Raw genomic sequence first — 41,420 nt, forward strand, 5'->3', positions numbered from 1 at the left:
TTAGCGGGCCCGAAGGGCGAGTCTCGGGAAGAGACGAGTAGAGTCCCGGAGTGCCGGCCAGCGGACGGCCGCCCCGCTCCTCGTCAGGCCTTTATCCGACCCCCCAGCCTCGCCGGGGCTGGGGGGTTGTGTGTGGTAGAAAAGGGGTGATGAAAAGATCGAACAGTTTCTAGATCCATTACGGGCGTGGCCGTTTTTACGAAGTTTTCACAGCAGTTTCTTTTTATCTGCACAAGTACATATTATCAAAGGATATTCTTGAGAGTGATGACGGTGGTAACCGCTTCTGATACGAGTTATCGTGCATTGGCTATTTAATGATGTCCAGAGGAGGCGAAAATGGAAAAGACTTTGATGCGTAAGCTAGGCTTGGCACTGTTGATGGCGCTGTTATTGGGCGGCGTTGCTGCTTGTGATGATCAGGGGCCAGCTGAAGAAGCGGGCGAAAATATCGATGAAGCCGCAGAAAATGCAGGCGATAGCGTAGAAGAGATGGGCGAAGAGATTCAAGATTCTGCTGAAGATGCTCAGAACTGAATGCTATAGTCTGTCTGGATACTTATAAAGGTTGTTAAAAAGCCGGGCAGTTTTGAACTGCTCGGCTTTTTTAGTGAATTTTTACTGTATGTTAGACATTCGGATTCTGTTCAATACCCTGGATGAACCAAGGGGCTTCATTACGTAAGTCGCGAACCAAGTGCCAGGTTTCGTTGAACTCATTATGCTCACCGTTTTCATCGATGATGCCATGAAAGAGTACTGTCGCTTCGGCTTGACGATCATATTCCCGTACATCTCCCAGCTCTGCAAAAAGGCGCACGATGTCGGTTCGGTTGTTTGCTGACTGGAGGTCGCGCTCTTGGCGTAGCTGATTGTAGAGTTCGGGAGTCACATATTCCTGGATACTACTGAAGTCATTGTTATCCCAGGCGCGCTGGAGAGTCATGAAATGCTCCTTGGCACTGCCCAAGAAGCGCTCTTTGTCGAACCAGGCTGGCTGGGCTGAGCCACTGCCACTAAATCCAGAAGCCGCGAACGCCGGTTGCTGATGGCTGGTTTGTGTTTGATGCTCGGAGTAACTTTGCGGGCCCGAGGCGATGGACACTCTGCGTCTACGGCTGAACAGGCGAAAAGCTAGCCAAATGGCGCCAGCGATCAGCAGCATGTCGAGTAAGCGCAACTCGTCGAAAGCCCCACCGAAAAATAGTGATGCCAATAGACCACCAGCGAGTAGGCCGGCGAAGGGTCCAGCAAAGCGTGATAATCCTTTTGAAGGCTGACGCTGCGGCGAACTTGCCGTTCTGCTTGGTGTGCTGGAAGGCGTGTTCGCAGAGCGTGAATAGGAACCGAAACTCTTGCCGCCCCCGAATCGCTTGGCCTCGGCATGGTCGACGGCCAATCCGAACCCGAGCAAGCCAACCAGCAGCATGACTAATAGATTACGCATCTAGTGCCTCCCAATAAAGGCGTCAGGACAAAGACGCTCATTCTAGCGTTTATTTCTGCTTTAGTATCTTTATTGTGGCTCATTGGCCGGTCATGCCTCCTCGCGGGTGAACACTGGAGTATCGTCCTCCGACATAGCGAAATTGAAGCGATAGCCGGCGATATCGAACTCCTTGAGCATATCCGGTGAGTCGATACGGTGGCGTATCAGCCAGGCACACATCAAGCCGCGCGCCTTTTTGGCATAGAAGCTGATGATCTTGTACTCACCATTCTTGGCGTCCTTGAATATCGGCGTGACGACTCTCGCGGATAGTCGCTTGCTATCGATGACCTTGAAGTATTCATTGGAAGCCAGGTTGACGAGCACATTGGATCCGCTTTTGCCAATGGCGGTATCCAGATCGCGTGTGAGGCGTTCTCTCCAGAAGGCATAGAGATCCTTGCCGGCGGCGTTGGGCAGCCGTGTTCCCATTTCTAGGCGATAAGGCTGGATCAGATCGAGCGGGCGTAACAGGCCGTAGAGACCCGAGAGAATACGCAGATGCTCTTGGGCAAATGCATTATCGTTGGCATCGAACGATGTGGCATTCAGGCCAGCATAGACATCGCCCTGAAAGGCTTGGGCGGCCTGCTTAGCGTTGTCAAGATCGAAGGGGAGATTCCATTCGGTGTGGCGGGCGGTATTGAGTCCGGCCAGTTTGTCGCTGATGCCCATCAGCTGAGCGAGCTGATGGGGCGAATAGTCGCGTAGGATCCCAATCAATACCCGGCTCTGCTCAAGATAATCAGGCTGCGTGTATTGATCAGAGGTAGGCGGAGTTTCGAAGTCCAATGTCTTGGCGGGTGAAATGACACTTAGCACAAGGTGCTCCTGAAATATCGGTCGTTAAAGTCGAGAGTATACCAAGCGTCTGCGAGAGATCAGCCATGAAGTCTCATTATCGACAGGGTTCAGAAAAAAGGGTTGAAATATTGCAGTGCAGCACTATGATGTGAACTGTCACCGTCCTTAAGTAACAAAGGGCAGGAGGCGCGGGTTGAGTCCGCCGTCAGGGAGGCGTATGCTTGCCCACCGATGATCCGGCAGCGGCCGGCACGGTCGGTAGTAAGGAGATGTAGGGCTCAGAACGAGCCGAATTCGACATTGTCACCCAAGGCAAATTGGATTTAAGGTTCTTAGCCATGACGCAGGCGTCTTCCTTGTTCACGCGGCTTGAGTTTCGGCTGGCAGAGCAACTTTTCCATACACGTTGGTTGCCACGTTCTCCGCGCACCCAGCGGCTAACTCTGCACCTGTTCCAGCGCTGTGCCGAAGCAGGACATGTTGATGCATTATCGGTCTATGGCCATATGCTTTTTCATCGCGGTATAACGCCCCAGGACAAGGCCAAGGGTGCGCGTTATGTACTGCAGGCAGCACAAAATGGTGATATCCACGCTCAATATCAGGCTGCAAAGATCTACGAGTTTGGTTGTGCCCAATACCCGCGTCGCGACGATCATGCGGTCACGTGGTATGCCCGTGCCGGGGAGTCGGGCCACCCCATGGCAGCCGAGCGCCTGGCTCGTGCCTATCGTTTAGGCGAATTGAGCCTCCCAGTAGATGCACAGCGCTCTGCCCACTGGCAGGAATTGGCCAATCGCGACATCGGCAATGCCGAGGCTTCCGTCCAAAAGTTTCAGGCACACTAAACGCCTGACATGCTTTGAGTAGGCCTACCTTAGTAGCGTAATAACGATATCTAAGCATGAAACCGGGTACTCTATCCAGAATAGGGTGTCGTGGTATTTCTCTTGCCCGCCCAAATTCTGCTCGAAGATAGGAACGTGATGACGTGACGCTGCCTATATTGCTCGATGTCGAAGCGTCCGGTTTCGGCCGCGGTAGTTATCCCATCGAGATCGGCTTGGCTAGAGCGGACGGCAGTACCTGTGCCTTCCTGGTTCAGCCATTGCCGGAATGGATCCATTGGGATCCAAAGGCAGAGCTGTTGCACGGTATCTCGCGCAATCGTTTGCAACGCGAAGGCCATCCGTCAGTGAAGGTTGCGCGCTGGCTCAATGATGAGCTCGGCACTTCTGGTATCGCCTATAGCGACAGCTGGGGGTATGACAATACATGGATTTCCCTATTGTTTTATCATGCAGGCGTGTTACCGCGCTTTCGTGTCGAAGCGCTTCGTCGGCTGCTTAGCGACGTCCAACTGGCACAATGGAAACGGGTCAAGGAAGCGCTAATAGAAGAACGCGGCATTCAGCGTCATCGTGCCGGAGAAGATGCCCGTTTGCTGCAGCTGACCTATCTGCGAACGCTAGGCTCACGGAGCGGCGAACATTAGTCGTCGCAGACTCGCCTTACCCTGTCACGCCTGGTCATTCACCGAAAGCAGTACCTTCCCCATGCTTGCATTGCTCTCCACGTAAGCCATGGCATCTTCGGCCTGTTGAATGGGGTAGTCGCGATCAATCAGAGGCTGCAGATCACCTTGGACCAGGCGCGGCCAGACATGCTTATACAGCTCGTCAAGAATCGCTCCCTTGGCCTGAGGTGACTTGCTGCGCAAGGTCGAGCCGATCAAGCGTTGGCGCTTCATCAGCATGCGCCCAAGGTCCAGTTCTGCGCAGCGTCCGCTCATCAAGCCGATCAAGACTAGACGACCGTCGGCATTGAGCACTTGCTGATTATCAGCCAGGTAATTGGCCCCTACGGGGTCCAGAATCATGTCGGCACCACCCCAGGCCTTGACCGCCTCGACGAAACTACCGCGGTGTCGATTCCATCCAGCATCTGCACCCAGCGCCAAACACTTTTCCAATTTGGCATCGCTGCCGACGGTGACGAAACACGGATGACCGAAAGCACGGCATAATTGAATGGCGGTCGTGCCGACACCACTGGCGCCTGCATGTAACAGCACATGTTCGGCCCTGCCCTCAACCTGGTTTAGGCTCAGGCCGCCTTCCATGAACAGGTTGAGCCAGGCGGTGGCGAACATCTCGGGTAACGCAGCCGCTTCACGCAATCCGAAGCCCTCGGGCAGTGGCAGCACCTGCGCTTGATGTACCAGCACTTCCTCTGCATAACCGCCACCGGCCAACAGTGCACAGACCTGCTGTCCGCTTTGCAATCGGTCTACCTGCGTGCCGGTTTCGACTACCGTACCGCTGATCTCCAGGCCGAGAATCTCGGAGGCCCCTGGCGGTGGCGGATAGCCGCCAGCACGCTGCATCAGATCGGCTCTATTCATGCCAGCCCAGGCGACACGGATGCGTACATCGTTGTCGTCTAGAGGCCCCGGCGTCGACTGCTCACGCCAGTTTAATGTTTGGTCGTCATGGGTGATGGCATACATGATGTCTTCCTTGATCCCCAGATTGTTTAACGAGGCTGCATCTGAGACTCGAGCATGTTCAGCAGCGCGTCGGCAAAGGGGGAGTTCAACAGTTTGGCGCGAGTATTCGTGGCCAGAAAGCCAGCCCTCGTGGCATTGTCCAGAAAGCCTAGCAAAGGCTTATAAAAGTCCGCCACATCAAGCACGCCGACCGGCTTGTCATGCAGTCCCAGGTATTGCCAGGTCCATACTTCGAACAACTCTTCCAGAGTGCCTATGCCCCCAGGCAGCGCAATGAAGGCGTCGGCATGCTCGGCCATGACGGCCTTGCGTTCATGCATACTGGTAACACGGATCAGCTGACTTAGACCAGAGTGAGCCATTTCGCGTTCGATCAACTGGTGAGGTATTACACCAATGACTTCGCCACCGGCCTCGAGCACGGTGTCGGCGACGATTCCCATCAAACCGACATGAGCACCGCCATAGACCAGTCCATAGCCCCGTTTTACGAGACTACGGCCCAATTCGATGGCCGCTTTACGAAAGCGTGGGTCGTGACCTTCGCGTGATCCCAGATAAACGCAGATTCTCGGCATAACACTTTCCCGTCGTCACTCTTTTTTTCATGAGCCAAGCAAGCAGATAGACGCTCAAGGCAGGCTGTCGATAACGCCATATTCCGCATCCAGCCATTGGCCGATGACATTATCGCCGCAAAGATGATGGGCATACTGAGTGTGTAGGCAACGCACCTGATCCCAATTGGTGATGCCCCCGATGCCACGCTGGCGAAGCAGTTCGGTATAGCCTCGTTGTTCGGCTAGATCGCGATCTTCTTGAGTCATGTGTTGCCAACGCCGGGCAACATAGTCTTCATGACTGCGATGGTAGGCGGTGAGAAAGGCGGAGTCTTCTTTCAGGCGCGCTTCGAGTTGCTTGATCACTCCGCGAGCCTCGATATGCGAAAGCTCGACCTTGAGTCGGTCAGAGCTCAGCCAGTAGAGAGTCGGAAAAGGCTTGTCATCGACGATGGACTGCATGCGCAGTACCAGCGGCGTGTCTTCACCGTCGATGGCGGTGATTGCCTGAATACCGCGGGGCGCCCGGCCAAGTTGCCTGGCAATGATCGTCAATTGGTCATCATTTGGAACTTGATCGGTTTGGATCACCATGGTCGTCGTCGGGGTCCCGCAGAAATTTGTTCGAACGTGCTACGCCACGAAAAAAAGCCTTGTTGAGCTGCACAGGCGTCGGCACATAACCCCATTGACGCTCACAATACTCATTGGCACGAATGATCAGTGCATCGTAGAGGCGGTTGAAGGGCGCATCATAATCGTAAGGGTCGTCGCCGAACAAGCGTATGTGAGGATAGTCGGCGAAGCGTTCGACGAAGTAGCGCTCGAGATCGGCTTCGACGGCACGATGACGCTCGACATCCTCGGGATCGATCCATAGATCATAGCGAATTGCCATGCTGGCTCCAGAGCAATGTCGGTGGGCAATATCTGATTATGACAGTCCAGTGTGACAGTTTATCCGGCCGGGTACTCAATTTCTTGCCAGTGGCACGAAGCTGGCTTGGGTAAGACGTTGCAGATCGCTGGGGCGCAAAGCAATCTCGAGACCTCGCCGTCCGGCACTGACATACAGATGCTTACGGTGCTCGGCACCAATGTCGATATAGGTTGCCAGACGTTGCTTCTGACCCAGTGGACTGATGCCGCCCACCACATACCCGGTAGCACGCTCCGCTGCCGGCGCCTCGGCGAGTACCGCCTTCTTGGCTCCTGCAGCGCGAGCCAACGCCTTGAGATCGAGAGTGCTTGAAACCGGCACCAGGGCCACAAGCAAGCGCTGACCGTCGACGCTGGCCAGCAATGTCTTGAATACTTCCTCCGGTGAAAGCCCCAGAGCGTTGACCGCCTCTTCGCCATAGGCTGGTACATTCGCATCATGCCGGTATTCGAGTAGCTCGAAGTCGATACCGCGTTCTTCCAGCAAACGAATGGCGGGTGTCATGCACTGTCCTCGCTCTCATCCACCAAGTGCTTCTCCAGTTCGCGGCGAATGTCCGGTGGTAGAGGAGTGGCGTGCTTAACCGTGTGATCGTAATACACCAGTACGGTGTTACCTTGCGCGCCGGGGCGGCCGTACTGCCACGCCTCCTGGGTGACGGTGAAGGAACTATTGCCCAGTCGCGAGAGCCAGGTGCGCAGCTCGATGTCCTCGCCGTAAAAGAGTTCGGCGCGATACTCGACCTCCATACGGGCCATGATCAGTGACCATTTGCGTGGATCCAGGTCCGGCGTGAACAGCCGAAACACATCGTTGCGTGCCCATTCGAACCAGGCGGGGAGGCGGGTGTTATTGATGTGACCCAAAGCGTCGGTATCGTAGAAGGCGGGCTCTATCTGGCGAGTGAACATGAACATATCCTTTGTAGAGAGCATCAACCTGAGCCCGGCACCGGATCAGGCACGAGCGGTAGCATGACGACCTTGCCACCAGATTTGCAAGCGGGTCCATAGCAAGAGCCACAGAGTGGCGACAGCGAAGCCGATCAGCGTTCCCAGGAGGAGACCCAGGGTCGAGTAGGTCAGCGATACGCATAGCGCATACCAGAGCAACGACCCCAGTCCCGCTGGATAGTGCTTGATCACCGTGGCAACCGGCGCGGCCCCATGGGTCAAATGGAGTATGACCAGGAAAGGGTACATGGTGACCGGGAAGGCGGCGAGTATACCGGCCCAGGCAGTGGGCACCACATGGGCAAGCCCGGTGATCAGGAAGATGATTCCCGCGGCCAGGCCCGAGCGAAAGGCCAGGGCCCACCAGGAAAAACGCCCTCGGGCGACGGCACGGGCATCCGGCACACGGCGATAGAGCCATGTGAATACCGCTATGGCCACCAACGTGGTCAATGTGCCGCTTATTCGATTGAAATCCGCCTGGGCCAGCAATGTACTGGCGACCAGCCAGCACAGAAGGCCGCCCGCCGTACCTGCCAGTACCCCGGACAAACCGTCGCGTCGACCGCACAGCAGATAGCCGCCGCCAAGCGCCAGAGTCGAGGTAAAGCCGGCCAGGGTGTGCACGGCGCTGTCGGCGGCAAACTCGGGAGACAGTTCGAGGCCGATGAAGAACAAGGCAATGGCGGTGCCCAGCGGGTACCCGGAGAGCAGCCCTGCAACCCGCGTGCTGACACGTTCGGCGATCATCGACAAGCCGAGTACGACACCTACGGAAATCAAAAGCTTGGCTATCTGCAAGATTAATGGCGCTTCCATTAAAGGTTCCTTCGGTCCATCAAGATTGTCTTACATATTACTGTTTTATCAGTAGTGCCTATATGAGACGTTGGGTCAGTTTATCCGCCCAGGCCCACTCCAATGCCGGCTTGAGCGTCTCATGCAGGTGATCGGGTAGTGCCTCATGTGCCTGGTTGAAATCATCGAAGTGACGGTTGCGTAGCCAACAGTAAGCCCAGGCACAGGCTTCGGGTTCGTCCCGGGGGATGGGGCGAGAGGGCATCTGTACCAACAGAAACAGCGATGTGCGGGCAGCCCACAGCGGTGGTCGCTCTTCATCGCTCCATTTGCTTAGCATATCACCGCTGGGAGTGACCTCTGGCTCGCCTAGCTTGGCCAAGCGTGCGGTATCGGCCAGAATCATCGCAAGGCGATCGGGGGTGGCCTGGCCCAGTAGCAGCCAGTGGCCCACCAGTCGTGAGGCACCTTGCATAGCCTTGGCATAGAAGGCGCTTTCAGGCATGTTCGATCCTTTGATGAAATAGAATAGATAGGACAAGGAGGTGTCATGCTTTTCGATTTTGCCACGTCCATCGACCGCCGCCAGTATCCATCGCAGAAATGGCAGCGCTACGATGAGGATGTGCTGCCGTTATGGGTCGCCGACATGGATTTCGCCTCGCCTCCCACGGTCACCGAGGCATTGCAGGCTCGGGTCGCCCATGGCGTCTTCGGTTATGGCCGGACCCCGGATAGCCTTCGCCAAACGCTGTGCGAATGGAGCAGACGGCATTATGACTGGCAAATCGATCCGCAGTGGCAGCTCTGGCTGCCGGGGGGCGTGCCGGCATTGCATCTGGCCAGTTTGGCGTTGACCGAGCCCGGTGATGGCGTGTTGACCGTCACGCCGATCTACCCCCCGTTTCTCAAGGTGGCCGATCATACCGGGCGGCTGGCTCAGACCGCCGAACTAGCCGAGCCGGCATCCCCAGGCGAACCCTGGCAACTCGATCTTGAGGCACTTGAGGCGGCGATCACGCCGCGGACTCGGCTACTGCTATGGTGCCACCCGCACAATCCTACCGGTCGCGTCTGGCGGCGTGAGGAGTTGGCGATTGTGGCCGAGCTGGCCGAGCGTCACGATCTACTGATCGTTTCCGATGAGCTGCACTGCGACCTGATCCTCGATGACGAGCCCCATCGTCCGCTGGCAGCACTTTTTCCCGAGTTGGCTCGGCGAGTCATCACGTTATGGGCACCTTCCAAGACCTTCAATGTGGCCGGACTCACCTGTGCGTGCGCTGTCATTTCCGATGCCACTCTGCGTAAACGCTTCGAGCAGGCGATGAGCGGACTGATGCCGAGCGTCAACGTGTTGGGCCTGTTGGCCGCCGAGATAGCCTATGCCGAGGGCGAGTCCTGGCGGCAGGCGCTGCTCGAGGTCCTGCGAGTCAATCGTGATCGCATTGGTGAATACGTCGCGCGCTGGCCCGGCGTGTCATGGCATGCGCCTGAATCCACCTATCTCGCCTGGCTGGATCTACGTAAGGCAGGCCTTGGTGAGTCACCACAGCAAGTCCTGCTTGAACGGGCTCAGGTTGCTCTGTCCGATGGTACCGATTTCGGCGCGCCCGGTTTCGTGCGGCTCAATTTCGGTACGCCGACGGCGCAGCTGGAGCAGGCGTTGCAGCGTCTCGATCAGGTGCTTGGCAAATAGCGGACAATGAAACGGCGAGCCAGAGCTCGCCGATAGGTATGGCGCTGCATGCCGGTCGGCTCAATAGAGCAGTGCAAACAGCTTGCGGCGATACGTGACGGTCAACGGATGATCCGCCCCCAAGGCATCGAAGACTCGTAACAGCGTCAGTCGGGCGGCGTCCTCACCATAAGCGCGGTCGGTTTTCATCACGCCGAGCAGTCCGTCCAGTCCGGCTTCGTATTGACCATCGGCCACCTGACGCAGGGCGCGTTTATAGCGAGCTTCGCTGTCATCGCGTCCTTCCAGCGCTGCCAGTTCTTGATGACTGGGCGCCTCCTCACCGAATTCGATGCGGGCGCGCACACCACGCGCCTTGGCGGCATCGCGCTGCTCCGGTGGCAGGTTGTCGAGAAGCGCTTTAGCTTCCTCGGCATTACCCTCTGCCAACACAGCGCTGGCCAGGCCGATCTGGTAGTCGTAGTACTCTGGATGCTCCTGAGTGAGCTGCTGATAAATGGCGCGGGCAGCGGCCGCATCACCGGCGGCCAGGGCGGCTTCGGCTTGCTCTTCGGGGCTGGCCGGGGCGTCTTGGGGTGCCTCAATGTACTGGGCCAGCCATTCGCGAATCTGCTTCTCCGGCAATGCCCCCTGGAACTGATCATACAGCTGGCCTTGGCTGATCAGTTTGACGTCTGGCACCGAGCGGATACCTAACTGAGCTGCAATCTGCTGATGTTCCTCGATATTGAGCTTGGCCAGCACGAAGGCGCCGGCGTATTCCTTGGCCAGTTTTTCCAGAATTGGCGTCAGTGTCTTGCAGGGTTCGCACCAGGGAGCCCAGCAATCGAGCAGTACCGGCGTATTGACGGAGCCCTCTAGCACCACCTGCTGGAAGTTCGACATGTCGACATCGAGGATGTAGGCCGAAGGATCGGCTTGGGCAGAACCTGTCGGCTGCGGTGTCTCGGAGGGATTGAGCGGAGCCCCGGTATTGGGATCGACAATCGGCATAGCGCTTGGCCTTGTTGAAGAAAAGGATATTTCAGTAATTGCGGGTGACCCGAGAGGGATTCAAGGGCTGCTCACTGATGGGCGGCAGTTATCGTCATAATAACAACCTGATGCTCGCTTCACCGAGTAGAGTCGAATTCATATAGAGGTGCTAATGAAGCAGAAGAGTAGGTATCTGCTGAAGGGGCTCGGACTGGTAGGTATAGCGTTGGTCCTGCTGCTTGCAGGCCCGGTACTGATGCTGGCAAGTCCACAAGTCGATCTCGATGGCCACTGGGCGACCGCGGATCGCTCGCCCGTGGGTCTGGCGCCGGCCCCTGATCAGGTTTTTGAAGCAGTGGTGCAGGTCTATGCGGTGCGCGCCTTCAAGTGGCGCGGTGCCTTTGGCGTGCATACTTGGATCGCCACCAAGGCAGAGGGCGCCTCTTCCTATGTCCTGCACGAAGTGACCCGCTGGTACTCCTCGACCAGTATGGTGAGTCGCTCGCCGGATCGTGCCTGGTTTGGCAATTCGCCTTGGCTACTAGCCGATTATCGTGGCGACATCGCGACACGGATGATTCCCAGGATTAGCGCCGCTGCTGCCGACTATCCCTTTGCGGAGGATTACGCTATTTGGCCAGGGCCTAACAGCAATACCTTTACCGCTTGGGTCGTCCGGGAAGTGCCCGAGCTGCGGGTACACTTGCCACCTACGGCGGTAGGTAAGGATTTCCTCTCGATGGGATTCTTTGCTCCGGTGCCCAGCGGCAGTGGCTACCAGTTGTCATTCGGTGGCGCGTTTGGAGTGCTGATTGCCTTGGAAGAAGGTATTGAATTCAACCTGCTGGGCCTGACGCTGGGTGTCGATCTAGCCCATCCCGCGCTGAAGCTGCCAGGTATTGGTCGACTGGGTCTTGATCAGCCGGTGTCGGGCAATGCCGTCGTGCAGTAAAAAGCCGACACTCGAAGTATCGGCTTGTCTGAATTCGGTAGCGGGGACCGCTGATTCTGAATAGAGAGGGAACCGATGACCTTCGGGTTATGAGGGAGTTCAGCGTGCTCATACGAAAAAGCCGACACTCGAAGGTATCGGCTTGTCTGAATTTGGTAGCGGGGACCGCTGATTCTGAATAGAGAGGGAACCGATGACCTTCGGGTTATGAGGGAGTTCAGCGTGCTCATACGAAAAAGCCGACACTCGAAGGTATCGGCTTTTTTGAATTTGGTAGCGGGGACCGGATTTGAACCGATGACCTTCGGGTTATGAGCCCGACGAGCTACCAGACTGCTCCACCCCGCATCAGATTGTGCGTTGCATTATAAGGAAATTCTGTAAAGTGTCAAGCGCCCAAAAGCCGGACAACCAGAGAAAACTCGTCCATACTCCTTGATGTGAATGCCCCAATAGCGGCATTCCATTCTGGAAAGACTGACATCGTCAGTTCATTTGTCATGACTCAGGGGGAGACAATATGACTCAAACAACACCCGTGGCTTGGGTAACCGGTGGAACCGGGGGCATAGGTTCTGCTATCTGCCGCGAACTGGCCAAGGAGGGCTATCAGGTCGTTGCAGGTTACCGTAATCCAGATAAGGCGAAGGCTTGGTTAGAAGAGCAGAAGGCTGCAGGCTTCGACAATATCGCGCTTTCTGGAGCCAACCTGATCAATTACGAGGATTGTGAAGCCGGTGCCCGCGAAATTATTGAGCAGTATGGTCCTATAAGCGTATTGGTCAACTGTGCGGGCATCACTCGTGACACCACCATGAAGAAGATGACCGCCGAACAGTGGCGCGAAGTCATCGACACCAACCTCAATAGCGTTTTCAACACCTGTCGCAGTGTTCTAGGAAGCATGCTCGAGGAGGGGTATGGGCGTATCGTCAACATTTCGTCGATCAATGGGCGCAAGGGGCAGTTTGGCCAAGCCAACTATGCGGCAGCGAAGGCCGGTATGCATGGCTTGACCATGTCGCTTGCTCAGGAGACCGCCACCAAAGGGATCACCGTCAATACCTTGTCGCCTGGCTATATCGCCACCGACATGATCATGGATATTCCAGAGAAGATCCGCGAGTCGATTCGCGAAGGAATTCCCGTCAAGCGTTTCGGTGAGCCTGAAGAGATCGCAAGGGCGGTCGCTTTCCTGGCGAGTCGTGGTTCCGGTTTTATCACTGGGGCAAATCTCGATATCAACGGTGGTCAATTCATGGGCTGACGACGAAATGTTGTTGGATTCATTTATACATGAACGAGAGCGAGGCGACCGCCTCGCTCTCGGCGTTTCAAGAGGTGGGGGGGGAGGCGTCGGCAAGCTGAGTCAGCAGCCTATCCAGTTCAATGACCTCGCGGGACCATATCGCTGGCGGTACCGGGCCGGTGGCAAGGATGTCGCAGAGAATATCGTGAAGCTCATCGGTTCTGGAGTAAGCCTGCTCCCGCGCGGCATTGAGGCGTTTTACCTGGATCGCCAAGCGCAGCGGCTCGTCCTCGCGCTCGATGCGATCCCCCGCCAGTAGCGTCAGATGCACCCGTGAACGAGACAGCGCCGCTTTGATATAGTCATCATCAGGTCGAGCATGCCGCGCCTTGTTACGTTGCTCGTGGGCGTGTTCCATTGCCTCGTCGAGGGTCTCGCCAGGCGCCAGCGAACTGTCGACATCCTGGGCGTCATGCCCCTTGAGAGCAAGAGCATCTGCGTGGCGATGCGCCTCCAGCAACGGGCCTAGACGCTGCCAACGTAATGCTTCTTCGCTCAATGCCAGGCGCGCGAGTCGGTCGCGTCGGGAGCTTACGATGCCCATCCAGCGTTTACGCATACCCTCGCTGCGACGTCCCGACGGTAGGGGTTCCAATGCCTCTGCGTTGGCGACGGCCTGATCGAGAGTCGATGCCTCGTCACTGCTCGACGGCTGCCAGGCATCGATACGTTCAATCAGAGCCTGCATGGCATCGAGATGTTCCTGGGCGCGCTGTGCACGGTCATCGCGTTCGTTTTCACGCGCGGCAAAGATGTTGTCGCACAAGCCGCGAAACTCACGCCAGAGCGCCTGTTCCTCGCCCTTGGGAGCTCGACCGAGTTTGCGCCAACGATGCTGCAATACCTTGGCCTGATCGGCCCGTCTGGATGCCGACCCTGAGTCCGCTTGTAGGCGACGTGCCTCCTCCACGAGTTCCTGCTTGGCAACACCTATCTCCTGGGCACGCCGATCGATCAGGGTTTGCAACGCGTGACGAATATGACTGAAGCGACGACCGATACTCTCGCCATGACCGCGAGGGATTGGCGAAAAGAGGCGCCACTGCTCTCGCGCCCGATCACGGATCAGACGCAAGGCGTCAGGATCGGCATTCGCATCGGAGTGCTCGAGCAAAATCTCGAGTTGTTCGCACAGTGCTACCCGGGCATCAAGATTGCGCTGACGTTCTTCATCTTGAGCCTTACGCCATGGGCCCAGGCGCTCATGAATACGGTCGGAGGCAGAGCGAAAGCGTGTCGAGAGTTCCCGGTCGATTGCCGCATCCCCCAGTTCCTTCCACTCCTTGATGAGTTGCCGATGTCGGCGATCGAGGTCGCTATCGCTCAGGGCGGTATTGTCGGCCAGTTCGACAATGGTCTGGCACAACTGATCCCGCTTGGGGCCAGCAACAAAATTACGCCAATCACGTAGTTCCGATAGCTGGGCGCCAAGACGCTTGAGGATTGGCTGATGGGCGCGGGACTGGTCCTCTGAAAGCATGTCGCTACGCTGGCGCAGGCTTTGATACAAGCGACTGGCCTGCTTGAAGGCGCCGCGCTCAAGCAAGCGCTCGAGCTCCTTTAGATCATCTTCGAAACGTGCGGTTTGCCGATCATCCGGCTCGGTTGTCCTATCGTCCGCAAGATAATGACGGACTTGTTTCAACAGCGGAGAGGGCGGCAGCTCGGAAGGCCAGTCGAGGGCTTGCAGTGCCTGACATAACTCGGGATCGTTCTGACGGTACCAGGCATCATTCAGCGTAGGCGTGTACTGCTCCAGTCGTTTCCAAACGTGGTTGATGTGGTCCAGCTCGGTCAGTGCCCGAGTATAGCGAGCACTGGTTTCCGCATCCGGCGCATGTTGGTCGGAGAGCGTTTGCCAGCGATTGGCCAGCAGATGCTTGTGCGCATTCAGGCTTGCCAGATCTTGTTCCGTGATTTGCTCCTGCTGGCGCAAGCTTGCCAGATCCTGCTCAAGAGCTTCGATCATCGCTCGACGCGCAGCGTCGGCATCGTTACGCTGGCGATCCGCATAGGCGAGTGCCTGGTGTTGAGTCTCATGGTCACTGATGATCTTACGGCAGCGTAGGCTAGCCTCCTGGAAACGGAGTTCCTGAGCGCGGCTCGGTAGATCGCTGAGCGCTTCCCATTCCCGTTGCAGATGGCGATAGCGGCCGGCGTATAGGGGTTCCCAGGTGTGGTGAGCATGCTGCTCAAGCGCCTCGAGAATGCGTTCGCGTTTGGCTCGCTGAGCCTCGGTCTGAGCAGCATTTTCACGCAGGCGGTTCAAACGCTCCCGAGCCAGGCGAATGACCTGTTTGTCACGCCGCGCCTCGCGGCTTAGACGTGCAAGCCCATGCTCGGTAACGACGCGTCTGGCGGCGGCATGGCGTACTGCTGCGATGTTGTTCTCGATGGCTTGATGGATGAGGATGTCTTCATCCTGCAAGCGTGCAAGAGCGGTCAGGCGTAATTCCTGATTGTCGCCGTGAAGCGCCAGTTGGCTAAGCAGCGTCGGGTCATCGATCTCTTCGATCAGGCTCAGGCGTGTCGCGAGAGGCGGCGCACCGGGTTGACCGATCAGCAGAACGAGCAAGCGGGCTTGCAGCTCAGGAGAGTCGTGCTCTACTTTAAGCCGCATCAGCTGAGCCGGGTCCATCAAGCGGGCTAGCGCCGCCTGCCGGACACTGGCATGCTCATCGACAGCGAGAAGCTCCAAACGCTCACGATCCTGAGGCTGCGCGACATCCAGACGCGCCACCGCCTGACGACGCACCGCTGGGTCTCGATGTTGCCAACGGGGCGCAAAAAAACGACGTAACAAACCTGACATCACTGGACATGCATCCCTGAAAGAATTTTATATTATGGGCGACGCTGAGCGGCATCCTGCCATTATCGATGCTTTAACATCTAAGCATGTGTATGACTACCGTGAAAGCTCGAAGCGTTGATGCACGATGACGCTGACAAGTCGCATCCGCTAAGCGTATCATCGGTTGCAGCCTGGTAACCCCTCGCTTAGTTTAGTGACATTACCCGACACGGAGATCGGCGATGAGTCTCAACGTGGACAGAGAAGGTATAGCCTTTTCTTTCAAGGGTGGCATGCTGCCCATGACAGTCATGGAACTGACCAGCGCGGATCCGGAGCGGATTCGCGAGCAATTAGCGGGCAAGTTAAGCCAGGCCCCTGCGTTTTTCCAGCATACACCGGTCGTGCTCAGCGTTGAAAAGCTCAATGAGCCGCATCTGGCTCTCGAGCGTATCTGCGCTGTATGCCGGGCTCACAAGCTGCTGCCCGTTGCCGTTCGCGGCGGTCCCGATCCAGTCAAGCAATCGGCCTGGGCCTTGGGTCTGGGGTGGTTTCCTCCTCAAGAGTCGCGCTCGCGTACCCTAGAGAGCGTTTCTCCTTCGCCGCTCGAAAAGGAGCCGCAGCAGGAAGAAGTGAGTCCTGCACCTCCGGGAATCGCCCCGGTCGGCAGCCGTATCTTCCGTGGTACCGTGCGCTCGGGTCAGCAGATCAGCGCACCCGAGGGTGACCTGGTGATATTGGGCGCGGTCAATGCCGGCTCCGAAGTGCTGGCCGGAGGCAATGTGCATGTTTATGGTGCATTGCGTGGACGTGCACTCGCCGGTATTCACGGTGACCGCGAAGTCGGTATTTTCTGTCATGAACTGCATGCCGAGTTACTTTCCGTGGCAGGGAATTACAAGCGTCTCGAGGATATCGACCCGCAATTGCTGGGTAAGGCAGTACAGGTGCATCTCGATGACGATCAGTTGACTATCGCGGCACTGGTTTGAAGAGAGAGGCTATGAACGATCATCAAACAAGCAACAGGAAGCATATCTTGGCCAAGATCATTGTAGTGACCTCCGGCAAAGGTGGGGTCGGGAAAACGACCAGTGCAGCAGCCATCGCTACCGGGCTGGCACTACGCGGCAACAAGACGGTGGTGATCGACTTCGACGTGGGCCTGCGCAACCTGGATTTGATCATGGGTTGCGAGCGCCGCGTGGTATACGATTTTGTCAACGTGATTCAGGGTGAGGCCGGCCTTAATCAAGCCATGATTCGTGACAAGCGTGTCGACAATCTTTACATCCTGCCGGCCTCCCAGACCCGCGACAAGGACGCCCTGACGTCCGAAGGGGTCGAGAAGGTACTCGAGGATCTGTCCAAGGATTTCGACTATATCATCTGCGATTCACCTGCGGGTATCGAGCGTGGCGCCCAGTTGGCCATGTATTACGCCGATGAAGCCGTGGTGGTGACCAACCCCGAAGTGTCCTCGGTGCGCGATTCCGATCGTATCCTGGGGCTGCTGTCCGCCAAGACGCGGCGTGCCGAACAAAAGCGCGATCCGGTCAAGGAGCATTTGTTGATCACACGTTACCACCCAGAGCGAGTCACCTACGGTGATATGCTCAATCTGGACGATATACGCGAGATTCTGTCCATCAACCTGATTGGATTGATTCCCGAATCCGAGGCAGTGCTGCGGGCCTCTAACCAGGGGGTACCGGTGAGTCACGATCAGAAAAGCGATGCCGGCCAAGCCTACACGGATACCGTATCGCGGTTACTGGGTGAGGATGTGCCGCTACGCTTCCACGAATTTCAAAAGAAGAGCCTGCTCTCTCGTATGTTTGGAGGAGGTCGTCGGTGAAACTACTCGAATTTCTGAAGCGCGAACGCAAACAGTCGGCTTCGGTGGCCAAGGAGCGTCTGCAGATCATCGTCGCTCACCAACGCAGCCAGCGCGGACAGCCCGATTACATGCCAATGCTCGAGAAGGAGTTATTGGAGGTGATTCGCCGCTACGTCAATGTGGATCAGGAGGCCATCAACATCAGCCTCGATCGGGAAGACGACTGTTCGGTCTTGGAGCTTAACGTTACCTTGCCGCACAGTGGCTGAGAGATCGGCACCACTATGCTAGGCTGATCGCTTTCCATCGGCGTGGAGAGCGGTCATGGCGCAGCGTGGCGCGTTGCAGCACACCTTTCTTTGGCACGACTATGAAACCTTCGGCGCCGATCCCAGACGTGATCGGCCCTCCCAATTTGCTGCCATTCGCACCGACGAGGATTTCAATCAGATCGGTGAGCCCCTGATTCTCTACAGCAAACCGGCGGATGACTATCTTCCTCATCCCCAAGCTTGTTTGATCACGGGTATCACGCCGCAGACGGCCCAGCGACGCGGTCTTCCTGAAGTCCAGTTCGCTCAGCGCATCAATGCCGAGATGAGCGTTCCCGGTACTTGTGCCCTAGGTTATAACAGTCTGCGCTTCGATGATGAAGTCTCGCGGCATCTGTTCTATCGCAATTTTCTCGATCCCTATGCGCGGGAGTGGCAGAACGATAATTCGCGCTGGGACCTGATCGACGTGGTGCGCGCTTTTCATGCGCTGCGCCCGGAAGGTATCGAATGGCCGGCCCGGGACGACGGCTCACCCAGCTTCAGATTGGAGCACCTGACGGCTGCCAATGGTATCGAGCATGTCGGCGCTCACGATGCCTTGGCCGACGTGCGCGCGACCATTGCCCTGGCGCGATTGCTCAAGGCGCGGAACCCTCGGTTATTCGATTACCTGCTTAGGCTACGCAGCAAGCGTGAGGCGGCCAAGCTATTGGATATCCCTTCGCACAAGCCAATGCTGCATATTTCGCGGCGCTATCCGGCCAGTCGCGGTTGTGGCGCCCTGGTCGTGCCCCTGGCCGAGCATCCCTCCAATCCCAATGGGGTCATCGTTTACGACCTGTCCGTCGATCCCGCGCCCCTCTTTGCGCTTTCCGCCGAAGAAGTACGTGACCGAGTGTTTGCCAGTGCCGATGAGCTGGCCGAAGGTGACACGCGGATTCCCCTCAAGATCGTGCATATCAACCGCAGCCCGGTGTTGCTGCCGTTGGCCGCCGTGACCGACGAGGTGGCCACCAGGCTCAAACTCGATCGTGCTCAATGCGAGGCTCACTGGAAGACGCTTTGTGCCAATCCCGAGGCAGCGCGCAAGGCCGCCGCGGTATTTGCCAAGGGGCCGGCGGAAGGACCGCAAGACCCGGATATGATGCTTTATAGCGGTGGTTTTTTCTCGCCGGCGGATCGCCAGGAGATGCAACGGGTGCTCGAGACATCACCCGAGGCGCTAGCGAATACCGTCTTCGCTTTTCAGGACCCGCGACTCGAGGAGATGCTGTTCCGTCTGCGTGCGCGCAACTATCCAGATACGCTCACAAGTGAAGAGCAGGCGCAATGGGAGGGCTATCGCTGGGCACGTATGAACGACAATACGTTGGGCATACTGACGCTTAAGGGATTCGCCCGAGAGATCGAGCGGCTTAACCAGATGTCCCTCGAGGATCACGAACGCCAGGTGCTGGAAGAGCTGGTCATGCATGTGGAGGCGATGATGCCGGCCCAGGCCTTCGGTTAGCCGAAAGCTTGCATGGTTCGATAAAGATGCCCGCGCCAGATTTGGCGCAGGCTTTCGTATGTCACTCCTGCTTTCGAAGCGGCACATAATCCTCGGTAAGGGACAGAACATCGCTGGGCACGCTGCCCGAGGCGAATGTTACCTGCTGTATCGGTGCCTTGCGTAGCGCTTGCCAGGCTTGACGCACACGCTCGGCATCCAGCTCCGAGACGCGTTTGGCCAGGCGTTCACGCCGGTCGAAGTCGGTATCATCGAATGCCAGCTCATACCACAGACGACTGGTCAGGCTGGATAGCGACGGATCGCGTTCGAGCAGTCGATCCTTTACCGCATCACGATAAGGCGCTAGATCCTCGTCGTCGAGTTGATCGATGCGCTGATCGAAACCCTTCAAGAACGCATCGATACGTGACTGGATATGATTGACCTCGGCGCTGGGAGACTGCACCAGCAGATTAAGCCCAGGGGCATCCAGCAATGGCTGGTAGCCGGCGTTGACGATATAGCCCAACTGCTCTTCGGTACGTAGCTGGGAATAGAAGGGTGTCCCGATCATCTGCCCAAGTACCGCCAGCGTGGCTTGACTGGTCAGCGAACGGTCAGGGCCTTGCAGATAGCGCAGGACCGCCTGATCGTTACGGGTGGATGTTGGATGCAACGTAGCAGCCGAGGGGGGCACGTCGAGTGTCACCAAATCCGGGATGGCGGCGTCGTCAAGCTCGGGCGACAACGTGTTGGCGACCAACAAACCTTCGCGCCGGGCGAGTTCAGGGGATAGATTGCCGACCGCCATGCTCTCGATATGCAGTTGTGCGATAAATTGACGGCGAAACTCACGTAGATCCTCGACCTCAAGGGAGTCGAGGGCCTCAAGCAATGCGTCATCCGGCCACTGGGGGCGAATCAAGGCGTTGCTCAGAGTGCGCTGCATCTGCTGATAAAGAGGCGACTGGGGGGCGTTACGCCATTCGCGCATCAGGCCGAGCTTCACCCGGGCGAAGGTGTCCGTCTCGATATCCGCCTGCTTGAGCTGCTCGAGCACGCGACGCAACACCTGCTCCTGACGATCGCGCCAGCCCGACAGCGAGAGAGTGATGCCACGGCCGTGGGCATAGGCCGAAAAATTCTGGCCGGCCAGGCGCGCCGGGTAAAGCACCTCGTTGAGACTGTCGTTCAGCCAGCCTGCCAGCAGCTGGGCGAGAGCCGCCTGGTGCGCGCTACTCGAGGCTTTTGGATTCTGCAGACTGAAGCGCCATTCGGCCCGGGGCGTGCCGAACTCGCTATCGGGACGATACCATAGCGCATAGGTTTCCTTGTCGATCAGGGCGCGAGGCTTAACGGTTTCAAGATCGAGTAACTCGAGATTCTCGGCGATATAAGGGTTGCGATTGGGTAGCGCTAGATCCTCCAATGGCGCTGCCTCGGGCCAGTGGCCGATGGAGGTGAGCCGATAGGGAGCATCGAACCATTGTGTCGTCTGCTGCGCCTCGACATCCGGAGCGCTGTAGACCCGTAGCAGATTCTCCGGAGTCATTTGGGCGAGCAGTTCCCGCACCTGGTCTTTTTCGAAGCCATCCATGCGGTAGCGGCCATACTGAATATCCTTGAGTGGATAGCGCGCCATGTTCATCGCCATGCGGCTGGCGAGATGCAAAGGTTCGCCGCGTTGTTGAAAACGGAACTCCTGCTCGTTGAGTTGCGCTTGCTCGTCGTAACGCCAGTCCTCAAGTCCGTTTTCACGGATGCGCTCGATCATCGCAAACAGGCTCGCCTGAATGCGCGCCAAGTGCTTGGTGCCTTCCGGTGTCAGGCTGATGCTGACCGCGAACAGGGCGTCGTCGCCGTCGCCACGCATGCTGCCAGCGGAAAGGCCATCCGCCCAGCCTTCACGGCGCAGGGCGGCGAGCAGACTGCCTTCACCCTCATGGCCAAGCAGGTTGCCCAGATATTCCAACGACTTATGACGATAGTCGCTGACAGGGTCCTCTGTCGGGAACAGGAAATGCACCTGACGGCTATTTTCCAGGCTCTTGACTTCCAGGCGTGCCGGCACGAGCTCGGGGGTCAGCAGCTTCTCGGGAATCTCCGGGCGGGACAGGCCCCGGTCGGGGATCGCGGCGAATCTTTCACGCACCCAGCTCTCCAGCTCATCGAGTGGCTGTGGCGCGACGATGGAGAGGTGCATGACCTTGGCGCCGTAGTGATCTTCATAGAAATCGGTCAATGCCTGGCGCAAAGGCACTTTGCCATCCTGCAGGGTCTTGAGGCTGCCTACCGAGAACCCGGTGGCCGGATGCGCCGGGTTGAGGGCCTGATCCATCGCCTCGTCGAGCCGCCGGCCGTCGTCGCGCAGCCGAGCCTGATATTCCGAGTGCACGGCATTGCGCTCGCGCTCGACATATTCTTCATTGAATAGCGGTGCGACGAAGAATTGGCTGAAGCGATCGAGTGCCTCGGGTAGGGCCTTGGGTTCGATGTCGAAGAAGTAATTGGTGTCCTGGTCGGCGGTGAAGGCGTTGTGATTGCCGCCATGACGACTGATGAACTGCTGGTAGCTATTCGCCTCGGGATAACGCTCGGTGCCCAGAAACAGCATGTGTTCGAGAAAATGCGCAAGGCCAGGGATCTTGTCGGGGTCCTGGGCACTGCCTACCGACACGTTCATCGCCGCTGCGGCCTTATCGGCATCAGAATCGCTGACCAACAAAACCTCGAGGCCGTTATTCAGCGTCAGGGTGCGATAATCGCGCTCATCGTTGGGACTGACGATCGGGGCATTGGCAGCTTCGCTGTTTGCGTCATCGGCGCTGGCCATCCCTGAGAGGCTCAAGAGAACCAGGCTCGCCAGCAGGTGTCGGCCAAAAAGCCAACGGGGTCTCGGGGTGTGCATCATTTCTCCTGTTCGCTTTGCCAGCGAGCCATGTTACCCGTGGGGTAGGCACACGCCCAATCCTGGCAGGAAGGATCATTCACTCGTCTTGATACCGGAAAAGCGCCCAACAGTTCCAAAGGGGCCGGCAACAAGTGGTCACGAACCTGCTCGAGCGGCGTCTCGGGGTCGAGCCACGCCTCGGCGTAAGACGGGTCTATAACCGCCGGAAATCGATCCGTCAGCGGCGCCAACAGTGGATTGGCAGGCATCGTAATCAGTGCCGTGGAGTCGGTGTAGGCGGTAAGCGTGGTGTGAAAGCGTACCCACAGCGCTCCCAGCAACATGGGGCCACGATCGACGCGGGTTACCAGGAAGGGTTGCTTCCAGCGGGGTAGGGCTTTCCATACATAGACACCACTTACGGGGATCAGACAGCGCCGCGCCGCAAAGGCTTCGCGAAACATGGCGCGCTCTTCCAATGATTCCACCCGTGCGCAGTGTGACGCATGATCGAGCACCTTGAGCCAGGGAGGGGTCAGTCCCCAAAAGGCGTCGACCAGTTTCGGACGACCTTGTTCGAGACGAATGATCGAGAGGGGGCGGCGAGGCGCCAGGTTGGGAGAGGTGTTCAGTGGCTGATCGACTGCCAGACGCGGCAGCAGACCGTCAAGCGACAAGGAGGTAATGTGCAGGCGTCCAGCCATGAATGACAACTCCTGGTGACCTACTGGCAAGAATGAAGGCGCCAGGGTAGCCAAGTCCTGGTGGTGTGCCAATCAGGCTGATGCAACAAGCACGCCCAATGCATTCGGGCCTTTCGCCGAGCACCTGGACCTGCGACTGCGCACTGATTCTTCGCACTCATGAGCGCATCAAGACTTGCGTTTGAGCGTGGGGTCGATATGCTTGTCGAAAACACTGTTCGACCACCGCCGCGTCGCTTTCTTCACGTTTCCGGCGCACGAGTCGCAAGACGAGGTAATCATGGCACGTCCAAGACAACATGCACCTGAGGCCTTGCACGCCCAGGTCATGGCGGCATGCGACGCGTGGTTGCAGGAAAATCCCGTGCGCCTGCTTTCCTTGCGCGCACTCGCTCGGGAGATAGGCTGCGCCCCGAGTACGCTGCTCAAACTCTATGGTAGCTTCAACAATCTGCTGCAGTACGTCAACATCGAAACCCTGGATCGCCTGCGCGCAGCCGTGGAAGGCATGAGTGGCGAAACAGCCAAGCCTCAGCTCAAGGCATTGGCCATGGCCTATTGGCAATTTGCGCAAAAGGATCCTTATCGATGGCAATTGCTGTTCGATTATCCCTTGGCTCAAGAAGGCGAGCTGGATCAACGTCAAAATATCATGATCGAAGGGCTGTTCGTTCGAGTCGAGGCCACGCTGAAAGAGCATCAGCCCAATCTCGACGATCTTGCTGCGCGGCGTATGGCACGCACTCTGTGGGGTAGCGTACATGGCCTGGTGCAACTAGGCCTCAACGAGCGTTTAGGCTATTGGCAGGGCCAGCCACTCGAGGTCGGAGAGCTGCTCGATCAGTTGTTGACGACGATTCTCGATGGTCTCAGGTGCGACAAGAGCGAGCCGTGAGCGGATCGCTTCTCACCCAGCGTCGTTTCGCCCCTTTCTTCTGGACGCAAGCCTTGGGGGCGTTCAACGACAACCTGTTCAAGAATATCCTGCTGCTGCTGTTGACCTTCGTGGCCGTGCCTCGCTATGGGTGGGACACCGGGCTGCTCAATAACCTGGCAGCGGGGCTGTTCATTCTGCCGTTTTTGCTGTTTTCCGCCTGGGGCGGTTCGCTGGCGGATCGTCATGACAAGCAGCATCTCATTCGGCGCCTCAAGTTACTCGAACTCGTCACCATGAGCGTGGCGGCTCTGGCGGTGTGGTTCGAACAGTTTGCCCTGTTGCTGGCGTTGCTGTTCATGATGGGGACCCAGTCGGCCCTGTTCGGGCCGGTGAAGTATGCCATTCTGCCCCAGCACCTGCCGACCACCGAGCTGGTCCGGGGCAATGCCTGGGTCAATCTGGGCACCTTCCTCGCGATTCTGTTCGGCACCCTATTGGCAGGTGTGCTCGCAGCACTTGAGGGTGCCTGGGCGCGAGGCTCCATTGCCGCTGCCCTGGTCAGCATTGCATTGCTGGGCTATCTGGTCAGCTTGAAGGTGCCGACGGCGCCATCAAGCGCCCCGGGTCGAGTAAACTGGCGCCCCGTCACCGCCAGCATACAAATCCTGCGGGACAGCTGGCGCCATCCCCGTCTGTTTAGAGGGTTGATTGGCATCAGCCTGTTCTGGTTTTTGGGTGCCAGTTATCTGACGCAACTTCCGGCCTGGGTGCGCGATGTCGTGCACGGTGGCGAGACGGCGGTCAGTGCGCTGTTGGCAGCCTTCGCTTTGGGGGTTGGTGGAGGAGCGCTTCTGTGCGCCCGGCTGTCCGCAGGGCGTCTGGAGATGGGGTTGGTGCCGCTGGGAGCGCTGCTGATCGGCGTTGCCGGTTTCGATTTGGCGCTGCAGCCAGCCATCGCCGGTGATCAGATTCCGCTGATCGAGCTGGCCCAGTCGCTCAGTTTCTGGCGGATGATGCTGGATCTGGCGCTGATCGGAGCCGGCGGCGGGCTCTATATCGTACCGCTGTACACCCTTGTGCAACTTGAAAGCCGAGATGACAATCGTGCGCGAATGATCGCTGCCAATAATCTACTCAACTCCCTGTTCATGATCGTCGCGGCACTCTTCGGTATCGTCATGCTGACCATGATCGCCGTATCGTTGCATGTCTTCTTTGCCGCACTGGCGATCATCGCCCTGATAGCTGGCGCCGGCATTCTGGCATCCAGTCCCCGCGCCGTACTGCGGCTGATCATCTTCGCGCTGATGCATGTACTGTATCGCCTGCGCTTCGCGGGGCGGGCACATATCCCCACCAAGGGGCCTGCATTGGTGGTATGCAATCATGTCAGTTTCATGGATGCCTTGATTCTGGGGGGGGCGTGCCCGAGGCCCATGCGCTTTCTGATGGACCAGCCGATCTACGAGTCGCCCTGGCTGAACTGGTTCTTTCGCATCGCCGGTGCCATTCCGGTGGATTCGGATCGGCGTGATCCCGGTGGGGTGCGGCGTGCGCTGGACAAGGTGAGTATGGCCTTGCGCAATGGCGAGGTCGTGATGCTGTTTCCGGAGGGTCGCTTGACCAAGGATGGCCACGTTCACCGTTTTCGTCGGGGTATCGATATCATTCTGTCGCGGGACGCGGTACCGGTGGTGCCAGCCGCCCTGGCGGGGCTTTGGGGGTCCTGGACCTCTAACTGCGGAGGACCGGCGTTGGGCAAGCCGCCACGTCGTTTTCGTGCTCGGGTCGTGTTGGCGTTCGGGACGCCGGTGACCGCGGAACAGGCGGATAGCGCAACGCTCGAGGCGCGCGTACGCGAACTGAAACGTGACGCCGAGCAGCAATTGCTGGGGCGTTCAGCCCAAGAGCGATATCAACTCGACGATTAGAGGCTAAATCTAGGCGCGGGGACGACGCACATGCTGCCAGCATCGTGCGGAAGTAATCAGGTTGTCCTTGACCTGCAGGATTTCCATGCGTGTCGTGCCTAGTTGCAGGCAGGCTGGCGCATCGGGAAAGGACTCCAGGTGCTCGAGGATCAATCCATTGAGGGTCTTGGGGCCGTTGGTGGGAAGTTGCCAGCCGAGGGCCTTGTTGATTTCCCGAATGTTCGCCGTGCCTTCGATGACATAGCTGCCATCGTCCTGAGGATAAAAGTCCTGATGCATGCCGGCAACATCGGTGGTGAATTCGCCGACGATCTCCTCGAGGATGTCCTCCAGCGTCACCAGCCCTTCCACATCACCATACTCGTCCACCACGATGCCGATACGACGTTTGTGCTGCTGAAAGTTGAGCAATTGAGTATGGAGAGGGGTGGATTCGGGAATGAAGTAAGGTTCTCGTGCCTCTTGAACGATCGCCGCCTTGGTGACTTCGGGTTTCGACAGAAATCGGGCGGCGTTGCGTAAATGCAGGATGCCGATGATGTTGTTGATATCCCCTTTATAGACCGGTACCCGAGTATGCTGACTGGAGCGAATCTGAGCGAGAATGCTCGTCAGATCATCATCGAGATCGATGCCGGACACCTCGTGCCGCGGCACCATGATGTCATTGACGGTGACATTTTCGAGGTCGAGGATCGACAGCAGCATCGACTGGTGACGTCGAGGAATCATGGCACCGGCCTCATGCACCACGGTGCGTAATTCATCGCGGGTCAGATTGTCTGCACCGCCTTGAATGTTACGCACGCCCAGCAGGCGCAGCAAACCGTTGGAAATGGCGTTGACCAGCCATACCAGGGGATAGAGAACCTTGAGCAGCGGCTCCAGCGCCAGGGAGGACGGATAGGCAATGCGCTCGGGCTTGATGGCCGCATAGGTCTTGGGAGTCACTTCCGCGAATATCAGCACCACGATGGTGAGTAGCAGAGTGGCCACGGCCGGCCCGGAGACCTCGCCAAAGAAATGAATGGCGATGATGGTGGCGATGGACGCCGCAAGATTGTTGACGAAGTTGTTGCCGATCAGGATGACACCGATGAGACGGTCCGGGCGGCTGAGCAAACGCATCACTCGCTTTGCGGCTTTTTCACCGCTCTTGGCCTGATGGCTTAGACGATAGCGGTTGATCGACATCATGCCAGTCTCGGAACTGGAAAAGTAAGCAGAGAGGCAGATGAGTAAAAAAAGCAGTCCGAACAGCAGTCCCAGGGGGATGTCGTCGCTCAAGGTCTGAAAATCCTAAATCAAGTATCAGGCTTGTTTGTAGGGAATCGGCGCCTACGCTGTCAAGATGGCAGGGCTTCATCGAAATGGTGCGTCAGGCGGCGGTAAAGACTACCTGGAGGGCAAACTTGCTGCCGAAATAGGCAAGTAGCAGAAGCGCGCAGCCTCCCAGGGTCCAGCCAGAAGCGCGGGTACCGCGCCAACCTAGCACATGATGTCCCGCTAGCAGTAGCGCGAAAATGATCCAGGCGGCAAAGGAAAGTACGGTTTTGTGCACCAGATGCTGGGCAAACATGTTGTCTAGAAAAATCATGCCGCTGATCAGCGACACGGTCAGCAGCAGCATGCCCGCCCAGATCAATTCGAAAAGCAGCCGCTCCATGGTGGCCAGGGGTGGCAGTACCTGCACGATGCCCCGTGTGCGATGATGACGCAACGCCTGATTCTGACGTGCCAGCAAAAGCGCCTGTACCGCGGCGATGGCGAACAGGGAAAAAGCCAATGCCGACGAGAGTATGTGCACCAGGATACCAGGAGAGGCGCCGACCTGATGGTCAGAGGAAGGCAGGCCGATCATCAATATGATGGCGAGGGCCGCCAGAGGAAAGAGAGCCGCGGCGGCACTGAGTACCGGTTTGATGAAGCTGACCGCCAATAGGAGCAGGGCGATCAGCCAGCTGATCAACGAGGCGCTGGTGGAAAGACCGAGATCGAGCATGTCGGCATCGCCCAGACTGATCGCAACGACCACGCCATGACAGGCAATCGCCAGCAGGCCAATGCTGCGCACCAGTGCCGGACGCTGCGGCACGCGTCGCAATAGTGCCAGCCCTTGCCAGGAGCCGGCGCCTAGATAGAAGGCGATGGCGAGTAATGCGAAGGGAAGCGCCTGCATTGTTAGGCTCTACTGTCCTTGGCCGGGAATGAACGGTTTAAAGAGAATCGATTAGCGCCACTATACAGAATCCCCGGATCAGCGCCCAGCGGTTCGACGCTGACAATATACGATGTTGTGTCAGGGTGCATGGAGACTATGGGCATGAGCACGTATAATTCCGTTCCACGATGAGGTGCGCCTGCCCCAGTACGAGGCGCCTGGAAAATTCAACCCAGCGCACCTTGGCATCCAACGCCGGAGAGCCCCATGTTTGAAAATCTGTCGGAGCGTCTATCGCGCACGCTCAAATCGGTGACCGGTCAAGCCAAGCTGACCGAAGACAATATCAAGGATACGCTACGTGAGGTGCGTCGTGCGCTGCTCGAGGCCGACGTGGCACTGCCGGTGGTCAAGGCCTTCATCGAGCGGGTGCGTGAAAGGGCTGTGGGTCAAGAGGTTTCTCGCAGCCTGTCGCCGGGCCAGCAATTCGTCAAGATCGTCCAGCAGGAGCTGGAAGCGATCATGGGCGAGGCCAATGAAGGGCTTGTGCTCAAGGGTACGCCGTCGGTCATTTTGATGGCGGGTCTGCAGGGCGCGGGCAAGACCACTTCAGTGGCTAAGCTGGCGCGTTTCCTGCGTGAGCGCGAGAAGAAGAGGGTGTTGGTGGTCTCTACCGATGTCTATCGCCCGGCGGCGATCGACCAGCTCGAAACGCTGGCCAAGGAAGTGGCCGTCGACTTCTTCCCCTCGAGTAGCGATCAGCGCCCGGTGACCATCGCCGAAGCTGCGCTGAAGCACGCCAAGATCCAGTTTCACGATGTGGTGATCGTCGACACCGCCGGTCGCCTGCATGTCGACAGCGACATGATGGCCGAGATCCAGGCCTTGCATAAGGCGGTTGACCCGCAGGAGACTTTATTCGTCGTCGATGCCATGACGGGCCAAGACGCCGCCAATACGGCCAAGGCTTTCCATGAGGCACTGCCCTTGAGCGGGGTGATCCTGACCAAGGCGGATGGTGACGCCCGCGGCGGTGCGGCCTTGTCGGTACGCCATATCACCGGCAAGCCGATCAAGTTCATGGGCATGGGCGAGAAGGTTGATGCCCTCGAACCGTTTCATCCCGACCGGGTGGCCTCGCGCATCCTGGGCATGGGCGATGTACTGTCGCTTATCGAGGAGGCCGAGCGCACCGTCGATAAGGGCAAGGCGGAAAAGCTTGCCAAGAAATTCAAGAAGGGCGAAGGCTTCGATCTCGAGGACTTTCGTGATCAGTTGCAGCAGCTCAAGAAAATGGGCGGCATGGGCGGCATGATGGCCAAGCTGCCCGGCATGGGACAAATGGCCGAGGCGGCCCAAAGCGCCGGTGCTGAGAAGGAGTTTGGCAAGCTCGAGTCCTTGATCAATTCGATGACTCCTAAGGAGCGCCGCAAGCCTGATATCATCAATGGATCTCGTAAGCGACGCATTGCTGCCGGTGCCGGCCTGCAGGTGCCGGATCTCAACCGTCTGCTCAAGCAGCACAAGCAGATGCAGAAGATGATGAAGAAGGTCGGCAAGAAGGGTGGCATGCAGAAGATGATGCGTGGTATGTCCGGTGCGCTGCCGCCTGGAATGGGAGGAGGCCCTGGCGGGATGGGCGGTCCTGGTGGCATGGGAGGCCCCGGTGGTATGGGCGGTGGAGGCTTCTCGAGGCGCTGACACCGATACCATTGCCAGGAAAAGGTTCCCAATGCCGGCGGATTTCCGTAGAATATCGCGTCTTCATGGCGGGCTGTGGCTACGCGCAGCTCGCGGCTGCAATCGCGGTCATGAATCTGTGTCGTAAAAACATCGAAATCAACCGAAGGACTGATAACGCAATGGTTACCATTCGTTTGGCACGGAGTGGCGCCAAGAAGCGTCCCTTCTATCATCTGACCGTCAGCGATTCACGCAACTCTCGCGATGGTCGTTTCATCGAGCGCGTCGGCTTCTTCAATCCGGTCGCCCGTGGCCAGGAAGAGCGCCTGCGCGTCGATCTGGATCGCATCAGTCATTGGCAAGGCCTGGGTGCTCAGGCATCCGAGCGTGTTGTCGAGCTGATCAAGGAAGCACGCAAGCAGCAGGCCGCGGCTCAGGCCACGGCGTAAGAGACGAACATCGTCATGCCGGATGGCGCGGGGATCAAGTCCGAAGAGGTCGTTTCAGGCGGCTACGTTGTGTTGGGCAAGTTGACCAGTCCCTACGGTGTGAAGGGCTGGCTCAAGGTGTATTCATACACCAGTCCGATGGAGGGTATCCTCGACTACACCGAGTGGGTGCTCGAGCAGCGCGGTCATAGAACGACGCGACGGCTGATCCAGGGGCGTCGTCAAGGCAAGGGATTGGTTGCGAGCCTGGAGGGAATTGACTCCAAGGAACAGGCGGAGTCGTTGGCGGGGGCCCAGATATTGTTGCCCAAGCGGGCATTGCCTGAACTCGCCTCGGGCGATTATTACTGGTACCAATTGGAAGGTCTGCGGGTGGTAACGCTCAGCGGTGTTGATCTTGGCCGTGTGACCTACCTATTCGAGACCGGTGCCAACGATGTATTGGTCGTCAAGGGCGATATGGACAGCGTCGATGACAAGGAACGGTTGCTGCCCTTTCTGCCCGATGAGGTCATCCGTGAGACGGATCTGGCCGCCGGTACGATGACGGTGGACTGGGATCCTGAATTCTGAATCGAGGCACAAGCGCCATCGAGATACCGGGCCAGACGAACTCGGCCCCATGGGAACTGCCGTGTGGATTGGTGTCGTTACCCTGTTTCCGGAGATGTTTGGCGCCCTGACGGATCACGGCGTGGTCGGGCGGGCGGTCAAGAGGGGATTGCTTGAACTCGATTTCTGGAATCCTCGGGATTACGCCATGGATCGACATCGAACGGTAGACGATCGTCCTTATGGCGGTGGCCCCGGCATGTTGATGAAGGTCGACACCCTGCGCCAGGCGATCCATGCTGCTCGGGCTGAAGGGGAACAACGCTTCGGCATGCCGCCCAAGGTAATCTATTTGTCGCCTCAGGGGCGACCACTGGATCAGTCAGGGGTGCAGCAGCTGGCCGCCACCGGTCCGTTGGTGGTGGTGGCAGGACGTTACGAGGGCATCGACGAGCGGGTAATCGAAAGCGACATCGATCAGGAGTGGTCGATCGGCGACTATGTGCTCAGTGGTGGTGAGTTGCCGGCGATGGTACTGATCGATGCGGCGGCAAGACTGGTTCCCGGAGTGCTGGGTCATGAGGCCTCTGCCGCCGAGGACTCCTTCGCCGATGGTCTGCTGGACTGCCCACACTATACCCGTCCTGAAGTGATCGATGGACGGCAGGTGCCGGACGTTCTATTGAGTGGCAATCATGCCGCCATCAGACGCTGGCGATTGAAACAGTCGCTGGGGCGCACCTGGCTCAGGCGTCCTGAATTGTTGCAAAGTCAGATATTGAACGCAGAACAGCACCGTTTGCTGGATGAGTTCATCGAAGAATACGCCGCAAAGGCGGAGGAGCGTGGTGGTCAGGATTCGGTCATGGCGGATCAGACCGATTGAGCACCCCGCGCGTCACCCATAGTGTCGTTCCCGTGTCGCTTAGCGCCGGGATCACATGCCAGGCGAGTATATTGGAAAAGTCGCTTGGCCCCTATCAGTCAAGGAGTCGTAACATGAGTGGCAAGAACAAGGTGATCCAGGCGCTCGAAGCCGAACAGATGGAAAAGACCATCCCGGCCTTCGCTCCGGGCGATACCGTGGTCGTACAGGTCAAGGTTGTTGAGGGGAGTCGTGAACGCCTCCAGGCCTTTGAAGGCGTGGTCATCGGCAAGCGCAGCCGCGGTCTGAACTCCGCCTTCACCGTGCGCAAGATTTCTCATGGTGTGGGTGTCGAGCGTACCTTCCAGACTTATAGCCCACTGGTAGCAGCCATTGATGTCAAGCGTCGTGGCGACGTGCGTCAGGCCAAGCTGTACTATCTTCGCGAGCGTAGCGGTAAGTCAGCACGCATCAAGGAAAAGCTGGGCTAAAACGCCTGCTTGTCCAATGAAACGAAACCTCGCTACTGCTTTTTTGCGGTGCGAGGTTTCGTTGTGTCTGGCCCGGAGTTGCCAGTAGCCTTATGAGTGAGCCGCAAAACGATAACGATCTGATCGATGCCTTTCTGGATGTTCTCTGGCTGGAGCGCGGTGCCAGTGAACATACCTTGGCGAGCTATCGTCATGATCTGGAAGCCTGGCGCTGCCACCTGGCATCTCTTGGTCGCCGCCTGCTGACTCCGGGCAATGATGCATTGCCGGAGTGGCTGAGCATTCGACGCGAGGAAGGCTATAAGCTCCGCAGTAACGCCCGGCTATTGTCCACCCTGCGAGGTTTCTATCGCTGGTTGCTGGCTCAAGGTGTCATTGATGGCGATCCCCTCAATGAGGTGCGACTGCCCCGTTTCAAGGCGGCACTCCCCGACACCCTCGATGAAGCGGAGGTGGAGCGTCTGCTGGCCACGCCGGATACAGATACTCCTCTAGGACTGCGTGACCGCACCATGCTCGAAGTATTGTATGGTTGTGGTCTGCGTGTCACGGAGCTTATCAGCCTACGCCTGGATAGCATCAACCTGCGCCAGGGGGTGGTGCGGGTACTGGGCAAGGGCGACAAGGAGCGCCTGGTGCCGCTGGGAGAAGAGGCCCAGCTCTGGATAGAGCGCTACCTGCGCAGTGGGCGTGGAGAACTGATGGCGGACATTCGCCGGCCTCCCCTGTTTCCAGGACGTGGCGACGGCTTCATGACCCGCCAGACCTTCTGGCATCGCATCAAACACTATGCGCAGCTTGCTGATATTGCGAAACCGCTATCGCCGCATACCTTGCGTCACGCCTTCGCCACGCATCTTTTGAATCATGGTGCCAACTTGCGGGTCGTGCAGCTATTGCTAGGTCACAGTGATCTATCCACCACGCAAATTTACACGCATGTGGCTCAAGCGCGACTAGAAGCGCTGCATGCCGAACATCATCCTCGAGGTTGAGTAATGAAACGATTGTGCAGGACATTGTTGAGCGCGCTACTGGTTGTCATCAGTATGAACATGGCTTTGGCCGATACCGACACACGCGCATTGAAAGAGGGGTTGAGGATTAATGGCAAGTCGGTACCGGTAGCGTCCGTCAAACGAACACCCCTGGAGGGTATCTTCGAGGTACGCCTTGAGAGTGGCGAAACGCTATACAGTGATGCGCGCGGCGAGCACTTCGTGGTGGGCAACCTGTTTGCCAATCGTGATGACGGTTTGGTCAATCTGACCCAGCAAGCACAAGACGCGGTGCGTGCCGAGCGTCTTGCCAAGATTCCCAAGGAAGACAAGGTGATCTTTCGCGGTGAGCAAGCGCCCAAGGCGACACTTCAGGTGTTCACCGACGTGACCTGCCCCTATTGTCGCAAGCTCCATGAGGAAGTGCCCGAATTGAACGAAATGGGCATCGAAGTGCAGTATCTGGCCTTTCCGCGCAGCGGTTTGAATTCCGAGGGCGCACGTCTCATGCAGCAGATCTGGTGTGCGCCCAATCCCAGTGAAGCGATGAGCGCCGCCAAGCGTGACGAAACTCTTGATGTTGAGCCGGACTGCGACAATCCGGTCGCGGACCAGTATCATTTGGGACGGGAACTGGGTGTGCAGGGGACACCGGCCATCGTGTTCCAGGACGGGCGCATGGTGCCGGGCTATGTTCCGGCCGAACGGTTGGCGGCCATGCTGGGTATCGAGGAATGAGCCGATTGTCGGCTGACGCGAAGCGTACATAGAAGCGTATTTAGAAAAAGAGGAGCATGACCTTGAAACCGGTGAGAGTGGGGATCTGTGGGCTGGGTACGGTCGGTGGCGGTACCTTCAACGTGTTGACACGCAACGCCGAGGACATTGCGCGCCGAGCAGGGCGGCCGATCGTCATCGAACAGGTCGGCGCACGGCGCACGAATCCCGACTGTGACACCACCGGTGTCGACGTCACCGAGGATATCTTCGCGGTCGCCCGTAATCCCGATGTCGATGTGCTGGTGGAATTGATCGGTGGCTACGACGTTGCTCGTGATCTGGTGCTGACCGCCATCGAGCACGGCAAGCATGTGGTCACCGCCAATAAGGCGTTGATCGCCGTCTATGGCAACGAGATCTTCCAGGCCGCACACGCCAAGGGGGTGATCGTCGCTTTCGAGGCCGCCGTGGCCGGCGGCATCCCGGTCATCAAGTCGCTACGCGAAGGGCTCGGTGCCAATCGTATCCAGTGGCTCGCGGGTATCATCAATGGCACCGGCAATTACATCCTCACCCACATGCGTGACGAAGGCCGCGCCTTCGAAGACGTATTGGCCGAGGCCCAGGCGCTGGGCTATGCGGAGTCCGACCCGACCTTCGATGTCGAAGGCATCGATGCCGCGCACAAGCTGACCATCCTGGCCTCCATCGCCTACGGCGTGCCGTTGCAGTTCGACAAGGCCTACACCGAGGGTATCTCGCGGATCACTGCCGACGATGTCGAGCAGGCCGACAACCTTGGCTACATCATCAAGCATCTGGGCATCTCCAAACGCACCGACGCGGGCTTGGAGCTGCGCGTGCATCCCACCCTGATTCCCAAGCAGCGTCTGCTGGCCAGCGTGCATGGTGTCAAGAACGCCATTGCGATCATGGGTGATGCGGTAGGGCCGACGCTTTATTATGGCGCCGGCGCCGGCGCCGAGCCGACCGCCTCGGCGGTGGTTGCCGACCTGCTCGACGTAGCCCGTGACATCACCACCGCGCATCGCTATCGCGTCCCCTATCTGGCCTTCAGCGGCATCGTCGAGGGTGACGAGAGCCTGCCGATCATGCCGATGGAGGATATCGTCACCGCTTATTACCTGCGTTTGCTGGCAGTGGATCGCCCCGGGGTGCTGGCGCGAGTGGCGACGATCCTGTCCGAACAGGGTATTTCCATCGAGGCGATCATCCAGAAAGAGGCCACCGAGGGCGAGCTGGTGCCGATCATTCTGCTGACGCATCGTACCCGGGAAAAGAACATGAACGAAGCGATCCGACAGTTGGAGTCGCTGGCGGACATTGCCGGGCCGGTGACGCGGATTAGGGTCGAATCCCTCGACGAGCAGGAATAAATCATGCGCTATATCAGCACCCGCGGGCAGGCGCCTGCACTGAGTTTCGAAGAAGTGGTGCTCACCGGCATGGCCAATGATGGTGGGCTCTACGTGCCAGAGACGGTGCCGCAGCTTTCAGCGGACGAACTCGCCGACATGGCCGGGCTTTCGTATGCGGAGATCGCCTTCAGAGTGATGAAACCGTTCGTTAACGGCGAGATCGACGACGATACCTTCCGCGAGATCGTCCACGAGGCTTACGCCACCTTTAGCCACGATGCCGTGGTGCCGCTCAATCAGCTCGACGCCAACCACTTCCTGCTCGAACTGTTTCATGGTCCGACGCTGGCCTTCAAGGACGTCGCTTTGCAACTGCTCGGGCGCATCCTCGATCATTTCCTGCAGAAGCGCGGCGAGCGCGCGGTGATCATGGGTGCCACCTCTGGCGACACCGGCTCGGCGGCCATCGAGGGTTGCCGTCATTGCGACAACCTCGACATCTTCATCCTCCACCCGCACAACCGAGTGTCCGAGGTGCAGCGCCGACAGATGACCTCGGTGTTGGCCGACAATGTCTTCAACATTGCCATCGAAGGCAACTTCGATGATGCCCAGGCGATGGTCAAGGCCAGTTTCGCCGACCAGTCATTCCTGAGCGGCGCTCGACTGATCGCGGTGAATTCGATCAACTGGGCACGCATCATGGCCCAGATCGTCTATTACGTGGCCGCCGGCGTGGCGCTGGGCGCGCCTCGGCGCGAAATCAGCTTCTGCGTGCCCTCCGCCAACTTCGGTAACGTTTTTGCCGGCTACATGGCCTACAAGATGGGCCTGCCGGTCAAGCAGTTCGTTATTGCCACCAACGCCAACGACATTCTGCATAGAACTCTCGCCGACAACGATTTCTCCAAGCGTGAACTCGAGGCGACTCTGGCACCCTCCATGGATATCGTGGTGTCGTCGAACTTTGAGCGCCTGCTGTTCGACGCCTATGACCAGGACGGCGATGCGGTACGCGAACTGCTCGAACGGTTCCAGCAGGAACCGACCGCGCTGGCCGAGGCGCCATTAGGCAGGCTGCGCGAGCGCTTCACCAGTCATAGCGTCGACGATGCCACGATTCTCGAGGTGATTCGGGAGGCGCATCATCGCACCAAGGAGTTGCTCGACCCGCATACCGCTACCGGCTATCGGGCCGCGCAGGCGTGTCGGGGGGACTCCGCCATTCCCATGGTGACGCTTGCCACCGCTCATCCGGCCAAGTTCGCCGATGCGGTGGTCAAGGCCGGTTTCTCCGGCGTGCCGCTACCGACACACATGGATGACCTGCTCGAGCGCGAGGAACGCTACAGCGTGCTGCCGGCGGAGCTCGAGGCAATCCAGGCATTCGTCGCTGATCATCGGCGTCCGGAGGATAGGTGACTTTCGATGTTGTCGAACGCGCCTTGAGCGAGACGCTACGCCGACGCATCCAGCCGCGCCAGCGTGACGAAGCGCTTTATCAACGGGCCCTGGAGGCCGGACTTTCAGAGCTACAGGCGCGAGTGTTGGCGGGTCGCTTGAGCGGGTATGCCGGTGAACTGGAGCCACTGACCACGCCCAGTCTGCGCCATCTCGAACACCCGGAGAAACTGGCGGACGCTCGTTGTAGCGCCGAACGCATTGCCCGCGCCGTCACCGAGGGTGAGCATATCGGCATCCTCACCGACTACGACGTGGATGGCATCACCTCCCATGTGGTGATCCTGCGCGCGCTCAACGAGGTGTTCGGCGTGCCGTCCCACAAACTGCACAGCCTGATCGGGCATCGCATCAACGATGGTTACGGCATCAGCCTGCCGTTGGTTGAACGTACCCTGGCGTTGTCGCCCCGGCCCAGCCTGGTGATCACCGCCGATTGCGGCTCCTCGGACGAACCACGTATTGCTCGGCTTCGCGAGGCAGGCATCGACGTCATCGTCACCGATCACCATGCGCTTCCATTAGAGGGCCCGCCGGCCTCGGCCTACGCCACGGTCAATCCGACCCGCGACGACTGCGGTTTCCCCGACACCACTATCGCCGGCTGCATGGTCGCCTGGCTGACGATGTCGCTGACACGCGCCGTACTGATCGAGCTCGGCGTGCTCTCACCCTCGACGCCCAAGCTGTCCCCCTGGCTCTCCTACGTGGCCCTCGGCACCGTGGCGGATTGCGTGTCGCTAGGCGGTAGTGCCATCAACCGCGCCGTAGTCACCCAGGGCCTGACGTTGATCAACCGTATGGAGGCCGCCTGCTGGCGAGCAATGGCCGAGCGGCTGGGCGCCGACAGCGTGCCCTTCGACGCCGAAACGCTGGCCTTCCAGATGGGGCCGCGAATCAACGCCCGCTCGCGGCTCGACGATCCCTACGCGGCCTTGCATTTCATGCTCGCCGCCGACGAGACCAGTGCGCGGACGCATCTTGAGGTGCTCGATCAGGACAACCAGTCGCGCAAGGCCATCGAGAGCGACATGGCCGACACCGCCCGCACTCTGGCGATGGACGACCTGGCCGCGGGGGAGCAGGTGCTGGTAATCTTTTTGGAGGAGGGTCACGCTGGGGTGCAGGGCATCGTCGCCTCGCGCTTGGTGCAGGCCTTCGGTCGACCTGCCTTCGTGCTCACTCCCGCGGCGGCAACAGGAATGCTGACCGGCTCCGGTCGCTCCATCGAGGGGCTGCATCTGCGCGATGCTCTGCAGCGTGCCCATGATCTCACCCCCGAGGCGCTACCACGTTTCGGAGGGCATCGCGGCGCGGCGGGTATAGGTCTGCCCATCGAGCAGTTGGAAGCTTTCCAGAACGCACTGCGCCAAGCGGTCAACGAGCAACTCGGTGATCGTGAACTCTACCCCTGCGTCTTCACCGATGGTGAATTATTGGCACAGCAGTTGTCATTGAGCACCCTGGAGGAGCTCGAACGGCTGGCACCCTACGGACGCGAGTTCGATGCCCCGCTGTTCGAGGGCGAGTTCCGGGTCGAGAACCTGCGTGTGGTGGGGGCCGATGGCAGCCACCTGATGCTCGAACTGTCGAACGGCGGCGTCAGCACCCGGGCGATCTGGTTTCGCGCCTTGACGCCAGGAGAGGCACCGGCTTTCGGTCTGGGCGCGCGATTGCACTGCGCCTACAAGCTGTCGCGCAATCGTTGGAAGGGAAGGGAATCACTACAGCTGATGATCGAGCACGCCGAGGCTCTTTAGGCACGCCCGATCGCTTCCTTTATCTATCCACCAGGAAAGTCCATGGCTCAGGAAAGCGGCGAGCGGCATCATCTCTATGAAGATCTGCTTGCCATGCTGTTGGGCACACTCTTCGTCGCGTTGGGGATCACGTTCTATACGCAGTCGACATTGCTGACCGGCAGCACCGCGGGCCTGGCCTTGCTCGTGCAGTACGCCACAGGTGACCGCTTCGGAACGATCTTCTTCCTGATCAACCTGCCGTTCTACTATCTGGCGCTCAAGCGCCTGGGGTGGTGGTTCACCCTCAAGACGTTCGTTGCGGTACTGCTTGTGTCGCTGTTTGCGCAGCTGACGCCGGGTGGATAGCCCTCTTTGCGCTGCATCCGCTCTATGCGGCCTTGATGGGCGGCAGCCTGATGGGTATCGGCCTGCTGGTTCTTTTTCGCCACCGCATGAGCCTGGGCGGAATTGGCATCCTGGCCCTCTACCTGCAAGATCGCCACGGCATCCGCGCAGGCCTCTTCCAACTGGTCGTCGACGGGCTCATTCTGGTGGCGGCCTTCGCGGTCGTGGCACCGACGCAAGTCCTGCTGTCGGTGCTCGGCGCATTGGCGATGAACCTGATCGTGGCCATCAATCATCGCCCGGGGCGCTACATCGGCGTGAGCTAGGGCTGGTCAACCGCACGTCTTGGGCGCTCTGTTCGACGAGCAGGTTGGGGCAATCAATACCCACCCGCGCCCAGTCACTCGCCGATCCACTCCTTGGTCAGGGTGCGCGCCTCGGGGTCGTAACGATAGACGGTGATGCCACCGTCGCTGCGATGGCCGGTGACCAGCACCCTGGCCTTCGGCGCGGTGGCGATGCTCAGGCTGCGCAGGTAGGAGGCGGTGGAAGGATGCGGGTCATCGCCGAGATCGAAGTATTTCTGCGGCCAGGGGTTGCCCGCCTCGAACAGCGCGACCCAATGGGAGCGGTAACCGAAGCGCAGGAATTCCTCGCTGTCGTTGATGAAGGCCAGGGCGACGGTGGAGGTGGTCGTCAAATGACGACCACCCCAGCGATTCGGTTTATCGGCCATGGGCACAGGGATCAAGCCACTCTTGTCGAACTTGCGTGGATCGTCTAGATCGTAAGGCGAGTCTTCCAGGAAAATACCGCCCGTATAGCTAGCTAACCAGTTTTTTTTCTGAGGCCTCTCGGTGTTCCAATAAAGGCCAATGCCGTTTTCATCACCCGTAACGACCCATTGGCCATCGGGACTGATGGCGGCATCGACTTTGACGTTATTGCCCACAAGCTTGGCAATTGGTTTGAGTGTATGGATATCCCAGAGCACCACGCCGGCGTAGTTCGATGAAAAACGCAGATTGTCCAGCTGTCTAACAGGGGGATGCTCTTTGTCGATTGGCCGTTGGTCTACCTCTCTAAAACCGGTCCCGGCGGAAACCAGATAGCCATTCTTGGCCAGGCTGAGTTTCAGCATCTTGCCGCTACCGATAACACTTGGGCTATGGCTATCGCGCATCATGGGCGTTAATTTCTCCCCATGCCCATCGTAGATATCCCAGGTTTCAGTGGAAGCGAGATAGTGATCGAGCGACTCGTCCATGACATGCCCATAGGTGGGGAAATGCGTGAATTGCTGAATTACCTCGCCGTCGATCGTTTGTACCCGCACCTGGTCATTCAGGTCCTGCCACAGGAAGGCATGACGATCGTGTATAAAATAGGCGCTATAGATGTTGGCATTGGTGGAAAGAATCTCGCGGCTTCGTTGTTCCAAGTTCCACAACACTAAATGCTTGGATAGATGGGTGCTGATGGCGTAGCGACCATCGCTGGACACTCCCAATGCCATGACAGGCCCCAGCGTTCCACCAGGCTGCTTACTGCCAAGGGCACAACCTGTCAAAAGCATGGCCACGATCAAGGCAAAAACGCTTTTCAGGACATGCTGATCGAGTTGCCCCTTGCAACGCTTAATATTGGCCAAAGCGGGATTTCTCCTTGATGCGATTGATGATGCCTTCCTGATAGCTTTTCACGAAAATTTCCTCGGTGGGATACTTCATCGCCGAGTGTTCAAACAGCCATGGCGATTGGTTGACTTCATCAAATGTTAAGGAATTTAGTCTTGGCTCAAAAAACTCCTCCCTTCTCACTTCATCAAACCCCACCAATCCCAGCGCCGGCCTGATCCCTCCCTCCCTCGGCAGCCAGCCGTCACGCTGGCCCAGCTGCCGCAAGCGCTGGGCGAAGATCAACGCCAGGCGTTCGCTGATGTATCCCCGGTGGGCCAGGGGCTTGAGCAGGTCGTAGTCGGGCAGGGGTGTGGCGGGGTCCAGCGGTCCCGGCGGTGTCGCCGCCCTGACCCGCCGGGCTTCGTCGACGATGGCTTGGGTCAGGGCGTCCCAGGCGCGATCAAGCATGCGCCGCACGCTGGGGTCCTTGCGGGCTTCATGGCGCAGGTGCGGCATGAAGGCCACGTCCCATTGCCCTGGGGCCAACGCCTGCCCGCGTGCCAGGTAGTAACCGCTGAAATAACCCAGGCCCCCGGCCAGGACCGGCGGGAAGGTCCACCACTTCTTGGGGTAGGCGCCGCCCAGCGTGCCGGTGCGGTCGTCGCTGGAATCCGTCACGAAGGCACTCACCTGCTGCGCCCAGTCCCGGGGGTCGTACCACTCGCCGGTGTCCTCGTGCGCGGAGGGGCCGAGGATGCCGTCCTCGTGGGAATGCAGCACGACGATGTTGCGCACGGCGCGATGGGCGCTGGGGAAGGTGCCCATGCCCAGCGGGTGGACCTCGCGTCCCGGGCGCTCGGGATCGGGCGGGACCAGTTCGTCGCGGGGCGGGATGTCGGTGAAGGGGGTGTCCGGCGAGAGGGCATTGTCGGCCACCGCGGGTTGCCACAGGAACAGATGGTCGATGCGCTGCTGGACACCGCGCTCGCCGAGCAGGTTGAGGGCGGTCAGCGCCACCCGCGCTCCCAGGGAGTGGCCGATCATGTTGACCCGGATACCCGCCTCGAGCAACTGGCCGAGCACGTTGACCAGCCGGCGCCCGCTCTGCATGGCCACGAACTCGGCCTCGATGAAGGCGGTGGCGCCGGTGTCCCCGGGCCAGGC

Annotated in this window: 40 protein-coding genes, 1 tRNA gene and 1 pseudogene; 23 read left to right on the forward strand and 19 right to left on the reverse strand. The window is 58.7% G+C overall.

The genetic code is table 11. The features are described 5' to 3' along the window. The first annotated feature begins 339 nt into the window (after positions 1-339). Positions 340-537 carry a hypothetical protein gene (locus tag ACPF7Z_RS17690; protein ID WP_425194563.1) on the forward strand — a complete coding sequence of 66 codons (198 nt, stop codon included), beginning with the start codon at positions 340-342 and terminating at the stop codon, positions 535-537. Between the two features lie 91 nt (positions 538-628). Here ACPF7Z_RS17690 and ACPF7Z_RS17695 read toward each other — a convergent pair whose 3' ends face one another. Together ACPF7Z_RS17695 and yaaA are read right to left on the reverse strand one after the other, a co-directional pair. Continuing rightward, the gene (locus tag ACPF7Z_RS17695; protein WP_425194564.1) at positions 629-1,447 is read right to left on the reverse strand and encodes a Tim44 domain-containing protein; all 819 of its coding nucleotides are present in this window, start codon (positions 1,445-1,447) and stop codon (positions 629-631) included. Positions 1,448-1,537: 90 nt separating this feature from the next. Beyond that, complete coding sequence (gene yaaA, locus ACPF7Z_RS17700) at positions 1,538-2,311, reverse strand: peroxide stress protein YaaA (protein WP_425194565.1); 774 nt, start codon at positions 2,309-2,311, stop codon at positions 1,538-1,540. A 320-nt stretch (positions 2,312-2,631) separates the two neighbouring features. Between yaaA and ACPF7Z_RS17705 the strand changes: the two genes are divergently transcribed. Together ACPF7Z_RS17705 and ACPF7Z_RS17710 are read left to right on the forward strand one after the other, a co-directional pair. Then, a complete protein-coding gene (locus ACPF7Z_RS17705) occupies positions 2,632-3,141 on the forward strand; it encodes a tetratricopeptide repeat protein (protein ID WP_425194566.1) in 510 nt (169 codons plus the stop codon). Positions 3,142-3,284: 143 nt separating this feature from the next. After that, a complete protein-coding gene (locus ACPF7Z_RS17710; protein ID WP_425194567.1) occupies positions 3,285-3,788 on the forward strand; it encodes a hypothetical protein in 504 nt (167 codons plus the stop codon). A 24-nt stretch (positions 3,789-3,812) separates the two neighbouring features. On the opposite strand, the gene ACPF7Z_RS17715 is transcribed toward ACPF7Z_RS17710, so the two are convergent. The 8 genes from ACPF7Z_RS17715 to ACPF7Z_RS17750 form a co-directional block, all read right to left on the reverse strand. Beyond that, positions 3,813-4,802: an NAD(P)H-quinone oxidoreductase gene (locus tag ACPF7Z_RS17715; RefSeq protein WP_425194568.1), complete on the reverse strand. Its 990-nt coding sequence runs from the start codon at positions 4,800-4,802 to the stop codon at positions 3,813-3,815. A gap of 26 nt (positions 4,803-4,828) precedes the next feature. Next, positions 4,829-5,380, reverse strand: a complete 552-nt coding sequence (locus tag ACPF7Z_RS17720; protein ID WP_425194569.1) for a TIGR00730 family Rossman fold protein — start codon at positions 5,378-5,380, stop codon at positions 4,829-4,831. 54 nt (positions 5,381-5,434) lie between these two features. Next, positions 5,435-5,956 carry a DUF501 domain-containing protein gene (locus ACPF7Z_RS17725; protein WP_425194570.1) on the reverse strand — a complete coding sequence of 174 codons (522 nt, stop codon included), beginning with the start codon at positions 5,954-5,956 and terminating at the stop codon, positions 5,435-5,437. Continuing rightward, positions 5,925-6,260, reverse strand: a complete 336-nt coding sequence (locus tag ACPF7Z_RS17730; RefSeq protein ID WP_425194571.1) for a hypothetical protein — start codon at positions 6,258-6,260, stop codon at positions 5,925-5,927. The genes ACPF7Z_RS17725 and ACPF7Z_RS17730 overlap by 32 nt, the downstream gene beginning before the upstream one ends. Before the next feature lie 75 nt (positions 6,261-6,335). After that, complete coding sequence (ybaK, locus tag ACPF7Z_RS17735; RefSeq protein WP_425194572.1) at positions 6,336-6,806, reverse strand: Cys-tRNA(Pro) deacylase; 471 nt, start codon at positions 6,804-6,806, stop codon at positions 6,336-6,338. Next, complete coding sequence (locus ACPF7Z_RS17740; RefSeq protein WP_425194573.1) at positions 6,803-7,213, reverse strand: acyl-CoA thioesterase; 411 nt, start codon at positions 7,211-7,213, stop codon at positions 6,803-6,805. The genes ybaK and ACPF7Z_RS17740 overlap by 4 nt, the downstream gene beginning before the upstream one ends. Positions 7,214-7,258: 45 nt before the next feature. Further along, positions 7,259-8,074 (reverse strand): hypothetical protein, encoded by an 816-nt coding sequence (locus ACPF7Z_RS17745; protein WP_425194574.1) that lies wholly within the window; start codon positions 8,072-8,074, stop codon positions 7,259-7,261. A 58-nt stretch (positions 8,075-8,132) separates the two neighbouring features. After that, on the reverse strand, positions 8,133-8,558 hold the full coding sequence (locus ACPF7Z_RS17750) for a hypothetical protein (RefSeq protein WP_425194575.1): 426 nt from the start codon (positions 8,556-8,558) through the stop codon (positions 8,133-8,135). 45 nt (positions 8,559-8,603) lie between these two features. Between ACPF7Z_RS17750 and ACPF7Z_RS17755 the strand changes: the two genes are divergently transcribed. Beyond that, a complete protein-coding gene (locus ACPF7Z_RS17755) occupies positions 8,604-9,752 on the forward strand; it encodes a MalY/PatB family protein (RefSeq protein WP_425194576.1) in 1,149 nt (382 codons plus the stop codon). 60 nt (positions 9,753-9,812) lie between these two features. On the opposite strand, the gene ACPF7Z_RS17760 is transcribed toward ACPF7Z_RS17755, so the two are convergent. Continuing rightward, on the reverse strand, positions 9,813-10,745 hold the full coding sequence (locus ACPF7Z_RS17760) for a tetratricopeptide repeat protein (protein ID WP_425194577.1): 933 nt from the start codon (positions 10,743-10,745) through the stop codon (positions 9,813-9,815). A 154-nt stretch (positions 10,746-10,899) separates the two neighbouring features. Here ACPF7Z_RS17760 and ACPF7Z_RS17765 point away from each other — a divergent pair, with 154 nt between their 5' ends. After that, positions 10,900-11,679: a DUF3750 domain-containing protein gene (locus ACPF7Z_RS17765; protein ID WP_425194578.1), complete on the forward strand. Its 780-nt coding sequence runs from the start codon at positions 10,900-10,902 to the stop codon at positions 11,677-11,679. Between the two features lie 271 nt (positions 11,680-11,950). Here the strand turns inward: ACPF7Z_RS17765 and ACPF7Z_RS17770 are convergent. Continuing rightward, positions 11,951-12,027 (reverse strand) — tRNA-Met (locus ACPF7Z_RS17770). A 172-nt stretch (positions 12,028-12,199) separates the two neighbouring features. Between ACPF7Z_RS17770 and phbB the strand changes: the two genes are divergently transcribed. Further along, the gene (gene phbB / locus ACPF7Z_RS17775) at positions 12,200-12,946 is read left to right on the forward strand and encodes an acetoacetyl-CoA reductase (protein WP_425194579.1); all 747 of its coding nucleotides are present in this window, start codon (positions 12,200-12,202) and stop codon (positions 12,944-12,946) included. Between the two features lie 67 nt (positions 12,947-13,013). Here phbB and ACPF7Z_RS17780 read toward each other — a convergent pair whose 3' ends face one another. Further along, positions 13,014-15,800, reverse strand: coding sequence for a DUF349 domain-containing protein (locus ACPF7Z_RS17780; RefSeq protein WP_425194580.1), 2,787 nt, complete (start codon positions 15,798-15,800; stop codon positions 13,014-13,016). A gap of 224 nt (positions 15,801-16,024) precedes the next feature. Between ACPF7Z_RS17780 and minC the strand changes: the two genes are divergently transcribed. Genes minC through sbcB form a run of 4 tightly spaced genes read left to right on the forward strand, consistent with a single transcriptional unit; the run spans position 16,025 to position 19,407 of the window. Next, on the forward strand, positions 16,025-16,774 hold the full coding sequence (gene minC, locus ACPF7Z_RS17785) for a septum site-determining protein MinC (RefSeq protein ID WP_425194581.1): 750 nt from the start codon (positions 16,025-16,027) through the stop codon (positions 16,772-16,774). 47 nt (positions 16,775-16,821) lie between these two features. Further along, the gene (minD, locus tag ACPF7Z_RS17790) at positions 16,822-17,640 is read left to right on the forward strand and encodes a septum site-determining protein MinD (RefSeq protein ID WP_425194582.1); all 819 of its coding nucleotides are present in this window, start codon (positions 16,822-16,824) and stop codon (positions 17,638-17,640) included. Then, positions 17,637-17,891 (forward strand): cell division topological specificity factor MinE, encoded by a 255-nt coding sequence (minE, locus tag ACPF7Z_RS17795; protein WP_048307784.1) that lies wholly within the window; start codon positions 17,637-17,639, stop codon positions 17,889-17,891. Before minD ends, minE begins: the two co-directional genes overlap by 4 nt. Before the next feature lie 55 nt (positions 17,892-17,946). Then, on the forward strand, positions 17,947-19,407 hold the full coding sequence (gene sbcB, locus ACPF7Z_RS17800) for an exodeoxyribonuclease I (RefSeq protein WP_425194583.1): 1,461 nt from the start codon (positions 17,947-17,949) through the stop codon (positions 19,405-19,407). Between the two features lie 61 nt (positions 19,408-19,468). Here sbcB and ACPF7Z_RS17805 read toward each other — a convergent pair whose 3' ends face one another. Further along, positions 19,469-22,297, reverse strand: a complete 2,829-nt coding sequence (locus tag ACPF7Z_RS17805) for an insulinase family protein (RefSeq protein WP_425194584.1) — start codon at positions 22,295-22,297, stop codon at positions 19,469-19,471. Then, positions 22,297-22,983, reverse strand: coding sequence for an SOS response-associated peptidase (locus ACPF7Z_RS17810; protein ID WP_425194585.1), 687 nt, complete (start codon positions 22,981-22,983; stop codon positions 22,297-22,299). Before ACPF7Z_RS17810 ends, ACPF7Z_RS17805 begins: the two co-directional genes overlap by 1 nt. Before the next feature lie 280 nt (positions 22,984-23,263). Here ACPF7Z_RS17810 and ACPF7Z_RS17815 point away from each other — a divergent pair, with 280 nt between their 5' ends. Then, positions 23,264-23,878, forward strand: coding sequence for a TetR/AcrR family transcriptional regulator (locus tag ACPF7Z_RS17815; protein WP_425194586.1), 615 nt, complete (start codon positions 23,264-23,266; stop codon positions 23,876-23,878). Continuing rightward, entirely contained in the window at positions 23,875-25,791 is a 1,917-nt protein-coding gene (locus ACPF7Z_RS17820) for an MFS transporter (protein WP_425194587.1), read from the forward strand. The genes ACPF7Z_RS17815 and ACPF7Z_RS17820 overlap by 4 nt, the downstream gene beginning before the upstream one ends. A gap of 9 nt (positions 25,792-25,800) precedes the next feature. Here the strand turns inward: ACPF7Z_RS17820 and ACPF7Z_RS17825 are convergent, their stop codons facing one another. Then, positions 25,801-27,078, reverse strand: a complete 1,278-nt coding sequence (locus ACPF7Z_RS17825) for an HlyC/CorC family transporter (protein WP_425194588.1) — start codon at positions 27,076-27,078, stop codon at positions 25,801-25,803. A 91-nt stretch (positions 27,079-27,169) separates the two neighbouring features. Then, positions 27,170-27,970, reverse strand: a complete 801-nt coding sequence (locus ACPF7Z_RS17830; protein ID WP_425194589.1) for a cytochrome C assembly family protein — start codon at positions 27,968-27,970, stop codon at positions 27,170-27,172. A gap of 249 nt (positions 27,971-28,219) precedes the next feature. Between ACPF7Z_RS17830 and ffh the strand changes: the two genes are divergently transcribed. The 11 genes and pseudogenes from ffh to ACPF7Z_RS17885 all read left to right on the forward strand — a co-directional run bounded on the left by ffh (position 28,220) and on the right by ACPF7Z_RS17885 (position 38,963). Further along, positions 28,220-29,653, forward strand: a complete 1,434-nt coding sequence (ffh, locus tag ACPF7Z_RS17835; RefSeq protein WP_425194590.1) for a signal recognition particle protein — start codon at positions 28,220-28,222, stop codon at positions 29,651-29,653. Positions 29,654-29,814: 161 nt separating this feature from the next. Then, positions 29,815-30,084 carry a 30S ribosomal protein S16 gene (gene rpsP / locus ACPF7Z_RS17840; protein WP_425194591.1) on the forward strand — a complete coding sequence of 90 codons (270 nt, stop codon included), beginning with the start codon at positions 29,815-29,817 and terminating at the stop codon, positions 30,082-30,084. Between the two features lie 15 nt (positions 30,085-30,099). Next, a complete protein-coding gene (rimM, locus tag ACPF7Z_RS17845; RefSeq protein ID WP_425194592.1) occupies positions 30,100-30,657 on the forward strand; it encodes a ribosome maturation factor RimM in 558 nt (185 codons plus the stop codon). A gap of 61 nt (positions 30,658-30,718) precedes the next feature. Continuing rightward, a complete protein-coding gene (gene trmD, locus ACPF7Z_RS17850) occupies positions 30,719-31,522 on the forward strand; it encodes a tRNA (guanosine(37)-N1)-methyltransferase TrmD (protein WP_425194601.1) in 804 nt (267 codons plus the stop codon). Positions 31,523-31,635: 113 nt separating this feature from the next. After that, on the forward strand, positions 31,636-31,992 hold the full coding sequence (rplS, locus tag ACPF7Z_RS17855) for a 50S ribosomal protein L19 (protein ID WP_425194593.1): 357 nt from the start codon (positions 31,636-31,638) through the stop codon (positions 31,990-31,992). A gap of 92 nt (positions 31,993-32,084) precedes the next feature. Next, the gene (gene xerD, locus ACPF7Z_RS17860) at positions 32,085-32,987 is read left to right on the forward strand and encodes a site-specific tyrosine recombinase XerD (RefSeq protein ID WP_425194594.1); all 903 of its coding nucleotides are present in this window, start codon (positions 32,085-32,087) and stop codon (positions 32,985-32,987) included. A 3-nt stretch (positions 32,988-32,990) separates the two neighbouring features. Beyond that, positions 32,991-33,728 carry a DsbC family protein gene (locus ACPF7Z_RS17865; protein WP_425194595.1) on the forward strand — a complete coding sequence of 246 codons (738 nt, stop codon included), beginning with the start codon at positions 32,991-32,993 and terminating at the stop codon, positions 33,726-33,728. A 62-nt stretch (positions 33,729-33,790) separates the two neighbouring features. Further along, positions 33,791-35,107, forward strand: a complete 1,317-nt coding sequence (locus ACPF7Z_RS17870; RefSeq protein WP_425194596.1) for a homoserine dehydrogenase — start codon at positions 33,791-33,793, stop codon at positions 35,105-35,107. Positions 35,108-35,110: 3 nt separating this feature from the next. Beyond that, on the forward strand, positions 35,111-36,511 hold the full coding sequence (thrC, locus tag ACPF7Z_RS17875; RefSeq protein ID WP_425194597.1) for a threonine synthase: 1,401 nt from the start codon (positions 35,111-35,113) through the stop codon (positions 36,509-36,511). Continuing rightward, positions 36,508-38,310, forward strand: coding sequence for a single-stranded-DNA-specific exonuclease RecJ (gene recJ, locus ACPF7Z_RS17880; protein WP_425194598.1), 1,803 nt, complete (start codon positions 36,508-36,510; stop codon positions 38,308-38,310). Before thrC ends, recJ begins: the two co-directional genes overlap by 4 nt. Before the next feature lie 42 nt (positions 38,311-38,352). Then, a pseudogene (locus ACPF7Z_RS17885) lies at positions 38,353-38,963 on the forward strand (YitT family protein). 74 nt (positions 38,964-39,037) lie between these two features. Here the strand turns inward: ACPF7Z_RS17885 and ACPF7Z_RS17890 are convergent. Then, a complete protein-coding gene (locus ACPF7Z_RS17890; RefSeq protein ID WP_425194599.1) occupies positions 39,038-40,288 on the reverse strand; it encodes a WD40 repeat domain-containing protein in 1,251 nt (416 codons plus the stop codon). After that, a partial coding sequence (locus tag ACPF7Z_RS17895; protein ID WP_425194600.1) for a hypothetical protein occupies positions 40,275-41,420 on the reverse strand: 1,146 nt, incomplete at its 5' end. The genes ACPF7Z_RS17895 and ACPF7Z_RS17890, both read right to left, overlap by 14 nt.

Origin of the sequence: Halomonas sp. GXIMD04776 (assembly GCF_049808615.1) — a bacterium.
Classification (GTDB): domain Bacteria; phylum Pseudomonadota; class Gammaproteobacteria; order Pseudomonadales; family Halomonadaceae; genus Modicisalibacter.

Excerpts from the sequence above, each read along its gene's own strand:
- ACPF7Z_RS17690 (WP_425194563.1), top strand. The coding sequence starts at position 340 with ATGGAAAAGACTTTGATGCGTAAGCTAGGCTTGGCACTGTTGATGGCG.
- ACPF7Z_RS17695 (WP_425194564.1), bottom strand. The coding sequence starts at position 1,447 with ATGCGTAATCTATTAGTCATGCTGCTGGTTGGCTTGCTCGGGTTCGGA.
- ACPF7Z_RS17705 (WP_425194566.1), top strand. The coding sequence starts at position 2,632 with ATGACGCAGGCGTCTTCCTTGTTCACGCGGCTTGAGTTTCGGCTGGCA.
- ACPF7Z_RS17715 (WP_425194568.1), bottom strand. The coding sequence starts at position 4,802 with ATGTATGCCATCACCCATGACGACCAAACATTAAACTGGCGTGAGCAG.
- ACPF7Z_RS17720 (WP_425194569.1), bottom strand. The coding sequence starts at position 5,380 with ATGCCGAGAATCTGCGTTTATCTGGGATCACGCGAAGGTCACGACCCA.
- ACPF7Z_RS17725 (WP_425194570.1), bottom strand. The coding sequence starts at position 5,956 with ATGGTGATCCAAACCGATCAAGTTCCAAATGATGACCAATTGACGATC.
- ACPF7Z_RS17730 (WP_425194571.1), bottom strand. The coding sequence starts at position 6,260 with ATGGCAATTCGCTATGATCTATGGATCGATCCCGAGGATGTCGAGCGT.
- ybaK (WP_425194572.1), bottom strand. The coding sequence starts at position 6,806 with ATGACACCCGCCATTCGTTTGCTGGAAGAACGCGGTATCGACTTCGAG.
- ACPF7Z_RS17740 (WP_425194573.1), bottom strand. The coding sequence starts at position 7,213 with ATGTTCACTCGCCAGATAGAGCCCGCCTTCTACGATACCGACGCTTTG.
- ACPF7Z_RS17745 (WP_425194574.1), bottom strand. The coding sequence starts at position 8,074 with ATGGAAGCGCCATTAATCTTGCAGATAGCCAAGCTTTTGATTTCCGTA.
- ACPF7Z_RS17750 (WP_425194575.1), bottom strand. The coding sequence starts at position 8,558 with ATGCCTGAAAGCGCCTTCTATGCCAAGGCTATGCAAGGTGCCTCACGA.
- ACPF7Z_RS17755 (WP_425194576.1), top strand. The coding sequence starts at position 8,604 with ATGCTTTTCGATTTTGCCACGTCCATCGACCGCCGCCAGTATCCATCG.
- ACPF7Z_RS17760 (WP_425194577.1), bottom strand. The coding sequence starts at position 10,745 with ATGCCGATTGTCGATCCCAATACCGGGGCTCCGCTCAATCCCTCCGAG.
- ACPF7Z_RS17765 (WP_425194578.1), top strand. The coding sequence starts at position 10,900 with ATGAAGCAGAAGAGTAGGTATCTGCTGAAGGGGCTCGGACTGGTAGGT.
- phbB (WP_425194579.1), top strand. The coding sequence starts at position 12,200 with ATGACTCAAACAACACCCGTGGCTTGGGTAACCGGTGGAACCGGGGGC.
- ACPF7Z_RS17780 (WP_425194580.1), bottom strand. The coding sequence starts at position 15,800 with ATGTCAGGTTTGTTACGTCGTTTTTTTGCGCCCCGTTGGCAACATCGA.
- minC (WP_425194581.1), top strand. The coding sequence starts at position 16,025 with ATGAGTCTCAACGTGGACAGAGAAGGTATAGCCTTTTCTTTCAAGGGT.
- sbcB (WP_425194583.1), top strand. The coding sequence starts at position 17,947 with ATGGCGCAGCGTGGCGCGTTGCAGCACACCTTTCTTTGGCACGACTAT.
- ACPF7Z_RS17805 (WP_425194584.1), bottom strand. The coding sequence starts at position 22,297 with ATGCACACCCCGAGACCCCGTTGGCTTTTTGGCCGACACCTGCTGGCG.
- ACPF7Z_RS17810 (WP_425194585.1), bottom strand. The coding sequence starts at position 22,983 with ATGGCTGGACGCCTGCACATTACCTCCTTGTCGCTTGACGGTCTGCTG.
- ACPF7Z_RS17815 (WP_425194586.1), top strand. The coding sequence starts at position 23,264 with ATGGCACGTCCAAGACAACATGCACCTGAGGCCTTGCACGCCCAGGTC.
- ACPF7Z_RS17830 (WP_425194589.1), bottom strand. The coding sequence starts at position 27,970 with ATGCAGGCGCTTCCCTTCGCATTACTCGCCATCGCCTTCTATCTAGGC.
- ffh (WP_425194590.1), top strand. The coding sequence starts at position 28,220 with ATGTTTGAAAATCTGTCGGAGCGTCTATCGCGCACGCTCAAATCGGTG.
- rpsP (WP_425194591.1), top strand. The coding sequence starts at position 29,815 with ATGGTTACCATTCGTTTGGCACGGAGTGGCGCCAAGAAGCGTCCCTTC.
- rimM (WP_425194592.1), top strand. The coding sequence starts at position 30,100 with ATGCCGGATGGCGCGGGGATCAAGTCCGAAGAGGTCGTTTCAGGCGGC.
- rplS (WP_425194593.1), top strand. The coding sequence starts at position 31,636 with ATGAGTGGCAAGAACAAGGTGATCCAGGCGCTCGAAGCCGAACAGATG.
- xerD (WP_425194594.1), top strand. The coding sequence starts at position 32,085 with ATGAGTGAGCCGCAAAACGATAACGATCTGATCGATGCCTTTCTGGAT.
- ACPF7Z_RS17865 (WP_425194595.1), top strand. The coding sequence starts at position 32,991 with ATGAAACGATTGTGCAGGACATTGTTGAGCGCGCTACTGGTTGTCATC.
- thrC (WP_425194597.1), top strand. The coding sequence starts at position 35,111 with ATGCGCTATATCAGCACCCGCGGGCAGGCGCCTGCACTGAGTTTCGAA.